The sequence below is a fragment of the Streptomyces sp. NPDC088147 genome (assembly GCF_044741565.1).
Taxonomy (GTDB): Bacteria; Actinomycetota; Actinomycetes; order Streptomycetales; family Streptomycetaceae; genus Streptomyces.
In genome coordinates this window covers 873,678-929,995 of sequence record NZ_JBIUSY010000002.1, presented here as the reverse complement: position 1 = coordinate 929,995, position 56,318 = coordinate 873,678, and the positions used below count along the sequence as shown (strand labels likewise).

The following is a 56,318-nucleotide window of genomic DNA, read 5'->3' as shown; positions in this document are numbered from 1 at the left end:
GGGGCGACCCGTAACCACCCCGACCTCAGACTCGGCGCCTCGCCGCGCGCGACGCTCCATCTGCTGCGCGCCGCGAAGGCCGCGGCGGCGCTGAGCGGACGGGACTACGCGCTGCCGGACGATCTCCAGTCCCTGGCGACGGCGGTGCTCGCGCACCGGCTGCTGCCCACGGCCCAGGCACAGCTGAACCGCCGTACCGCCGAGCAGGTCGTGCTGGAGATCCTCCAGCGCGTCCCGGTCCCGACGGCGGGCGGCGGCCAGGGCCCCGGGCGCCAGGCATCGCACGGCGGACCGCTCTACGGCCAGCAGCCCGGCGTACGGCGGCTGTGATGGCGCCCGGGGGGCCGGTGGCCGAGGGCGGCGAGGAGAAGGGCGGGCTGCGGGCCGCGCTGTCCGGACTGACCACGCGCGGCCGGTCGTTCCTCGCGGCCGGGGTCGCGGCGGCCGTCTGCGCCTATGTCCTGGGCCAGTCGGATCTGCTGCGTGTGGGGATCCTGCTCGCCGTGCTGCCGCTGATCTGCGTGGCGGTCCTCTACCGCACCCGTTACCGGGTCGCGGGCAGCCGGCGGCTGTCGCCCTCCCGGGTCCCCGCGGGCTCCGAGGCACGGGTGCAGCTGCGGATGGACAACGTGACGCGGATGCCCACCGGGCTGCTGATGCTCCAGGACCACGTGCCGTACGTGCTCGGCCCGCGCCCCCGGTTCGTGCTGGACCGGGTCGAGCCGGGCGGCCGGCGCGAGGTGTCCTACCGGGTGCGCTCGGATCTGCGCGGGCGGTATCCGCTGGGACCGCTCCAGCTGCGGCTGAGCGACCCCTTCGGGATGTGCGAGCTGACCCGCTCGTTCAGCGCGTACGACACCCTGACCGTCGTCCCGCGCACCGAACCGCTGCCACCGGTACGGCTCGGCGGTGAGGCGTCGGGGTACGGCGAGGGGCGGCAGCGCTCGCTGTCACTGGCCGGCGAGGACGATGTGATCCCCCGCGGCTACCGGCACGGCGACGATCTGCGCCGGGTGCACTGGCGCTCCACGGCCCGCTACGGCGAGCTGATGGTGCGCCGCGAGGAGCAGCCGCAGCGGGCCAGATGCACGGTCCTGCTGGACACCCGGCGAAGCGCCTACCAGGGCGCGGGCCCCGACTCCGCCTTCGAATGGGCGGTGTCGGGCACGGCGTCCGCTCTGGTGCATCTGCTGGAACGCGGCTTCGCGGTACGGCTGTTGACGGACACCGGCAGCTCGATGCCCGGCGAGGGCGGCGACGGCTTCGCGGGGGCGACCCAGGACTCCGCCGACTCGGCCGGGCTGATGATGGACACCCTCGCGGTCGTCGAGCACTCCGACGGCACGGCCCTCTCCCCCGCGTACTCCGTCCTGCGCGGCGGCACCGAAGGGCTGCTGGTCGCGTTCTTCGGCGATCTGGACGAGGAGCAGACGGCGGTGGCGGCCCGGATGCGGCAGCGCAGCGCCGTGGCCGTCGCCTTCGTACTGGACAGCACCGGCTGGACCCAGGGCGCCGACCCCGCGGGGCCCGTCGAGGACCGGCTGCGGCAGCTGCGCGAGGCCGGGTGGACCGCGCTCGCCGTGCCCTCGGGCGCCGCGCTGCCCGAGCTGTGGCAGCTGGCCGCGCGGCAGCGATCGGAATCGGCCGTCACGGGCGGTACGACAGGCTTCTCCGGAGGATGGTCATGAGCGGTAGCGGAAGGCTGGCGCTGTGCGCTTTCGCCGCCACGCTGATGGCGGCGGGCGCCCTGCTGCCGCTGGTCGAACCGGCCCTCTGGCTGCTGCACGCCGCGCTCATGCTGGCGGTCGTCGCCGGGGTGGGCGCGCTGGCCCGGCGGGTGCCGCTTGCCCGGACACTGACCGTGGCGCTCCAGGGCCTCGCCACCCTGCTGATGCTCACGGTGGTCTTCGCCTCGCAGCAGGCGCTGATCGGCGTCGTGCCGACCCCCGAGGTCTTCGCGCACTTCGGCCGGCTGCTCACCGAGGGCGGCGATGACGTCGGCCGGTACGCGATACCGGCGCCCGCCACCGACGGCATCAGGCTGATGCTGATCGGCGGCGTCCTGGTCATCGGGCTCGCGGTGGACGCGATCGCGGTGACCTTCCGCAACGCGGCCCCGGCCGGACTGCCGCTGCTCGCGCTCTACTCGGTCGCCGCGGGCCTCTCCGGCGGCGCCGGGGGCTGGCTGTGGTTCCTCCTCGCGGCAGCGGGCTATCTGCTGCTGCTCCTGGCGGAGGGCCGGGACCGGCTGTCCCAGTGGGGCCGGGTGTTCGGCGGCGCGCCGCGTACGCCGGGCCGGTTCCCGTCGGGACCGGACGCCTCGGGCGGGCGCGCCCCGGTCCGTACCGGACGCCGTATCGGTGTGGTGGCGCTGGGGGTCGCGCTGGTGGTCCCGGCCGCGCTGCCCGCGCTGGACGGCGGCCTGCTGGCCGGCACCGGCGGCGGGAACGGCTCGGGGACGGGCGGCGGGGGCACGATCTCCGCGGTCAACCCGCTGATCTCGCTCCAGGACAATCTGAACCAGCCCGAGGACCGCGAGGCGCTGCGTTACAAGACGAACGCGCCGGACACCCAGGACATGTATCTGCGGATCATGGCGCTGGACAAGTTCGACGGCACGTCCTGGCGGTTCTCGCAACGCGGGGTCGAGGACGTACCGGACCGGCTGCCCGGCTCCCCCGGGCTGAGCCCCGAGGTCTCCACCACCGAGGTCAGGACCAATATCTCGGCCGCCGGCTGGTACCGGCAGAACTATCTGCCGATGCCCTATCCGGCGACCCAGGTGGACATCGAGGGGCGCTGGCGCTTCGAGCCGGCGGGCAGGACGCTGGTGGGCGACCGCGGACAGTCGACGCGCGGCGCGCAGTACGAGGTCAGCAGCCTGCTGGTGAACCCGACCCGGGAGCAGCTCGCCGCGGCGCCCCCGGCCCCGTCGGCGCTGCGCCGTGAGTACACCGAGGTCCCGGCGATCCTGCCGGACATGGTGAAGTCGACGGCGCTCGATGTCACCAGGGGCGCGGCCAACGACTACGAGAAGGCCGTCAGGCTCCAGGACTGGTTCGCGCTGGACGGTGGCTTCACGTACAACACCGAGGTGGACTCGGGCACCGGCGTCACGGCGATCACGCGGTTCCTCAGGAACAAGGAAGGCTTCTGCGTCCACTTCTCCTTCTCGATGGCCGCGATGGCCCGGACGCTGGGCATACCGGCGCGCGTCGCGGTGGGCTTCACGCCGGGCACGCCGCAGCCGGACGGCAGCATGTCCGTCGGGCTGCGTGACGCGCACGCCTGGCCCGAGCTGTACTTCGAGGGCGTCGGGTGGACCCGGTTCGAGCCGACGCCGAGCCGGGGCAGCGCGCCCGACTACACCCGGCAGGACGTGCCGTCCGACGGGCCCAGCGACGTGGCCAGTCCCGATGCGAGCACCTCGGCCGCGCCGTCCGCGGAACCGTCCGCCTCGGACAGCTGCCCGGCGCAGTCACGGCGGCTGGGCGAGTGCGGCGCGGCCGCTCCCGGCGCCGCCCTGCCGCCGACGGATTCCGGTTTCCCGCTGTCGACCGTGCTGTGGATCACCTTGGGCGGGCTCGCGGTGGTGGCGCTGACGCTGCTGCCCCTGCTCTGGCGGACCAGGATCCGGGCCGGCCGGCTGGGATCCGGGGGGCGCACCCCCGCCGACGCGACGGCGCGGACGCTGGCGGCCTGGCGGGAGATCACCGATACCGCCTGGGACCACGGGGTCCCGCCCGACGAATCACGGACACCGCGGAAGGCGGCGGAGCGCATCGTACGGCTCGGCCGGCTGGACGGGGAGGCCGCCGAGGCGGTGCACCGGGTGGCCGGTTCGGTGGAGCAGGTGCTGTACGCGCCCGTGCCACGGCCGGTCACGGGCCTCGCCGACGACGTACGGCGGGTCCGGGAGGGGCTCGACGCCCTGGCCGACCGCTGGCCCCGGCTGCGCGCACTCCTGGTGCCTCGCTCGTCCGTACGGGTGGTCTGGGCCGCCTCGGAGCGCTGGGCGTCCCTCACGGCCCGCTGGGGCCCTCAGCGGCTCTCGCAGGCCACCAGGGCGGCCACCACACGCTGGCGCCCCTCGCGCCAGCGCGGCTGAGCGGCGCGGCGCGGGCGCCGGCCTGGGCGACGCCTCCGTCCTTCGGCACCCGCGCCGGAGGACGGGGGCGGCCCCCGGAAACCAGGAGCCAGAAGCCAAGCCGGAAGCCGGAAACGACTGAGGGGCGAACGCCTGACGCGTTCGCCCCTCGGTCGTACTGTCCACTGGCCCTGTTCGTTCACTGGCCCTGTTCGTCGCGGCGGCGCTGCCACCGCTGCTCGATGCGGTTCATCATCGAGCGGCGCTGTCTCGATTGTGCGGGCGCGGGGCCGCCGGATGGGCTGCCCGCCGCCTGCTGCTGACCTGGTTTGGGCGCTTTGCGCCAGCCGGTGACCGCCAGGACCGCGCAGCCCAGCATGACGAGGAATCCCACCACGCTGATCCAGATCTGCTGGGCGACCATTCCGGCCATGAGGAGCGCGATACCCACCAGGAAGCCTGCGACCGCCTGGTAGACCCGTCGCCGGGTGTACGTACGCAGCCCGCTTCCCTCAAGCGCTGTCGCGAACTTGGGATCTTCGGCGTACAGCGCTCGCTCCATTTGCTCGAGCATTCGCTGCTCGTGCTCCGAGAGCGGCACGGAGTCCTCCTAGTCGTCGGTCGCGGGGGGCGACCGGTATGCGGCTCCTTCAAGGATAGGCAGGGAATCGCCCCCGTGAAACCCGCCCTCAACGCCAATTCGCCATTCCGGGCCGCCATGTCGGCTCGGCCGCTGAGGCGTTGATTCCCCAACCATCGATCCGTCATGCCGGATGGTGTACACCGATCATACGGCGCTTGGCGCCCCGCTGGGGGGCCTGTGGCGTACTCCATGTACGGCTGCGTGGCTGATCAGCCACGCGATCACCGCCCCGGACGGGCTCCGGACCGCCTCCGGACGGCCCAGTACGGCTCCGTAGCGGCTCCAGGACGGCTCCGCGACGGCTCCAGGACGGCTGCGGGGCGGCCCCAGAACCGCTGCGGGGCGGCTCCGGAACCGCCCGGGGCGGCTCCGGAACCACGAAATCCGCGTCAGTCCCGCTTCTCTCCCAGGACGTGCAGCTGGGTGGCGATGGAGTGGAAGGCGGGCAGCTCGGCGGCCGCCGCCTCCAGCTGGAGCAGCGCGTCCAGGGCGCCCGGCTGGGTGTCCACGAGCCCGCCCGGCACCAGGTCCGCGAAGACCCGTACACCGTGCACGGCGCTGATCCGGAGACCGGCTCCGGCGGCCAGCTCCGTGAGCTGCTCCGCGGTGAAGCGCCGGGGCACCGGGTCGCCGGCGCCCCAGCGGCCCGCCGGATCGGTCAGCGCCTGCCGGGCCTCGACGAAATGCCCGGCGAGCGCCCTGGCGAGCACGGCACCGCCCAGACCGGCGGCGAGCAGGCTGAGCGCCCCGGCCGGGCGCAGGGCGTCCACGGCGTTCCGTACGCCCTCGGCCGGATCGTCCACGTACTCCAGGACGCCATGGCAGAGCACCGCGTCGAAGCCGCCGCGCTCGACCACGTCGAAGAGGCCGTGGATGTCGCCCTGGACCCCCCGGACGCGCTCGGCCACTCCGGCCTCGGCCGCCCGGCGCTCCAGCGCGAAGAGCGCGTTCGGGCTGGGGTCCACCACGGTCACGCGATGCCCCAGACGGGCGACGGGCACCGCGAAGTTGCCCGTACCCCCTCCGGTGTCGAGCACGTCCAGAACGTCGGTGCCCGCCACCTTGGCGCGGCGGCCGAGGGCGTCCTTGAGGACCTCCCAGACCACGGCGGTACGCAGGGAGCCGCGGGGGCGGGAGGGCGTCTCCCCACCGGTAACAGGGGAACGGTCCGACACGGCAGTTGACTCCTCGGCGCGGTGCCGCCGCTGGTGGCGGGGCGTGAACGGTGCAGGCTCCGCCCACCCTATTGCCTGGGGCGTGCCGTCCAAGTCCCGCCCGGCCCGCCCCGCGGGCGGACGGCGCCGCTTCGACGGCACGCCACGGACCGCGCCTCCCGGTCACCCAGCGGCATCGCCCTGCCGGGGGTGTTCCGCACGGGGCCGGGGCAGGACGGGTTCGAGGACGAGCAGCCGCTCCACCAGGCGCAGGAACATGCCCGCGTCGCGCAGCAGATCGTCCGCGTCACGGCCGGACGCCGCGCCGGGTATGCCCGCCTCGGCGCGCGCCCTGCGCGGGGCGCCCGAGGCGAAGAGAGCGCTCCACTCGGACAGCTCGGGCGCGATCTCGGTGAGGACCTCCCAGGCGCTCCTGATGCGCCGCCGCCGCTGCGGGGTGGTCTCCGGGCGGCCACGGGCGGCGAGCACCGCGGCGGCGGTGCGCAGGGCGGCGAGATGGGCGGTGGCGTAGCGCTCGTTCGGAGCGTCCAGCGTGGCGGCCTCGTCCAGGCCCGCATGCGCCTGGGCGAGGAGATCGAGGGCCGCGGGCGGGGCCGTGGCCCTGCGCAGGACGGGGTGGACATCGCTCGGCGGACCGGTCAGGGCGGGGGCAGGGCCGTCTGTACGGCGCCGACGTGCGGCACCGGCGTAGGAGCTGGCCATGACGGAACCTCCTGTCGTCGTGTGACGGTGCTGTAGCCGTATGTGTCCATGGTGAGGGACACCACTGACAATCAGCCCTGACCTGCGACTTTGCCTCGCACACCGGTTCGGAGTAGCTTTTGCACTGACCAGTCAGTACAAAGAAATCGAGGCGCCCCGTGGACAGCCAGGAGCACGCGGAGAGCGAGGAGCACACGGAAGGCGAGGCGCACGCGGTGAGCCTGCGGCACGCGGAGAGCGAAGCGCACGCGGAGAGCGAGGAGCACGCGGAGAGCACGCGGGCCGATCCGGACGGCGCGGCCGTCCTCGCCGAGGACTTCGGGCTCAAGGGCGCGCGCGGCTGGGCGTTCCGCCATGTCCACGTCGACGCCGCCCCCGGCACGGTCGTCGTGATCGAGGGCCCCTCGGGCTCGGGGCGCACCTGTCTGCTGCTCGCTCTCACCGGCCGCATGCGCCCCACCGAGGGCCGGGCCGAGATCGCCGGACTGCCCCTGCCCCGCGCCATGGCGGCCGTACGGCGGATCAGCGGCCTCGGCCCTGTCCCGGGCGTCAGCGATCTCGATCCGGCGCTCACCGTCGCCGAGCATCTGCGTGAACGTGCGCTCCTGCAACGCCGGTTCGGCGGATCCCCGCGCTCCCTGCTGCGGCCACGCGCCCGGCGGGCGGCCGAGGCCCGGGACCGTATCGACGCCGCGCTGACCGCCGCCGGGCTCGACACGGCCGCCCTCCCCAAGGGCGAACGCACGTCGGTGCGCGACCTGGAGCGGCTGGAGGCGCTGCGCCTCTCGGTCGCCCTCGCCCTGATCGGCCGGCCCCGGCTGCTGGCCGTGGACGATCTGGACCTCAAGCTCTCCGACGCCGACCGCGCCGCGGCCTGGCGGCTGCTGCGGTCCGTCGCCGAGGACGGCACGACCGTACTCGCCGTGTGCGGCCAGGCCCCCGGGGACCAGGACGCGGGCACCGTCATCATCCGTACGCACAACGAGGAGGGGGCGGCCGATGCGCTCGCCGAAACTGGCCGCGCTTGAGCTGAGGCGCTTCGGCAGGGGAAAGCTCCCGCGCGCCGCGCTCGTCGCGATCCTGCTGCTGCCGCTGCTGTACGGCGCGCTCTATCTGTGGTCGTTCTGGGATCCGTACGGGCGGCTCGACCGGATCCCCGTGGCGCTCGTCAACGACGACAAGGGCGCCACCGCGGCGGGCCGGAAGGTCGCCGCCGGTGACGAGATCACCCGGAGCCTGCGCGAGAGCAAGGTCTTCGCCTGGCACGAGGTGAGCGCGGCCGAGGCGCGCGAGGGCGTGGAGGACGGTTCGTACTACCTCTCCCTGACCATGCCGGCCGACCTCAGCGAGCGGATCGCGTCCAGTTCCGGCGACGCCCCCGAGACCGGCGCGCTCCAGGTGCGGACGAACGACGCCAACAACTACATCGTCGGACAGCTCTCCAGGACCGTGTTCTCCGAGGTGAGGACCGCCGCCTCGACCAACGCCTCGCGCTCCTTCCTCGACCGGATCTTCATCTCCTTCTCGGACATCCACGACGCCACCGCGAAGGCCGCCAAGGGCGCCGACGAGCTCAAGGGCGGTATCGGAAAGGCCCAGAAGGGTTCGAAGGACCTCGTGGACGGGCTGAAGACCGCGAAGGAGGGCAGCGGGGACCTGACGGGCGGGCTGAAGAAGCTCGGCACGGGCGCGAGCGATCTGGACACCGGCGCCCGACAGGTCGCCGCCGGCACCCAGTCGCTCGCCGACAAGATCAACTCGATGGCCGGGAACGTACGTCCGTACCTCAAGGACAACGGGAAGACCATCGGCGATTCGGCGCGGCTCGTGGCGGACTCCTCCCAGTCGATACGGGACAACCTGGGGCTGCTCGTGAAGGCCGCGCCCAGCGCCGCGACGAAGGCCCGCCTGGCCTCCGACGAGCTGAACTCCCTCTACAGGGAACGCTGCGAGAACACCCCCGCCGCCCCGGCCGCCCCTGAGCGCACCCCCGGCACCGGCACGGGCACAGACACCGCCGCTCCCGGCGCCGGTCCCGACCCCGGCGCCTGCCCGTCCCTCAAGCGCGCCAGGACCGCCGCCGCGGACGTGGCCGCCGTCGCCGATGACGTCAACACCCTGGTGAAGAACAACAACGGCGATCTGACGGCGCTGGACGGCCGGCTCGCCACGCTCCAGAAGCAGGCGAAGGCACTCGCCGAGCACGCGCCGAAGCTGGACGACGACCTGGAGACCGCCGTCACGAAGATCAACGCCCTCAACACCGGCGCGCGGAAGGTCGCCGAAGGAGCGGGCCGGCTGCACACCGGACTGACCGACGCCAAGAAGGGCTCCGCCACGCTCAACACCGGTGTCGGCAAGCTCAGTACCGGCGCGGACACCCTCGACGGCGGGCTCTTCAAGCTCGCCGACGGATCGGCCGAGCTGGCCGGAGGGCTCGACGACGGCGCCAAAGAGATCCCCGACTACGACAAGACCGACCGCGACCGGCGGACGGAGGTGATGGCCGACCCCGTCCAGCTCGCCTCGCGCTCGCTGCACGCCGCGCCCAACTACGGCACCGGCTTCGCCCCGTACTTCATCCCGCTCTCCCTCTGGGTCGGCGCGATGGTGGCGTACATGCTGATCCAGCCGCTGAACCGGCGCGCGCTGGCCGCCGGCGCCTCGGCCTGGCGTATCGCCCTCGCGGGCTGGCTGCCCGTCGCCGCGATCGGACTGCTCCAGGCCGGCGCGCTGATCTCCGTACTGCACTGGGCCATCGGCCTGGAGATGGCGCGCGCCGCCGGAACGGTCGGCTTCCTGGCGCTGGTCACCTGCTGCTTCACCGCGATCGTCCAGTGGCTCAACGCCCGCTTCGGACCGGCGGGCCGGATCCTCGTGCTGGCGCTGCTGATGCTCCAGCTGACCTCGGCGGGCGGCACCTATCCCGTCCAGACCAGTCCGGGCTTCTTCGGCGCCATCCACCCCTTCCTGCCGATGAGTTACGTGGTCGACGCGCTGCGCAGACTCATCTCGGGCGGCGGGCTCGGCCCCGTATGGCAGGGCTGTGCCGTGCTCGCCGCCTTCACCGCGGGCGCGCTGGCGCTGACCGCCCTGTCCGCGCGGCGCAAGCAGGTATGGACACTGGACCGGCTGCACCCCGAGCTGAGCCTGTGAGCGCGCAGGACATGCGGCGGGCGCGGAGGAGCTGTGACGGCGGAGGACCTGTGACAATCGTCGCCATGGACAGCAGCAGCACCCGCCGCCAGGCCACCCGGCAGAAGCTCTACGAGGCGGCGGTGACCCTCATCGCCGAACAGGGCTTCTCGGCGACGACGGTGGACGAGATCGCCGAACGCGCCGGGGTCGCCAAGGGCACGGTCTACTACAACTTCAAGAGCAAGACGGAGCTTTTCGAGGAGCTGCTGCGGCACGGCGTCGGACTGCTCGCCTCGTCCCTGCGGACGGCGGCCGACACCACGGCGGAGCGCGGCGGCAGCAAGATCGAGGCGCTGGACGCGATGATCGGGGCCGGTCTGGTCTTCATCGACCGCTATCCCGCTTTCACACAGCTGTACGTCGCCGAGCTGTGGCGGACCAACCGGGCCTGGCAGTCGACGCTGTTGGTGGTGCGCCAGGAGGCCGTCGCGGTCGTCGAGAGGGTGCTCGGGGAGGCCGTCGAGGGCGGTGAGCTGAGCGACGAGATCGACGTGCCCCTGACGGCGGCGGCGCTGGTCGGGATGGTGCTCGTGGCGGCGCTCGACTGGCAGGCGTTCCAGCCCGAGCGGTCCATGGACGATGTGCACGCGGCGCTCTCGCGGCTGCTGCACGGCCGGGTCGGCGGACGCTGACGCCCGTACGCGCCCCGCGTACGTACGTGCGCCGGTCCGGTGAGGCTCCATCCCCCTGAGCCTCGCCGGACCGGCGCGTTCCCCCGTATCCCGTATCCCCCGGTACCCCCCGGTCCTCGCACCCCCAGTCCCCGTACCCCCCGGTCCCCGTACCCCGTTCTCCGGGATGCCGGAGAGCCCGCTTCCCCGTGATCCTCTGATCCCCCGTGGTCGCTGGGCTCCCCGTCCGCACCCCCGTTACGTCAGGGGAGCCGCGCAGTTCCGCCGCCCCGTGTCGGCGGTGCCGGCGCCGCGCCCCTTCCGTGGTCCCCACTCTTCCGTCCGCGCAGGTCGGAGCCCATCCGCGTGCCTACTCATCTCCCCCACTAGGTACCGGTACTCAGTCCTGCGTACTCCCGCCCAGCACGGCCGTGGCATCACGCGGCGCGGTCGTGGCATCACGCGGGGAACGGCCGGAGACCGGTGCTCCCCCGGCGCTCTAAAATCGCTGCCATGGCACGGATTGCGGTGATCGGCGCCGGGATGGGCGCCATGGCGGCGGCCGCCCGGCTCGCGGTGGCGGGTCAGCGGGTGACGGTGTACGAACGCGCGGCGACGTACGGCGGGTCGGTGGGCCGGTTCGAGCGGGACGGGTTCGTCTTCGACACCGGGCCCGGTCTGCTGCATCTGCCGGCCGTCTACCGCGATCTCTTCGTCAAGACCGGCAAGGAGCCGCTGGAGAGCCGCGTCCGGCTCGGTCAGGTGGATCCGGCGAGCCGGCATGTCTTCGCCGACGGCACCGGCGTACGGCTGCCCAACGCGTCGCGCGGCGGCGTGGTCTCCGCCCTGGACGCGGCGCTGGGCGCGGGCGCCGGGGAGCGCTGGGGGGAGTTCCTCGGCCGGGCCCGGGACGCCTGGGACCGCTCGCGGCGCCCGCTGCTGGAGGAGCCGCTGTGGGCGGACTGGCGGGTGCTGGGCCGGGATCCGTATCCGGCCGTACGGCAGCGGCGGCTGCTCCGCGGCGCCCGGCAGGCCACGACGGTCGCGGAGATCGGTGCCTGGGAGCTGGCCGACCCGCGGCTGGCGGCGCTGTTGGACGGCTACGCCCTGTCGTACGGGCTCGACCCGCGGCACGCCCCGGCGAGCGCCGCCCTGCTGCCGTATCTGGAGCAGACCTTCGGCAGCTGGTATGTCGGGGGCGGCATGCGGGAGTTGGCGCGCGCGGTGTACGAACGGTGCCTGGCCCGCCGGGTGGAGTTCGTCTTCGGCGCCGAGGTGACCCGGATCGTCGAGAAGGACGGCGCGGCGACGGGCATCGAGCTGGCGGACGGCACGGTCGCGGAGGCCGACCATGTGGTGGCGGGAATCGCGCCCGGCCCTCTCGTGGAGTGGCGGCTCGACGCGGACGGTGACGTACGGCCGCCCGGCACGGACGCGGGTGGTGCCGTGCGGCCGGGCCGGTTCACGGTGCTGCTGGCGCTGCGCGGCGCCCGCGAACCCGGCGCCGCGCACCGGACGGTGGTGCACTCCCCCGACGGAAGCGCCGAGGCGGCCGAGGTGTTCGCCGGGCGGACCGCGGCGCGGCCCACGGTCACGGTGCTGCGGCCCGACGACGCGGCGACGCGCCCCGACGACGGCCACGAGGCGGTCACGCTCACCGCGACGGTGGCCCCGGACGGGCCGGTCGACTGGTCCGACGCCGCGCTGCGCGAGCGGTACGCCGATGCGCTGGTGGCGGCCGCCGGGGCCGCCGTGCCGGGAATCGCGGAGCGGCTCCTGTGGCGCGAGGTGCGCACCCCGGCCGATACGGCGGCGCTGACGGGGGCCGCGGGCGGTTCCGTACCGGCGCCCGCGCTGGCCGGGGCCGAGGGCCGGCTGCTGCTTCCGGGGAACCCCACCCGGCTGTCCGGGCTGTACCGCGCGGGAGGCTGGGCGCATCCGGGCGGCGGGCTCGCGCACGCCGGGATGTCGGGGGCGCTGGTCGCCGGACTGATCGTCGAAGGGGCGGACTTCCGCGGCTCGCGGTGAGCCACGCGGGCCGTCACCATGCCCGCTCGGTCAACGGGCGCGCCGCCGACCGTTCCTGACGGCCCGCCGACGCGCGTCGCCGGTCGCCCGTCGTCGGTCGCCCGTCAGTAGCGGTACTGCTGCTCGTTGTAGTCGGGGTCCGGGTAGCCGGGCCGGCGCGGCTCTTCGTGGGGCATCGGCGGGAACTGCTCGCCGTCGCGGTCGCGCTGCTGCGGGACCCACACGCCGCCGGGCGGGGTGTCGCCGCCGTACTGCTGCTGGTTGCCGTACGGGTCGGCGTACTGCTGCCGGCCGCCGAAGCTGTCGTACGAGCCGTACTGCCCGCCGCTGTCGGCCGAGCCGGCGTACGGGTCGGTGTACCCGGCGTACTGCTGCTGCCCGGCGTCGTAGCCGTACTGCTGCTGCGCGTACGCGTCCTGGCCGGGATACATGTCCTGACCGGAGTGGTAGGCGTCCTGGGGCACGTATCCGTCCTGGCCCGCGGGCTGGTGCTGCCCGTACCCCGGATACGCGTCGTATCCGCCGCCGTCGCCGTACTCGTGCGCGCCGGCACCGGGCGCGGTGCCCGCGCCCATGCCCGCGCCCGCGTGCGGCTGCTGACGCGCCTCACGGGCCGCGTCGTCGTATATCCCGTACTGCCCCGTGTCGTCGGGCAGCGGCTCCGGCTCGTAGACCGCGGCGGTCGGCGCGGGCGCCTCCGGCTCGTACGCGGGCGGTTCGTACGCGGCCGGTTCGTACTCCAGGTCCGAGACCTCCAGCGCGGGTTCGCGCTCCTGCGCCTGCCGGCTCCCTGCCTTGCGGCGGCGGCTCGCGCCCGGACTGCCGCCTATCGCCCAGCCCGTCGAGAAGCCGCGGCGGAAGGACAGCGTCACATACGTCTGGCCGACCGCGAACGCGATCGCGCCCAGCGCGATGACGAATATGGAAGGGATCAGTACGCCGAGGACCACGCCCATGAACCCGGTGAAGGCGAGCACGCGCCAGCGCAGCCGCGCCTTGTACTGGAGCAGCACCTCACCGAGCAGCCACAGGGCCACGATGCCGAAAGCGATGTAGAGGACCGTCCAGCCCATGCCCGCCCCTCTCCTGGGCCCACCGCCCGGGGACAGGGCGGGTACGGCCGGTCACGACTGCTCGTGCAGTCCGAGATTCTCGTAGATTTCGAGCGTCGCCGTGGAGTTGTTGAGCGTGATGAAGTGCAAGCCGGGGACACCCTCGGAGAGCAGCTCGGCGCAGAACTCCGTCGCGAACTCGATGCCAATGGAGCGTACAGCGGCGGGATCCTCCCTGACGGAGAGGATCCGCTCTTTCAGCTCGGGCGGGAAGACCGCGGTGGAGAGCTGTGGCAATCGCTCCAGCATCTTCACACTGGTGACGGGCATGATTTCCGGAATGATGGGCGTCTCGCAACCGGCCGCGGCGGCGCGGTCGCGCAGCCGCAGATAGCCCTCGGGGTCGAAGAACATCTGCGTGATCGCGTAATCGGCGCCCGCGCGGCACTTGTCCACGAAGTGCCTGACGTCCGTGTCCCAGTCGGTGGACCGCGGATGCATCTCGGGGAAGGCCGCCACTCCGACGCAGAAGTCGCCGGACTCCTTGATCAGCCTGACCAGTTCAACGGCGTAGCGCACACCGTCCGGGTGCTTGACCCACTCGCCCATGGGGTCGCCGGGCGGATCGCCGCGTACGGCGAGGATGTTGCGGATCCCGGCGTCGGCGTACTGCCCGACCATGTTGCGCAGCTCGGCGACGGACTGACCGACGGCAGTGAGGTGCGCGACCGGTGTGAGCGTGCTGTCGGCGGCGATCCGCTCGGTGGCCCTGACCGTGCCCGCGCGGGTGGAGCCACCCGCGCCGTAGGTCACGGAGACGAAGCTCGGGGCGACCGCTTCGATCCGGCGCAACGCGTTCCAGAGGTTCCGCTCGCCCTTCTCCGTCTTGGGCGCCCAGAACTCGAACGAGTACGAAGTCTTGCCGGTCGCGAGCAGATCACGCACGGTCAGCGCGTGATCCGATCTGGTCGAAGCTGTGCCTAGGGCCATATGTGCAGGCTATCGAGGGTGGGGCGGTCCCCCAACCGGACGAGGGGCTTTTGCCCGGATTGCCGGTTAAGTAGCCGCGCTCCGGCACGGCACGTCCCCGTGCGCCGCGCTCCCGTCATCCGTACGCCGCACTCCGGCCATCCGTACACCCCGCCGCCGTCACACGGCACGGTCGCGCACGCGCTTCGCCAGGGCCGCGGTCGCCGCCGCCGGGTCGTCCGCCTCGGTGATCGCCCGGACGACGACGACCCTGCGGGCACCGGCGTCCAGCACCTCGTCGAGACGGGCGGCGTCGATCCCGCCGATCGCGAACCACGGACGATCCGTGGCACGGGACGCGGCGTACCGCACCAGGTCGAGCCCCGGGGCGTGGCGGCCCGGCTTGGTGGGGGTGGGCCAGCAGGGGCCCGTACAGAAGTAGTCCACGCCGGGCTCGGCGACCGCCGCGTCCACCTCGGCCTCGGCATGGGTGGAACGGCCGATCAGCGGCCTGTCCCCGAGGATCGCGCGCGCGGCGGGGACGGGCAGATCGCCCTGTCCCAGATGCAGCACGTCGGAGCCGATGGCATGGGCCACATCGGCGCGGTCGTTCACGGCGAGCAGCCGGCCGTGCCTGCGGCAGGCGTCGGCGAAGACCTGGAGGTGGTCCAGCTCCTCGGCCGCCTCCATGCCCTTGTCGCGCAGCTGCACGATGTCCACGCCCGACGCGAGCACGGCGTCGAGGAACTCGGCGAGATCCCCCTGCCGCTTACGGGCGTCCGTGCACAGATAGAGCCGGGCGTCGGACAGCGACGCGGAAGCCGCGGAAGCCGTGGCCATGGAAGATCCCCCCGTGATGTGTGGGTCGGCGGTGCGCGGCGGCCCGCGTACGGCCGGCGGACGGCCGTACGGGGGCGCCGCGCACCGCGGATGGCGATGTCGTCAGACGGCGAGCGCCTGGGCCCGGCGCTTCACCTCCGTGCCGCGATTCTCACTGAGCGCCTGCGCGGGCGTGCCCGGCAGGCTGGGGTCGGGGGTGAAGAGCCACTCGAGCATCTCTTCGTCGGTGAAACTGTCGTCCCTCAGGAGCGTCAGGGTGCCGGCGAGGCCCTTGACCACCTTGTTGCCGTCGATGAAGGCGGCGGGCACCTGGAGCGTCCTGTTCTCGCCGCGGCGCACCGCGATCAGCTGGCCTTCCTTCACCAACTGCCGCACACGCGTCACCTCGACGTCGAGCTTTTCCGCGATGTCGGGCAGGTGAAGCCAGGCGGGGACGAGAGCATCGATCTTTGCGTCAATCTCGGTCACAAGGACAAGCGTGCCATCCCGGACTGACAGACGGTAGCCGAGAAGCCCCAATCGGGCCGCCGCCCCGGCGGTGCCGCGATCCCGCACGAGGTCAGAGCACGGCCTTGCGCAGCGGTACGGACGGGTCCGCGGTCCGCTCCGGATCCAGCCGCGCGCCCGCCTCGATGAGCTTGCGGCCCTGCGCCAGATCCCGGGGCCTGCCGACGGCCAGCAGCGCGGTCGGCGCCCCGTCCCGCAGCCACACCACCGACCAGGCGCTCCCGGCGGGATCACCGCGCCGGACCAGGGTGTCACCGTCCGCGTGGTGGCCCGCGTACTGCACGAAGCGGCCGAACTGCTCGGACCAGAAGTACGGCACGGGGTCGTAGATCTCGTCGGTCTCGCCGACCACCTGCGCGGCGACCGTGCGCGGCCCCTGGAGCGCGTTGTCCCAGTGATGGACGAGCAGTCGCTCTCCGTAACGGGCCGAGGGGAACGAGGCGCAGTCACCCACCGCGTACACCTCCGGCAGCGAGGTCCGCAGCCGCTCGTCCGCCACGATGGCGCCGTCCGGGCCCAGCTCCATCCCCGATCCGGCCAGCCAGCCCGTCGCGGGCCGCGCGCCGATGCCCACGACCACCGCGTCCGCGTCCAGCCGCCGGCCGTCCGCGAGGAGCACCGCGCCCGGTTCGACACCGGCCACCCGGGCGTCCGTCAGCAGTTCGGCGCCGCTCTCCGCGTACCAGCCGGTCATGGGAGCGGCGACGTCGGCGGGCAGGGCGCCCGCGAGCGGCCGGTCGGCCGCCTCGACGACCGTCACGGCGCAGCCCGCCTCCCGGGCGGCCGTGGTGAACTCCGCGCCGATCCACCCCGCGCCGACGACCACGACCCGCTGCCTGCGGCCGAGCACCGGACGCAGCCGCTCCGCGTCGTCCAGCGTGCGCAGCAGATGGACGCCGGGCAGCGACTCGGTGCCCGGCAGGGCGATCGGTTCCGCGCCGGTCGCGATGACGAGGACGTCGTACGGGACGGGCCCGCGCGCGGTGTCCAGTTCCCGCGCGCCGGGGCGCAGTCCGGTCACGTCGAGGCCGAGCCTGAGCCGGACGGACAGCGCCGCGAAGTCGATGTCGAAGGCCGGGCTCTCCGCCTTGCCCAGCAGGACCGCCTTGGAGAGCGGGGGCCGGTCGTACGGTGGATGCGGCTCGGCGCCGAGTACGGTGACCGGGCCGCCGAAGCCCTTCTCCCGCAGGGCCACCGCGGTCTGCACGCCCGCCATGCCCGCGCCGACGACGACCACCCTCGGCTCTCCGGCCGGTTCTGTCTCCCGCTGTCTCTCGCTCACCCGATCACCTTAGACAGCCCGTCCCGGACAACTCCCGGAATGTCGGCGGGAACCTGTTCCACCACGCTCGTGCCGCTGCCCTCCTGGGACTCCCACTCCCAGGTCTCCTCCAGCCGCACCCGGCCGTCGGGAAGGCCGACCACGGTGGAGACGCAGTGCCCCGACGACGTCGCGCCGTCCCGCTTCAGCTGTACGTACCGGAAGTCCAGCCGGTCGCCCTCGCGCGTCCCGACGAGATAGCCGCGGACCACGTCACCGCCCTCGTACTCGGCGCGGATCACGCCGTCCTCCTCGCGGTAGACGAAGCGGGTGGCGGTGCCCACCTGCCCCGGTGCCTGGTCGGCGACCGGGGAAAGGACGAGTCCGTCCAGTGAACGGGCCACGGTAATCGCTCCCTTACAGCGCGGAGGTCAGGGCGTTAGGCTGGCAGCCGACACTACCTCGCGGGAGTCCGGACGCACCGGGCTGAGAGGGAGGCTGAGGCGGCCTCCGACCGTACGAACCTGATCCGGGTCATGCCGGCGAAGGGAGGGGCTGGACGCCCATGCAGTCACCCCATGAAGGAACAACGGGCTCCGACGTCCTCGTCATCGGGGGCGGGATCATCGGGCTGGTCACCGCCTGGCGCGCGGCGCAGCACGGGCTGCGCACCGCCGTCACCGACCCCGATCCCGGCGGCGGCGCGGCGCGGGTCGCGGCGGGGATGCTCGCGGCCGTCACCGAACTCCACTACGGCGAGGAGACGTTGCTCGGCCTCAACCTCGCCTCCGCCGCGCGCTATCCGGACTTCGTCGCCGAACTGGAGGCGGCGAGCGGGCAGGACACCGGCTACCGGGCGTGCGGCACGCTCGCCGTCGCCCTCGACACCGACGACCGCGCACAGTTGCGCGAACTGCACGCCTTCCAGCAGCGTTGCGGGCTGACGTCCCAGTGGCTCACGGGCCGTGAGTGCCGGCGCCTGGAGCCGATGCTCGCGCCGGGCGTACGCGGCGGTCTGCGCGTCGACGAGGACCACCAGATCGATCCCCGCCGGCTGGCGGCGGCCCTGCTGACCGCGTGCGAACGGGCCGGGGTGGTCGTCCACCGCGCCCACGCCGACCGGCTCTCCGTCGTGGGCGACCGGGCCGCCGGCGCCGTCCTGGCCGACGGCAGCGCGCTCACCGCGGACCAGGTGGTGCTGGCGGGCGGCAGCCTCAGCGGCCGGCTCGGGGGCGTACCGGCCGATGTCCTGCCGCCGGTACGGCCCGTCAAGGGCCAGGTCCTGCGCCTGACCGTGCCCGGTACATACGCGCCCTTCCTCTCCAGGACGGTACGGGCCGCCGTGCGCGGCAGCCACGTCTATCTGGTGCCGCGCGAGAACGGCGAACTGGTCGTCGGCGCCACCAGCGAGGAACTCGGCTGGGACACCACGGTCACGGCGGGCGGGGTGTACCAACTGCTGCGGGACGCGCACGAACTCGTCCCCGGCATCACGGAACTGCCGCTCACCGAAACCGTCGCCGGGCTGCGCCCCGGCTCACCGGACAACGCGCCGCTGCTCGGACCCACCGCGCTGCCGGGGCTGTCCCTGGCCACCGGCCACTACCGCAACGGGGTCCTGCTCACGCCCGTCACGGGCGACGCGATGGCCACGGTGCTGACGACCGGCGAACTGCCCCCGGAGGCCCGTGCCTTCTCCCCGTCGCGGTTCTCCTCGCGCCCCTCGCCCGTCGCGTCCATCCGTCAGGAGCAGACCGCATGAACATCTCCGTGAACGGCGAGCCCCGCGAGCTCGCGCCCGCCACCACCCTCGACGTCGTGGTCGCCACGCTCGCCCCCGCGCCCTCGGGGGTCGCCGCGGCCGTCAACGAGACGGTGATCCCGCGCACCCGCTGGTCCGGCACACCGCTCAACGACGGCGACCGCGTCGAAGTCCTCACCGCGGTCCAGGGAGGCTGAACCATGGCCGACGACCCGCTGACCATCGGCTCCGCCACGTTCGCCTCCCGGCTGATCATGGGCACGGGCGGCGCGCCCAGCCTCGACGTGCTGGAACGCTCCCTGACCGCCTCGGGCACCGAACTCACCACGGTCGCGATGCGCCGCCTCGACCCCGCCGTGCACGGCTCCGTCCTGTCCGTACTCGACTCGCTCGGCATCCGCGCGCTGCCCAACACGGCGGGCTGCTTCACCGCCGGGGAGGCGGTGCTCACGGCGCGTCTCGCCCGCGAGGCGCTCGGTACGGACTGGATCAAGCTGGAGGTGGTCGCGGACGAGCGCACGCTGCTGCCCGACCCCATCGAGCTGCTCGACGCGGCGGAGACCCTCGTCGACGACGGCTTCACGGTCCTGCCGTACACCAACGACGATCCCGTGCTCGCGGCGAAGCTGGAGGACGTGGGGTGCGCGGCGATCATGCCGCTGGGCTCCCCGATCGGCTCCGGCCTCGGTATCCGCAATCCGCACAACTTCGAGCTGATCGTGGAGCGGGCGGGGGTGCCGGTGATCCTGGACGCGGGCGCGGGCACGGCCTCGGACGCGGCGCTGGCGATGGAGCTGGGGTGCGCGGCGGTGATGCTGGCGTCGGCGGTGACGCGGGCGCGGGAGCCGGTGCTGATGGCGGAGGCGATGCGGCACGCGGTGTCGGCGGGGCGGCTGGCGTGGCGGGCGGGGCGGATGCCGCGGCGGCGGATCGCGTGGGCGTCGTCGCCGGTGGAGGGGGTGGCGACGCTGGACCCGGAGAGGCCGGCGTTCCCCTAGGTGTATTGATCACGAGCGTTGTTGACACCGGCCGGGCTTGATCATGGCGAAGACCTCCGGTGTGGTGGAGGTGTCTAAGCTGCACCGCACACGGAGGTCTTCGTGTCCCACCGTAATGCCCGGCTGACCGTTCACGGCAGGCGGATCCTGGTCGAGCGTGTCCTTGCGGGCCGTCCGGTCGCGCATGTCGCCGCGGAGATGGGCGTATCCCGGCCGACTGCTCACAAGTGGGTCCGCCGGTGGCGGGCCGAAGGTGACAGCGGCCTCGCCGACCGTCCGAGCAGGCCCCGCACGACCCCGCACCGCACCCCGGTCTCGGTCGAGGCCGAGGTGTGCCGTCTGAGGACCGGCCGCAAGCTCGGGCCGGCCCGGATCGGCCCGGTTCTGGGCCTGCCCGCTTCGACCGTGCACCGGATCCTGGTCCGCCACGGCCTGAACCGGCTCGCCTTCCTGGACCGTCCCACCGGCCGGGTGATCCGCCGCTACGAACACGCCCGGCCGGGCGACCTGGTCCACGTCGACATCAAGAAGCTCGGCAACATCCCCGACGGGGGCGGCCACAAGGTCATGGACCGCCGACAGGCGATGGACAACAAGCTCGTGACCACCGGTGAGCGCAGGAGCCGCAAGCCGGTGATCGGCTACTCCTTCGTCCACTCCGCGGTCGACGACCACTCCCGCCTGGCCTACAGCGAAGTCCTGCCCGACGAACGCCAGCACACGGCCGCGGGCTTCTGGCAGCGGGCGAACGCCTTCTTCGCCGCCCACGGCATCACCGTCCAGCGGGTCCTCACCGACAACGGCTCCTGCTACAAGGCCCGGCTGTTCACCCGGACCCTGGCCGCCGACGGCATCGCACACAAGAAGATCCGGCCCTACCGGCCGCAGACCAACGGCAAGGTCGAACGCTTCAACCGCACCCTCCTGGACGAGTGGGCCTACCTGCGGCCCTACACCTCGAACAAGGAACGGACCGAGGCCCTGGCAGACTTCCTCCACACCTACAACCACCACCGCAGCCACACCGCACTCAACGGACACCCGCCCATCAGCCGCGTTAACAACGTTGCGGGTCAATACACCTAGGGCGTGTCCTTGTCGCCGGGTTGCGGTCTCGTACGGCCGGTTCCGGGGCCCGTCGCTCGTGCGGGCGGTGAAGGGGGCGCGCAGGGGCCGTGTCCGGCGGCACCAACCCGCACACGACCACCGGCCCCGGCCAAAGACCACCGGCCCGGACGGCGCCCCCGCCGGACGCGCACCGTGGCTCGTAGACTCGGGCTCGTGGATACGACCCTCAAGGACCCCATCGTCGGGCACCTGCTCGACGGCCGCTACCGCGTGGACGCGCGGATCGCCGTCGGCGGCATGGCCACGGTCTACCGGGCCGTCGACATCCGGCTCGACCGGGTCCTCGCGCTCAAGGTGATGCATCCCGCCCTCGCCGCCGACGTCACCTTCGTGGAGCGCTTCATCCGTGAGGCCAAGTCGGTGGCCCGGCTGTCGCATCCCAATGTCGTCGCGGTCTTCGACCAGGGCGCCGAGGGCGCCTACGTCTATCTGGCGATGGAGTACGTCGCGGGGTGCACGCTGCGCGATGTCCTGCGGGAGCGCGGGGCGCTGCGGCCCCGGGCCGCGCTGGACATTCTGGAGCCGGTGCTCGCCGCGCTGGGGGCCGCGCACCGGGCCGGGTTCGTGCACCGGGACATGAAGCCGGAGAACGTGCTGATAGGGGACGACGGCCGGGTCAAGGTCGCCGACTTCGGACTCGTGCGGGCCGTCGGCGATGTCACGAACACCACCGGGAGCGTTCTCGGCACGGTGTCGTATCTGGCGCCGGAGCAGATCGAGCACGGCACGTCCGACACCCGCGTCGACGTGTACGCCTGCGGGGTCGTCCTCCACGAGATGCTGACCGGTGCGAAGCCGCACGGCGGGGATACCCCCGCGCAGGTGCTCTACCGGCATCTGAACGAGGACGTGCCCGCGCCGTCGGCCGCCGTGCCGGGGCTGGCCGTGGAGCTGGACGAGCTGGTCGCGGCGGCGACCGCCCGTGCCCCCGAGGTGCGGCCCGCGGACGCGGTGGCGCTGCTCGGGCTGGCGCGGGAGGCGCGGGCCGCGCTGACCGACGCGCAGCTGGACGCCGTACCGCCGCGGGCCAGGCCCGAGCCGGTGGACGGGGCCGGTGCCGACAACCGTACGGCGGTGATCCCGCGCATCCGGCCCGTCGAGCCTGCGGAGGACGAGACACCGAACCGCACGAGCCGGCTGGAGATGGCGCCCCCGCCGGACGCGCCGGGCCGCCGCCCGGTCATGCCCCGCCGGGGCGTCGTCGCGGCGGTGGTCGCCGTGCTGCTGGTGCTGGGTGTCGGTACGGGTGTCTGGTACATCAATTCGGGACAGTTCACGCGTGTTCCCTCGCTGCTCGGCCAGAGCGAGCGGGAGGCCACGAAGCGGCTCTCGGACGCGGGGCTCGAGGTGAAGGTCACCAAGGACTTCAGCGACTCCTTCGCCCGCGGCACGGTCATGGGCAGCGACCCCGCGCCCCGCGTGCGGATCCGCGGCAACGGCTCGGTGACCGTCGTGATCTCGCGTGGTCCGGAGATCGTCAAGGTCCCGGATCTGGAGAGCATGCCGCTGGGCGAGGCGCGGCGGGCGCTCAAGAAGGTCGGGCTGGCGGCCGGGGTCGTCACGCGGGAGTTCGACGACGACATCCAGCAGGGCACCGTGATCAGTTCGGCCCCGGCGTCCGGGAGTGGGGTGCGGCCCGATTCCGGGGTCGCGCTCGTGGTGAGCAAGGGCAGCCCGGTGGACGTCCCCGATGTGACCGGTGAGTCCGTGGAGGACGCCACCGCGGAGCTGGAGGACCAGGGGCTCACGGTGAAGGTCGCGGCCGAGCGCGTGAACTCCCCCGAGGACGCGGGGTCGGTCGCCCGGCAGTCCGCGGCCGAGGGTGCCCAGCTGGCGCGGGGCGATACGGTCACACTGACGGTCTCCCAGGGGCCGCGGATGATCTCCGTACCCGATGTGACCGGTAAGACGACCGACGAGGCCACGAAGCTGCTGAAGGAGGCGGGCTTCGAGGTCACCGTGGACCGGGGCTTCCCCTTCCTGGGGAAGACCGTGGAACAGCAGTCGGTCGAGGGCGGCCAGGAGGCCCCCGAGGGCAGCACCATCACCATCACGACCAAGGGGCTCTAGGAGTGACGCGCAATCCCGTCGGCAGCCATGTCCCGGTGGCCGGCGGCCTCGCCTCGACCGGTCTGGCCTACGCACGTGAGCTGGGCGCCGAGACCGTCCAGGTCTTCGCGGCCAATCCGCGCGGCTGGGCGACTCCGCCGGGCAATCCGGCACAGGACGAGCGGTTCCGCGCGCAGTGCGCGGCGGAGGACATCCCGGCGTATGTGCACGCGCCCTATCTGATCAACTTCGGTTCGCATACGGAGGCGACCGCCGAGAAGTCGGTGGAGTCGCTGCGGCACAGTCTGCGCCGGGGCCGGGAGATCGGCGCGCTGGGCGTGGTCGTGCACACGGGCTCGGCGACCGGCGGACGGCCCCGCGAGGTGGCGCTCGCGCAGGTACGGGAGCGGATGCTGCCGCTTCTCGACGAACTGACCCATGACGACGATCCGTTTCTGCTGCTGGAGTCGACCGCGGGACAGGGCTTCTCGCTCTGTTCGAGGACCTGGGACTTCGGCCCGTACTTCGAGGCGCTCGACGCCCATCCCAAGCTGGGCGTCTGTCTGGACACCTGCCATATCTTCGCGGCCGGGCACGATCTGGCGGGACCGCACGGGATGCGGCAGACGCTGGATCTGCTGGTGGACACGGTCGGCGAGGGGCGGCTCAAGCTGATCCACGCCAATGACTCCAAGGATGTGGCGGGCGCGCACAAGGACCGTCACGAGAACATCGGCGCGGGACATATCGGCGAGGAGCCGTTCCGTGAGCTGTTCGCGCATCCGGCGACCGAGAACGTACCGCTGGTGATCGAGACACCGGGCGGCACGGAGGGGCACGCGGCGGACGTGGCACGGCTGAAGAAACTCCGCGACGGCTGACGCCGGACCGCGTCGCGGACACGGCCTACAGCTCCGGGCCGTCCCCCGGGACTTCCTGGTAGGAGTAGCGCTGCTCGGCCCAGGGGTCGCCGACGTTGTGATAGCCGCGCTCCTCCCAGAAGCCGCGGCGGTCGGCGGTCATGTACTCCACGCCCCGGACCCACTTGGGCCCTTTCCAGGCGTACAGCTGCGGTACGACGAGCCGTACGGGGAAACCGTGCTCGGCGGTGAGCAATTCACCGTCCTTATGGGTGGCGAATATCGTCCGGTCCGAGAGAAAGTCGGCGAGCCGCAGATTGGAGCTGAAGCCGTACTCGGCCCAGACCATGACATGGGTGACGCTCGCCGCGGGGGGCGCGAGTTCCGCGATCGTACGGGCGGGGACGCCGCCCCATTCGGCCCCCACCATGCTGAACTTCGTGACGCAGTGCAGATCACCCACGACGGTGGAGAACGGAAGCGCCGAGAACTCCTCGTGATTCCAGCAGTGCTTGTCGCCGTCGGCGGTGGCTCCGAAGACCCGGAACTCCCAGCGTTCCTGCCGGAATTTCGGTACGGGCCCATAGTGGGTCACCGGCCAGCCGCGCTGTAGACGCTGCCCCGGTGGTAGCTCGGACTGTTCCGGCTCTTGACGTTCCCGGCTTTCCGGCTGACCCATGCCTTCCATGGTGACAGACCGCGAAGGGTGGTCATGACCAGGCCCGAACGCGACCAGGCAATCCATACTAAGCATGCACTTACTGGACGGCCCCCGGTGACGGTGCGAGGATGCGCGCACCCGTCACACGCTTGGAAGGAGCCTCTGCGATGCAGGGCGACCCCGAGGTCATCGAATTCCTCAATGAGCAGCTGACCGCCGAACTGACCGCCATCAATCAATACTTCCTGCACAGCAAAATGCAGGAGAACAACGGGTGGACCAAGCTCGCGAAATACACCCGGGCCGAGTCGTTCGACGAGATGAGGCACGCCGAGCTGCTCACCGACCGGCTGCTCTTTCTGGAGGGGCTGCCGAACTACCAGCGGCTCTTCCATGTACGGGTCGGGCAGACGGTCACCGAGATGTTCGAGGCGGACCGGGAGGTCGAGGTCGAGGCCATCGACCGGCTGAAGCGCGGAATCGAAGTCATGCGGAACAAGGCGGACCACACCTCGAAGGGGATCTTCGAATCGATCCTCAAGGACGAGGAACATCACATCGACTATCTCGAAACCCAGCTGGAGCTGATCGAGAAGCTCGGTGAGCCGCTCTATATCTCCCAGCAGATCGAGCAGCCCGACAGCTGAACAGCCGCCTAGGCGGCTTCTCGGAGAGCGGGCGGGGCCGCGCCCTCCGGTACGTCGAGCTCCGCGAGCGCGGAAGCGCCCTGGTCGAGCAGCTCACGGCGCGGGCAGCCGCCCCGGCCGAGAAGGGACTGGATACGGCGTACGCACGAACCGCAGTCGGTGCCAGCCTTGCTGGCCGAGGCTATCTGGCGGGGGGTGCACGCCCCGGCGGCCGCGTGTTCCTTCACCTGTGTCTCGGTGATGCCGAAGCACGAGCAGACGTACACGCGGTTCACCTCCCGGAGGGGTCGCTGGTTCAGGCCACCCCGGAACCCGGTGAGGCTAACCTAACCTTACCTGCCGTCCCCGCCGGACAAAAGCCGGGGAAACACCGATGGGGTACGGATCACATCGATCCGTACCCCATCGTGGTATGCGGGCCCTCGCCCCGCGCCCCTACTGGTCGCGGTACATCTCGGCGACCAGGAAGGCCAGGTCGAGCGACTGGCTGCGGTTGAGCCGGGGGTCGCAGGCCGTCTCGTAGCGCTGGTGCAGATCGTCGACGAAGATCTCGTCGCCGCCGCCCACGCACTCGGTGACATCGTCGCCGGTCAGCTCCACATGGATACCGCCCGGGTGCGTACCGAGGCCCTTGTGGACCTCGAAGAAGCCCTTGACCTCGTCGAGCACATCGTCGAAGCGGCGGGTCTTGTGGCCGGAGGCCGCCTCGAAGGTGTTGCCGTGCATCGGGTCGGTCACCCACGCCACCGTGGCGCCGGAGGCCGTGACCTTCTCGACCAGCTCGGGGAGCTTGTCCCTGACCTTGTCGGCGCCCATCCTGACGATGAAGGTCAGCCGGCCGGGCACACGGTCGGGGTCGAGCCGGTCGATGTAGGTGAGCGCCTCGTCGACCGTCGTCGTCGGGCCGAGCTTGATGCCGATCGGGTTGTCGATCTTCGAGGCGAACTCGATGTGCGCGCCGTCGAGCTGGCGGGTGCGCTCACCGATCCAGACCATGTGGCCGGAGACGTCGTACAGCCGGCCGGTGCGGGAGTCGATCCGGGTCAGCGCCGACTCGTAGTCCAGCAGCAGCGCCTCGTGCGAGGCGTAGAACTCGACGGTGCGGAACTCCGCCGGGTCGGTGCCCGCGGCCTTCATGAAGTTCAGCGCGTTGTCGATCTCGCGGGCGAGCTGCTCGTAACGCTGGCCCGACGGGGACGACTTCACGAAGTCCTGGTTCCAGGCGTGCACCTGGCGCAGATCGGCGTAGCCGCCGGTGGTGAAGGCGCGGACCAGATTGAGCGTGGCGGCGGACATGTGGTACATCCGCTTGAGCCGCTCGGGGTCCGGGATCCGGGCCTTCTCGTTGAAGTCGAAGCCGTTGACGGAGTCGCCCCGGTACGTGGGCAGCGTCACGCCGTCGCGCGTCTCGGTGCTCTTGGAGCGCGGCTTCGAGTACTGCCCGGCGATCCGGCCGACCTTCACCACCGGCACGGACGCCGCGTAGGTGAGGACGGCGCCCATCTGGAGAAGCGTCTTCAGCTTGTTGCGGATCTGATCCGCGGAGACGGCGTCGAACGCCTCGGCGCAGTCGCCGCCCTGGAGCAGGAACGCCTCGCCCTTGGCGACGGCCCCGAGCCGGGCGCGCAGCTGGTCGCACTCGCCCGCGAAGACGAGCGGAGGATAGCTCTCCAGCTCGGCCACGACCTCGCGCAGGGCTTCCCGGTCCGGATACTCCGGCTGCTGCGCAGCGGGAAGATCTTGCCAGGAGGGCGCATGGGCCGCGGGGTTCTCAGCATTCACTGTCACCGCTCCAGGTTACGTGGTCGCGGGCTGTGGTACAGGTGGCGCTCACAGTGTGGAACGCGCGGTGCCAGTGCCGCGACCGGCGAGGTTCGCGCGACGGGGCAGACCGTGCCGGGAGGGGTGCTAGGGTGCCGCTCATGTTCGCGCATTCGCATCAGACCTGGTGGTGGACCGCTCGCTCGGCGGCCCACTGATTCACGCGCGCACCACGAATCGCGAAGGCCGCCCGAGGGGCGGCCTTCAGTGTTTTCCGGGTCCGGGCCTCGGACCGGAAGCGGCCGTTCCTCCCCCTCCCCGGAAGGAACACCGCAGATGCCCCACGGAACATCCCGGACGCTCGTCGCACGACTCCTGGACGACGACTGCCCGCCCTTCGCCCTGCTCCGCCGCCGCACCCCCGGCCGGGACCACGACGTCGTGGAACTGCTCATCGGATCCGTACACGAGGCGGACCGGCTGGGCGAGCTGCCGGACGGCGCCGGCCCCTCGCTCGCGCTGGTGCCGTTCCGGCAGATCAGGGAGCGCGGCTTCGATGTACGGGACGACGGGACGCCGCTGGCCGTGCTGGTCGCGGACGAGACGTACGAACTGCCGCTCGCGGAACTCCTCGCCCTGCTGCCCGCCCATGACGTACGGGTCGAGGACGGCGCGTTCGACATCGACGACGAGCGGTACGCGGAGATCGTCCGGCGGGTGATCGAGGACGAGATCGGCCGGGGCGAGGGCGCGAACTTCGTCATCCGGCGGACCTTCGAAGGCCGGGTCCCCGGCTTCGGGCGGGCCGACGCCCTCGCCCTCTTCGGGCGGCTGCTCACCGGTGAGCGCGGCGCGTACTGGATGTTCCTCGTCCACACCGGCGAACGCACCCTGGTCGGCGCCAGCCCCGAGGTCCATGTCCGGATGAGCGGCGGGACCGTCGTGATGAACCCGATCAGCGGGACCTTCCGCTATCCGCCGGAGGGCCCGACCGCCGAAGCCCTGCTGGAGTTCCTGGGCGACCGCAAGGAGACGGAGGAGCTGTCCATGGTCGTCGACGAGGAGCTGAAGATGATGTGCACCGTCGGCGACCGGGGCGGGGTGGTGGTCGGCCCCCGGCTCAAGGAGATGGCCCATCTCGCCCACACCGAGTACGAGTTGCGCGGCCGTTCGTCGCTCGATGTGCGCGAGGTGCTGAAGGAGACGATGTTCGCGGCGACGGTCACCGGCTCGCCGGTGCAGAACGCCTGCCGGGTCATCGAGCGCCACGAGGCCGGCGGGCGCGGCTACTACGGGGGCGCGCTCGCGCTCATCGGGCGCGACGCGGGCGGCACGCAGACCCTCGACTCCCCCATCCTGATCCGTACCGCCGACATCGACCGCGACGGCGGGCTGCGGGTGCCGGTCGGGGCGACGCTCGTACGTCATTCGCGCCCGGAGAGCGAGGTCGCCGAGACCCACGCCAAGGCGGCGGGGGTACTGGCGGCGCTGGGCGTACGGCCCGGCCGCCCGCGCGACGAGTCCGCGCGCCCCCGGCTCGCCGACGACCCGAGGATCAGGGCCGCACTGGCCGCGCGGCGCGCGGACCTCGCGCCGTTCTGGCTGAGGATGCGGACCGCGTCCACGACGCTCACCGGGCACGCCCTGGTCGTCGACGGCGAGGACACCTTCACCGCGATGCTGGCGCATGTGCTGCGGTCGTCGGGTCTCGAAGTGACCGTACGGCGCTTCGACGAGCCGGATCTCCGCGCCGCCCTGCGCGCGCACGAGGGTCCGGTGGTGCTGGGCCCCGGCCCCGGCGACCCGGCGGACACGGCCGACCCGAAGATGCGGATGCTGCGCGGGCTGGCGGGGGAACTGATCCGCGACCGGCGGAACGGGCTGCTCGGGGTCTGCCTCGGGCACGAGCTGATCGCGGCGGAACTGGGGCTGGAGACGGTACGCAAGCGGGTGCCGTACCAGGGCGCGCAGACCCGGATCGACCTGTTCGGCCGGGAGGAGACGGTCGGCTTCTACAACAGCTTCACGGCGCGGTGCGACGACGCGACGGCGGACGAACTGGCGGCGCACGGGGTGGAGGTGAGCCGGGACGGGGACAGCGGGGAGGTGTACGCGCTGAGGGGCGACGGGTTCGCGTCGGTGCAGTTCCATCCGGAGTCGGTGCTGACGCTGAACGGGCGGGAGGTGGTGGCGGGACTGCTCAGCGCCTTCCGGCGGGGGGTCGTGGGCGCGGGCTGAGTGGTGGCGGTGCGCCTCCGGCGCGGGCTCGTGGTGCGGGGTGCGGTGCGCCTCCGGCGCGGGGCGCGGTACGCCTCCGGCGCGGGGCGCGGTACGCCTCCGGCGCGGGGCGCGGTACGCCTCCGGCGCGGGATGCGGTACGCCTCCGGCGCGGGGCGCGGGGCGCGTCGTGGTGCCGGGTGCCGGGGCCTCCGGAGGTCCGTGTCCGGACTGCGCCGCGGTCCAAATGCGACTCCGTCGCGTGGTCACCGCGCTTCGCGCGAGCTGCGACGCTTTACGTCCGGATACGCACCTCCTCCGACCCCGACCCCCTCCCGCCCGTGAGCACGCTCGCCGCCGCCCGGCTGGGGGTCGGGGGTGGGGTGCCGCTGCGTTCCGGGTGCCGTCTTTCCGGCGGCGAGTGAGCCGAAGGGCGCGCCGCTGTCGAAAGGGAGAGCGCGCGGAGGTTCCCGAGGTACGAGGGAATCGAGCACGGTCGACCGTCGACAGTGGCATAAAGCGCCCGGAGGCGAACCGAGCCCCAAAAAAGGGGGCGCCTAGCCGAAGAAGACGCCCACCTCGTCGTACAGCTCCGGCTGGACCGTTTTGAGTTGGGCCGTGGCCTCGGAGATCGGGACGCGGACTATGTCCGTACCGCGCAGGGCGACCATCGTGCCGTAGTCGCCGTCGCGTACCGCCTCGATCGCGTGCAGGCCGAAGCGCGTGGCCAGCCAGCGGTCGAAGGCGCTGGGGGTGCCGCCCCGCTGGACGTGGCCGAGGACCGTCGTCCTGGCCTCCTTGCCCGTGCGGCGCTCGATCTCCTTGGCCAGCCATTCGCCGACGCCCGAGAGCCGGACATGGCCGAAGGAGTCCAGCGTGCCGTCCTTGAGGACCAGGTCGCCGTCCTTGGGCATCGCGCCTTCCGCGACGACGACGATCGGGGCGTACGACGCCTTGAACCGGGAGGTCACCCAGGCGCAGACCTGGTCGACGTCGAAGCGCTGCTCGGGTATGAGGATGACGTTCGCGCCGCCCGCCAGGCCGGAGTGCAGGGCTATCCAGCCGGCGTGACGGCCCATCACCTCGCAGACCAGGACGCGCATATGGGATTCGGCGGTGGTGTGCAGCCGGTCGATCGCCTCGGTGGCGATGCCGACCGCGGTGTCGAAGCCGAACGTGTAGTCCGTGGCCGAGAGGTCGTTGTCGATGGTCTTGGGCACGCCGACGCAGGGGATGCCGTGGCTGTCGGAGAGCCGCGCCGCGACCCCGAGGGTGTCCTCGCCGCCGATCACGATCAGCGCCTCGACGCCGTGCGCGGCGAGGGTCTCCCTGATGCGCCGGACGCCGTCCTCGGCCTTGAGGGGGTTGGTGCGCGAGGAGCCGAGGATGGTGCCGCCGCGGGGCAGGATGCCGCGTACGGCGGGGATGTCGAGCCGTAGGGTGTCGTCGTCCAGCGGTCCTCGCCAGCCGTCCCTGAACCCGGTGAACGTGTAGCCGTATTCCTGGACACCCTTGCGTACGATGCCGCGGATGACCGCGTTGAGCCCGGGACAGTCGCCGCCCCCGGTCAGTACTCCGACGCGCATGGAAAACACTCCCCTTCGCCATCGATCGGGTACCCGGGCCACAGGAAGGGTGACTCAGGTCACTCCGGCATGGTGCGCAGGGTCAATTGCGTTGCACCAGAGGGCGGATGAAGGCTTGTGCGGGGATTCCGCGGGGCGGGCCCGGCTCAGATGTCGTCGAGGCCGCGTTCGATGGCGTAGCGCACCAGCTCCACGCGGTTGTGGAGCTGGAGCTTGCCGAGGGTGTTCTGCACATGGTTCTGCACGGTGCGGTGCGAGATGACCAGGCGTTCGGCGATCTGTTTGTACGAGAGGCCCTTGGCGACCAGCCGGAGCACTTCGGTCTCGCGCTCGGTCAGTTCCGGGGCCTTGGGTTCGTCGGGGGCGGCGGGCGCGGGCTCGGAGGCGAGTCTGCGGTATTCGCCGAGCACCAGGCCCGCGAGACCGGGGGTGAAGACCGGGTCGCCGACGGCGGTGCGGCGTACGGCGTCGATCAGGTCCTCCGTACGGGCCGACTTGAGCAGATAGCCGGTGGCGCCGGACTTCACCGCTTCCAGGACGTCGGCGTGCTCGCCGCTGGCGGAGAGCACCAGCACGCGGAGTCCGGGAAGGGTGCCGACCAGTTCCTTGCAGACCTGGACGCCGGGCATACCGGGCAGATTGAGGTCCAGGACGAGCACGCGCGGGGTGGTGGCCTTCGCGCGGCGCACCGCCTGCGGGCCGTCCTCGGCGGTCGCGACCACCTCGAAGCCGGCCGCGTCCAGATCGCGGGCGACGGCGTCGCGCCACATCGGGTGGTCGTCGACCACCATCACCCTGATCGGGTCCGTCTGTTCACTCATCGCCGTGTCTCTCCCCGTGGAACCTTCAACTCGACTTCCGTGCCCTGTCCCGGTACCGAGATCAGCTCGGCCGTGCCGCCCAGGTCCCGCAGCCGGCCGCGGATCGAGAGGGCGACACCGAGCCGGCCCTCCCCCTCGGCCTGGGCGAGCCGGCCCTCCGGGATACCCGGGCCGTCGTCCCGTACGGTCACGATCACTTCGTCCGGCCACTCCTCGACCAGGATCCAGGCGTGGGCCTCGGATCCCGCGTGCCTGCGGACATTGTCCAGGGCGGCACCGACAGCGGCCGTCAGTTCCTCGGCGGCGGCCGGCGGCAGCAGTACCGGAGCGCCTGGTTCCGAGAAGGTGATCCGCGAACCGGCGTACGGCGCGAGGAGCGTGCGCAGGTCGCACGGCTCGTCGTCCCGGCCCGCCGTACGCGCCACCGTGTCCTCGGACGCGCGGGTGGCGGGCACCAGTCCGCTGGAGACCAGCGTGCGCAGGGCGATCTCCTGCTCCCCCGCCAGCCGGCCCAGTTCGGCGGCCTCGCCGCCCAGCGCCGTACCGCGCCGCTGCACCATCGCGAGCACCTGGAGCACGCTGTCGTGGATGTCACGGGCCAGCCGCTCGCGCTCCCGTGTCGCGGCCTCGATCTCCAGGGCGCGGGCGAGGGTGCGTTCGGAGGCGCGGGCGACCTCGACGACGTATCCGATGGCGATGGAGGCGACCCAGACGAGCAGGACGTTGTGGAGGGTGTCCCGGCTGGGGTGCGCGCGCTCGACGAGGTTGGCGACGGCGACGACGGAGGAGGCGACCGCGGCCCAGCGCCAGCCGCCCTTGATGGCGAAGGCGAGGACCGATCCCGCGGCCCATATCGACGGCAGCGTGGGGCCGTCGATCTGCTGGGCGTGCGTGTCGGCGAGCGGCGTGAGCAGGATGCCGGTGACCGCGACGGCCAGATCGGCGATCAGGAAGCGCTTGGTGCAGCTGACGGCGTTCGCCACCCTGGGAAGCGTGACCAGGGTCCAGATCACCAGGAACGCGAGGAACCAGGCGGCGACCCAGGGGCGTTCGAACCGCTCACGCTCGTAGAAGAAGATCAGGACCGCGTAGACCATGGTCAGTACGCGGTACGCGGTCAGCGCCCGCCACAGCGGCTGCTCCACCGACATCCGTACGACGCGCTCGCGCCTGGCCACTCGCCCCCCTCGTTCCCCTGCGGCCGTTCGCCTCCGGCTCACTCCCCGCCGGTGCCCGCCGCCTTCGCCGCTTCCGCGAGCCGGCGCTTGGCCGCCGTCGCGTAGATGTCGACATACTCCTGGCCCGAGAGCTTCATGATCTCGTACATCACCTGGTCGGTGACGGAACGCAGGATGAACCGGTCGCTCTCCATGCCCTGGTAGCGGCTGAAGTCCAGCGGCTCGCCGATCCTGATCCCCGGGCGCATCAGCTTCGGGACGACCTTGCCGGGCGGCTGGATCTTCTCCGTGTCGATCATGGCGACGGGGATGACCGGCGCGCCGGAGGCGAGCGCCACGCGGGCGAGGCCGCCGGGCTTGCCGCGGTAGAGACGGCCGTCGGGCGAACGGGTGCCTTCCGGGTAGATACCGAAGAGTTCACCGTTCGCCAGGACCTTGATGCCGCTCTGGATCGCGGCCTCGCCCGCGCCGCGCGCGCCCGAGCGGTCCACCGGCAGCTGTCCCACGCCCTTGAAGAACGCGGCGGTGAGCCTGCCCTTCACACCGGGCGAGGTGAAGTACTCGGCCTTGGCGATGAAGGTGACCTTGCGGTCGAGCACGGCCGGGAGGAAGAACGAGTCGGAGAACGAGAGATGGTTGCTCGCGAGGATCGCCGGACCGTCGGCGGGAATGTTCTCGAGGCCCTCCACCCAGGGCCTGAAGGCGAGCTTCAGCGACCCTCCGATGGAGAACTTCATGGCGCCGTAGATCAACTCGATTGCCTCCTGTGTGCTGTCGCACTGACCTTAACCCGTGGGGCTCCCGCACTCTCCTTCATGGGTGCCCGACGGATCTGGTCGGTGTCGGTCCGGTCGCGTACGGTGAAGTACATCGTCCGATCCTCACGAACAGGAGACCCCGGTGCCGGTCCTTCCCGGAGCCGAGCCGTACCGCCACGAGGGTGGCGAGGTCGGCGTCCTTCTCTGTCACGGATTCACCGGTTCCCCGCAGTCGTTGCGTCCCTGGGCCGGGTATCTGGCCGAGCGAGGGCTGACCGTGTCGCTGCCACTGCTCCCCGGGCACGGCACCCGCTGGCAGGACATGCAGGTCACCGGCTGGCAGGACTGGTACGCGGAGGTGGACCGGGCGCTGCGGGAGCTGCTGGAGCGGTGTACGCGGGTCTTCGTCGTCGGGCTGTCGATGGGCGGGGCGCTGGCGCTGCGGCTGGCGGCCAAGCACGGCCGGGAGATCAGCGGGGTCGTGGTGGTGAATCCCGGGATCAAGGTGCACGGAGCGGTGGCGTACGCGCTGCCCGTGCTCCGTCATCTGGTCCCGACGACCAAGGGCCTGACGAGCGATATCGCCAAGGAGGGTGCGCGGGAGCTGGGTTACGACCGCGTGCCGCTGCACGCGGCGCACTCGCTGCGGAATTTCTTCCGGCTGGTGGACACGGCGCTGCCGCAGGTCACCCAGCCGTTGCTGCTGCTGCACAGCCCCGAGGACCATGTGGTGCCGCCGGCCGACTCCGCCAGGATCCTGTCCCGGGTCTCGTCGGTGGATGTCCGTGAGGTCCTGTTGGAACAGAGCTACCACGTGGCGACGTTGGACCATGACGCGGAGCGGATTTTCGAGGAGAGTCACGCGTTCATCGGCCGGCTCGCTCCGACTGTCGGGAAGAAGGGGAGCACCACCGGTGGCTGAGCATGACGCGGACCGTGAGCCGCAGCCGATCGACGAGGACGCGGCCTGGGCGGCGATCGTGGCCGGGTACGGCGAGGAGCCGGCGGATCCGCCGGGTGCCAAGCCGTTCAAGTCGGTGGACGATCAGGCCCTGCTGGAGAGCGAGCGGAACAGTACGGACCCGGGGGCCGGGCCGGAGCCCGCGGCTCCGGACAAGACGCTGGGCAAGCCCCCCGAGAAGAATCCGGAGCCGGGGGCCGGGAAGGAGCCGGAGCCGGACGCCGGGGACGGAAAGCCCGCGCTGGGCGGTTCGGTCGTCTTCGCGCCCGGCGTCGGCGGGCCGCGCGACTACCAGCTGGACGAGCCGCGGGAGGAGGACCTCGACGAGAGCGACGAGGGCCATTTCGTCCCGCCGGAGCCGCCGCCGCTGCCGGAATCCGACGCGACGGCGCGATTCGCCTGGCTCGCGGTGATCGGCGGCCCGGTGCTGATGCTGGTCGCCGTCCTGCTGCGGTGGGACATGACGTGGTGGCTGAGCACGCTCTGCATCGGCGGCTTCCTGGGCGGTTTCGTCACGTTGGTGGCGCGGATGAAGCATGACGACGACGAGAGCGACGACCCGGGGAGCGGTGCGGTGGTCTGACGGACCCGGCGGGAGCCGGTCGTTCAGAACGCCGGTACGCGGAGGGCGGCGAGCACCGGAAGGTGATCCGTCGCCGCCCCGAGGTCGGCCTCGTCGAGGCCCGGCAGCCCGTGGGGCACCCCGCAGCCGAGCACCTCGATACCGTGCGTGGCGAAGATCGCGTCGATGCGCTGGCGGGGGTGTACGGCGGGCGAGGTGTACTCGCCGCCCCAGGGCGCCCGGTCCCAGCAGTCCTGGAGTTCCCCGGCCAGCAGCCGGAAACCGCGGCCGGTGGGGCGGTCGTTGAGGTCCCCGGCGACGATCGTGTGCGGTACGTCCATGGCCTTCAGCCGGTCGAGCACCATCCCCGCCTGTGCGTGGCGCTCGTCGGCGCTGAGGCTCAGATGGCAGCTGAGCAGCCCGATCCGGGCGCCCGCGATCCGTACCACCGCCGTGGCGAAGCCCCGCCGGTGGAGGCCCGGGGTGAGCGGCAGCAGGATGTCCTCCGTCCGCTCGACCGCGACGCGCAGCGAGCAGAGCAGCAGCGGCCCCGCCGCGGTGGCGCCGCCGCCGAGCACCACGAGACCGGTGTGCGCCGCCAGCCAGGCCGCGCGTTTGCGCCAGCGGAAGAACCGCGGTGCCTCCTGGACGAAGACCAGATCGGGCGCGCAGGCCCTGATCACCCGGGCCAGCGCCTCGTTGTCGTCGCGCATCGACCGGATGTTGTAGCTGAGCACCCGGATCACCGCCGAACCATCCGGCTCGGTACGGGAGTCGGGCAGCGTGGGCATCGCCATGCCGCCAAGATATCGGCAGGCGGGGCGGCCGTACGCGCCGACACCAGCGGCCCGGGAGCGGCCGTACGCACCGACACCAGCGACCCAGGAACGGCCGTACGCACCGACACACCAGCGGCCCGGGACATGACGGCGCCCGCCGGCACCGACGACGCGGTGACGGCGGGCGCGGTCGTGCCGGGTCAGCCCTGTCGGGCCAGGTCCGCGGCTCCCACCAGCCCTGCCTCGCCGCCCAGTTGGGCCGCGAGCACCTGGGCGTGCGGGCGCCACTCGCCACCGATCAGCCAGCGCCGGAAGGACTTGCGGATCGGGTCGAGGACCAGCTCGCCCTCGTCCGACACGCCGCCGCCGACGATGAACGCGGACGGGTCGAAGAGCGAGGCCAGATCGGCGAGACCGGCACCCGCCCAACGGGCCAGCTCGCGGAAGGAGTCGATGGCGACGGGGTCACCGGCGCGGGCCGCCGCGCTGATGTGCCTGCCCTCGATGCCCTCCGGGGTGCCGTCGCCGAGACCGAGCAGCGTCCCGGCGTTCTCCGGCGTCGCGTTGGCGCGCTGCCTGGCGTACCGGACGAGAGCACGCCCTGACGCGTACTGCTCCCAGCAGCCCTGGCTTCCGCAACCGCACAGCAGCCCGTCGGGCACGACCCGGATGTGCCCGAACTCGGCGGCCACACCGAAGCGTCCGCGGCGCAGCTTGTTGCCGATGATGATGCCGCCGCCGAGCCCCGTGCCGAGCGTGATGCAGATGACGTCGTCATGGCCCTGCCCGGCACCGAACCTGTACTCGCCCCAGGCGGCGGCGTTGGCGTCGTTCTCCACGACGACCGGCAGTCCGACCCGCTGCTCGACCTTGTCCTTGAGCGGTTCGTGACGCCAGTTGATGTTCGGCGCGAAGAGGACGGTCGCGCGCTTGTCGTCCACATAGCCGGCGGCGCCGATGCCGACGGCCTCGATCTGGTGCCCCTCGCCGGCACCGGAGACCGCGGCGCAGATCGCGTCCACGATGCCTTCGGCGGTCGGCGGAGTGGGTACCTTGTGCGTTTCCAGGATGGTGCCCTCTTCGTCGACCACGCCGGCCGCGATCTTCGTGCCGCCGATGTCGACGCCGATGGTGAGTCCCATGTGTCCCTCAGTTTTCGGTCGAGCCCCGCTAAGGCTCAACCGTACCCGAGGGCGGGCGCCGGCCCGGCCGGTCCTGCCCTGCGCACCGCTGTCGCCCCGGTGGTCAGTCCAGGTCGATCCGGCCGTCCGGACCAGGCCCTTCGTCCCTCGGGTCGGTGGGGTCGCCGGCCTTCTCCGTCTCCCGTACGGCCCCGGTCGACGGAGGCGTCCCCTGGGTCCAGCGGGACTCCTGGGACTCGACGGCGGAGCGGTACGCGGCGAGCAGTTCGTTGCCCGCGGCGGCGAGATGGTCGAAGACCCCGGGGTTGCGCTCGATGACGGGCTCGACGGCCGCCTTCGCCTGGTTGATGAACTGCTGTACGGCGCCCTGCGCGGCCACGCCGAACAACGGGCCCGGCAGCGCGGAGACCTTGTCGGCGACGGCTTCGACCAGCTTGCGCAGTTCCTCGGTGGCGGAGCCTGGCTGCGGGCCGTAGGTCGCGCGTCGGCGCTCCTTCTCGGCCTCCAGGTCCTCGGCGCATGCCGTGGCCCAGGCGTCCGAGTCGGCGGCGGGGCGCTCGGTGGCATCGCTCATGCGGCACTCCTGCGTCAGAGACAGGGTCTTCCGCCACGGGCAGCGGAAGGGTTCGTACCTTCGACGGTACCCGAACGGAGGTACGTCGTTCAGTGTGCGCGCGGCCAGAGGTCGGGGTCGGGGGTGAATCTCACCCGCAGCACGCCGTCCGTGAGGGCCGCTCCGGTGACCGTGCAGCGGCGCAGCGCGGACGGCAGCGGAACGATGCGGCGGAACGGGCCGACCGTGAGCAGGAGTTCGTCGTCCCTGCGTACCAGCGCCAGTTCGCTCTTGACCGCTCCCGGCAGTGGCAGGCACCAGACGAGCAGATTCTCCTCGGCGAGCCGGTCCTCCACGGGCCAGGGGTCCTCGGCGGGGCTTCCGGCGGTGGCGCCCTGCGGCGCGCTGTCGGGAGGGGCGAGGCCGAGAAGGGCGAGGTCGTCGAGACCGCGCGGGTCCCGGCCCAGATGCCCCACCACGTGCACGGGCGTCGCGGGCCGCCCTCCCTCGTGCCACTCGTCCAGGCATTTGCGCTGCTGGGCGACGAGCGTCGCGAGCCACGGGTCGGCGGCGTCGCCGGGCAGTATCCGGTTGGCCACGAGCGCGTCGGCCCGCAGTCCGTAGAGCGCGATCCCGGCGCGGGCGGCGCGCAGGGCCTCGGCGGCGGCGGGCCCCGGCTCGGCGACCAGCCGCAGGGTCGTGGCGGGGTCCTCGACGAGCGACTGGACGGCGGCCAGCTCGGCGTCCCACCGGGCGGCCGTCTCGTACAGCCACTGCGCGGGCATGGGTATCCCGGCGAGCTGGGCCATCATCGGGCGCAGCGCGCGGGCGGCCTGCCGTTCCCGCGGCAGCAGCCGGCGCAGATAGCGGCGCAGCTGTTCGGGCAGGGCGAGCAGGGCCAGGGCGTCGCGCAGCGGGGGCAGGTCGACGACGAGGACGTCCCAGTCGCCGGCCGCGGCCCGGCGCAGGGCGTGCAGCAGGGCGGACTGCTCGCTGCCCGGGAGTTCGGTGAGTTCCTCACCGGCCAGCTTCCGGGCGCCGAGCAGTTCGAGCGCGGTCGCGGCCCGCTCCTGGAAGGCGAGCGTCTCCGTACGGAAGTGCGCGCCGGAATCCACGCGCGCGGCCCACAGGCCGTGCCGTACCGGAGCGGGGTCGTCCGGCGTTCCGGCCGGTGTTCCGAGGAGATCGCCGAGCGGGCCGGCGGAGAGCAGCAGGACACGGCCGCCGGGCCGGGCGGCGGCGAGCGCGGTGGCGGCGGCGATGGTCGTACGGCCCGCCCCGCCGGGGCCGGTGACGAGGACCGTACGCATCGGCGTCAGGCTCCGGGGACGGATTCGACGCGCTTCTTGAGGCCCGCGAGGGCCCGGTCGATGATGACCTTCTCGGCCTTGCGCTTGATCATGCCGAGCATCGGGATCTTGACGTCGACGGTCAGCCGGTAGGTGACCTCGGTGCCCGAGCCGGCGGGCGACAGCAGGTACGAGCCGTCGAGGGCGCGCAGCATCTGGGACTTCACCAGCGTCCAGCTGACCTCGTTGTCGCCGGTCCAGGTGTAGGCGAGGGTGTGGTCGTCCTTGATCGCTCCGGCGTCCAGCACCAGCCTGACCTGCTCGGCACGGCCCCGGCCGTCGGTGGCCAGCACCTCGGCCTCCTTCACCTCGCCGGTCCACTCGGGGTAGCGGTCGAAGTCGGCGATCACGCCCATGACGTCGGCCGGTGCCGCCTCGATCGTGATGCTCGAACTGGTGTGTTCCGCCATCGCCGTGCTCCTCCGGTGCTGGGGCTGTCCCGGCTTCTGGATATGTGTGGTGCAGGCTATCGCGAGTGCGCCGGTCACCATTCCATGGCCCACGGGCGCCCGGTCGACGCGAAGTGCCCCACGTTCACGCACTCCGTGGCGCCGACGCGCATCCGGCGGGCCAGCGGCTGATGGACATGTCCGAACAGCGAGTACCGCGGCCTCGTACGGCGGATGGCGTCCAGCAGCGCGGTGCTGCCGCGCTCGAAGCGGCGGGCGACCGTGTCGTACGTCAGCTCGGGCACGTCGGGCGGGATGTGCGAGCACAGCACATCCACCTCGCCGAGCGCCTCGACCTTGGCCGCGTAGTCCTCGTCGGAGATCTCGTACGGGGTGCTCATGGGGGTGCGCAGCCCGCCGCCGACGAATCCGAAGACCCGGCCGCCCAGCTCCACCCGCTCACCGTCCAGCACGGTGGTGCCCGGCAGCGCGTACTCCCGCCAGAGGTCAGGGATGTCGACATTGCCGTATGTCGCGTACGTCGGGGCGGGGAACGCCGCGAACAGTTCGGCGTACTGGCGCCGCACGCCCTGCTCGATGGCGGTACCCGGGTCGAGCCCGAGCCCGGCCCACAGCTCCCGGCCGAACTCCCGGGCCTCGTCGAAGCGTCGGGCGGTGCGCAGCGCCACGATCCTGTCGGCGTTCTCGACGCCGAAGAGGTCGGGGAAGATACCGCGCGAATGGTCCGCGTAGTCCAGGAAGAGCACGAGGTCACCGAGGCAGATCAAGGCGTCCGCGCCGTCACCCGCCTTCGCGAGATCCCGTGCGTTCCCATGGACATCACTGATCACATTGACTCGCATACCTCGCATGACGATCACCCTAGAACTCCGATTCCGCCCTCGGTAGAGGGGCCGGACCTGCGGTTCCTTCCGTGGCGACGGAGGTGTGGACTACTCTGCGCGAAGTACCGCACAGTACGTGTGACGCACGGAACATCTGGCCGGGACCCTCTATCGGTGGGACAGTACCGATGGGTAACGTCCGGGCAGTCCAGTCGTGCTCGCCCCACCGAGCACCTGCCCGATCTTGGACCGCAGCCGGCGCGTGCCAAGCCGTGGCGCCGGCGCCCGATGAGGAGCAGCAGTCTTGCGCGAGTTCAGCCTTCCGGCCCTGTACGAGGTCCCTTCGGACGGCAATCTGACGGATCTCATCCGCCGTAATGCCGCGCAGCATCCGGATGTCGCGGTCCTGGGACGCAAGGTGGCCGGCGCCTGGACGGACGTCACCGCCACACAGTTCCTCGCCGAGGTACGGGCCGCGGCCAAGGGCCTGATCGCGGCGGGCATCCAGCCCGGCGACCGGGTCGCACTGATGTCCCGTACCCGCTTCGAATGGGTACAGCTCGACTTCGCGATCTGGAGCGCCGGCGCGGTCACCGTCCCGGTGTACGAGACCAGCTCGGCCGAGCAGGTGCAGTGGATCCTCGGCGACTCGGGCGCGGTCGCGGCGATCGTGGAGACCGCGGAGCACGCCGCGTCGGTGGAGTCGGTACGGGGCGGCCTCCCCGGCCTGCGGAAGGTCTGGCGGATCGACGACGGCGCGGTCGCGGAACTGACCTCCGCCGGCGCCGGGATCACGGACGCGGCCGTCGACGAACGCGCCGCGACCGCGAAGGCCGACGACCCGGCGACCATCGTCTACACCTCGGGCACCACCGGCCGCCCCAAGGGCTGTGTGCTGACGCACCGCAGCTTCTTCGCGGAGTGCGGCAACGCGGTGGAACGCCTCAACCCCCTCTTCCGCACGGGCGAGTGCTCCGTGCTGCTCTTCCTCCCCGCCGCGCATGTCTTCGGGCGGCTCGTCGAGGTGGCGGCCGTGATGGCACCGATCAAGCTCGGCTGCCTGCCGGACATCAAGAACCTCACCGACGACCTGGCGGCCTTCCGGCCGACGCTGATCCTCGGGGTCCCCCGCGTCTTCGAGAAGGTCTACAACTCCGCCCGCGCCAAGGCCCAGGCGGACGGCAAGGGCCGGATCTTCGACAAGGCCGCGCACACGGCGATCGCGTACAGCCGCGCGCTGTCCACCCCGCGGGGCCCGTCCCTCGGCCTGAGGATCCGTCACAAGATCTTCGACAAGCTCGTCTACGGCAAGCTCCGCGCCGTCCTCGGCGGACGCGGCGAGTACGCGATCTCCGGCGGCGCCCCGCTGGGCGAGCGGCTGGGCCACTTCTACCGGGGCATCGGCTTCACGGTGCTGGAGGGCTACGGCCTCACCGAATCCTGCGCGGCCACCGCCTTCAACCCGTGGGACCGCCAGAAGATCGGCACGGTCGGCCAGCCCCTGCCCGGCTCGGTCGTCCGGATCGCCGACGACGGCGAGGTCCTGCTCCACGGCGAGCACCTGTTCACCGGCTATTGGAACAACCCCGAGGCGACGGCCGAGGCCCTCGCCGACGGCTGGTTCCACACCGGCGACATCGGCACGCTCGACGAGGACGGCTACCTCTCGATCACCGGCCGCAAGAAGGAGATCCTGGTCACCGCCGGCGGCAAGAACGTCGCCCCGGCCGTGATCGAGGACCGCATCAGGGCGCACGCGCTGATCGCGGAGTGCATGGTCGTCGGCGACGGCCGCCCGTTCGTGGGCGCGCTGATCACCCTGGACGAGGAGTTCCTCACCCGCTGGGCCAAGGACCACGGCAAACCCTCGGACGCGACGGCGGCGACGCTGCGGCTGGACCCGGAGCTGCTGGCGGAGGTGCAGCGGGCGGTGGACGAGGGGAACGCGGCGGTGTCGAAGGCGGAGTCGGTACGGAAGTTCCGGGTGCTGACGCGGCAGTTCACGGAGGAGGCGGGGCACATCACGCCGTCGATGAAGCTGAAGCGGAATGTGGTGGCCAAGGACTTCGCCGACGAAATCGAAGCGATTTATCAGGGCTGAGGGGGGTTCGTTTCGGCCCCCGGCCCAGCCGCGACAACCGCACCCCCCGCCGGGCGGCGTACCGCTAGAGCAACGCCTTGAGGCGCGACGCCAGCGAGTCCCAGCGCCACCTTTCCTCCACCCACTCCCGTCCCCGCTCCCCCATCCGCCGCCTCAGCTCCTCGTCCCCCAGCAGCGCCACCACCCGCTCCGCCGTTTCCGCGGACGCCACCTCCGGCGGTCCCCCGCGTACCACCCACCCCGTCTCACCCTCCAGCACCGCGTCCGGCGCCCCGCCCGAGTCGCCCGCGATCACCGGGAGCCCCGTCGCCGACGCCTCCAGGTAGACGATGCCCAGGCCCTCGACGTCGAGGCCGCCGCGCCGGGTGCGGCACGGCATCGCGAAGACGTCGCCCGCGCCGTAGTGGGCGGGGAGTTCCGACCAGGGGACGGCGCCGGTGAAGCGTACGGAGTCGGCCACGCCCGTGTCGGCCGCCAGTTTCCGCAGCGCCCCCTCGTACGGTCCGCCGCCCACGATCAGCAGCACCGCGTCCGGCACCCGCGCCAGGATCGCGGGCAGCGCGAGGATCAGCGTGTCCTGGCCCTTGCGCGGGACCAGCCGGGAGACGCAGACCACGACGGGCCGGTCCGCGAGGCCGAGCCGTTCGCGGACGGCCTGGCCGCCCGAGCCCGGGTGGAAGGTCTTCTCGTCCACGCCGGGCGGCAGTTGGACCATGCGCGCGGCGGCCTCCGGGGTGAGCGCGGCGGCGATGCGCGAGCGCGTGTACTCACCGAGGTAGGTGATCGTGTCGGTGCCCTCGCCGATGCGCCGCAGCAGCTGCCGGGACGCGGGCAGCTGGGCCCAGCCGGCCTCGTGGCCGTGCGTGGTGGCGACCAGGCGCCGGGCGCCGGCCGCGCGCAGGGCGGGGGCCATCAGGCCGAGCGGGGCCGCCGCGCCGAACCAGACCGACTCGCAGCCGTGCTCGCGCAGCAGCCGGGTGGCCCTGCGGGTGACGCGCGGGGTCGGCAGCAGCATCGTCGTACGGTCGCGCACGACGGTGAACGGCTGCTCCGCGTCGAACGCCGCCGTCGCCTCCGCGCCCTCGCGCCCGCGCTTCCAGGTGGAGGCGTAGACGACGAGCCGCTCGGGGTCCAGACGCAGCGCCATGTTGTGCAGGAACGCCTGGATGCCGCCCGGCCTGGGCGGAAAGTCATTGGTCACGATCAATGTCTTGTGCATCGCCGCAGACAGTACCCAACCCGGCGGCGGCCCTGCCTCGTGGCTCCCGCACAGCCCCGCCCTGCATCATGGCACCCGCGGTCACGTACGAGTCGGGCGAGGATGAGGCGGTCATGGCGGGCGCGCACGGCACACGGTTCCCGGTCGCGGTGTGGGCCCTCACCAGGGCGGCGCTGCTGCTCTGCGTCTTCAAGGTCGTCACGCTGCCCGGACCCGACGTCACCGGCGATGTCGCGGTGATCTACCAGGGCTGGTACGAGGTGCTGAAGACCGGCACGTATCCGCTGGACGATGTGACCTGGCAGTATCCGCCGGCCGCGGCGCTGGCGATCGTCTCGCCCGCGGTGCTGCCGTTCCTCGGCTACGCCTCCGCCTTCTTCGTGCTGGCGCTCCTCTGTGACGCGATGGCCTTCGGGCTGCTGCTGTACGCGGGGAGGCGGACCGGCCGGTCCCTGGGAGGCGCGTGGGTGTGGGTGGTGGGGGTGCCGCTGCTGGGTCCGACGGCGTACGCGCGGTACGACCTGATGGTAACGGCGGTGGCGGTCGCCGCCCTGCTCGCCGGGGCGCGCCGGCCGCGGCTGATGGGGGCGCTCGCCGGGTTCGGCGCGCTGCTGAAGGTGTGGCCGGTGCTGCTGCTGGTGGGTACTCCGCGCGGCCGGGTCACCCGGTGGTCCTGGGGGACGGCCGCCGTGGTGGCGGCCGTGCTGCTCGGTGTCTGTTCCGCCGCGATGCCCGGGGCGCTGGCGTTCCTGACCTTCCAGCGCGACCGGGGCACCGAGATCGAGTCGTTGGGCGCGCTGGTCTTCCAGGTGGCGAGGCACTTCGGCTGGAACGGGAGTGTGCTGCTCAACTACGGTTCCGTGGAGTTCGTGGGGCCGTATGTCCCGCTGGTCAGCAACGCCGCGCTGGCGCTGACCGTCCTGTCCTTCGGCTGGCTGCTGGTGTGGCGGCTGAGGGCGCGCGGGTTCGGCGCGGGCACGCCGTACGACGCGGCGTTCGCCGCCGTGCTGCTGTTCACCACCACGAGCCGGGTGATCAGTCCGCAGTACATGCTCTGGCTGGTCGGTCTGGCGGCCGTCTGTCTGACGCTGCGGGCGAGCCGGATGGCCCTGCCCGCGTGGCTGGTGGTGGCGGCGACCGCCGTGACGTTGCTCGAGTTCCCGCTGCTGTTCTCGCATGTGGTGGCCGGCGACGCGGCGGGCGTCCTGCTGCTGGCCGTACGGAACGGGCTGCTGGTCGCGGCGACCCTGACCGCCTGTGTGCGGCTGTGGCGGGACACGGTCTCCGGGCCCCGCGACAGGGACGCGCTCGCGGTCAGGCCAGACGCCGACGCACAAAGTCGCGCCAACGTGCCGTGAGCTCCTCCGGCGTGGTGGAGAGCACGTCGTGCGCCGCCTTCTTCACCGCTCCCCCGCGCCCCGGGTGCGCGCCCACCGCGCGGTAGAAGTCGGTCAGCCGCCGCTCGCCCCGGTCCCGGGCGATCAGCTCGCAGGCCAGCCAGCCGCCCTCGTAGGAGCGGGCCAGCCGGTCGGGGTCGGCGCCGAAGGCGAAGTCCTCGTCGGACGGCAGCCGCGCGGGCGTCTCCCCGCGGCGGACGGCGCGCTGGAGCTCGGGGGCGATCTCGCCCGCCGTGCGGTCCGTACCCCGGTACGCGACCCAGTCGGCGAAGCCCTCCGAGAGCCAGGCCGGGGTGGCGGCCGAGGTGGCGGCGCGGGTCGCGACATGGGTGGTCTCGTGGGTGAGGACGATCCGCCGGCCGTAGCCGCTGAGGGCGCCGTACGCCTCGGGGTTCACCACGATCCGGTCGGCGGGCGCCGCGCCCGGGGAGCCGACCTCGCCGGTGGTGACGGCCGCGATGCCCCGGTATCCGGCCGCGGGCGCCCCCAGCAGCCCCGCCATGGACTCCAGGGAGTCCGGTACGAGCAGCACCACCCGGCGCGCCCAGGGGCCCGGCCAGGCGTCGTCCACGGCGGGTACGGCATGGTCGGCGGCGGCCGCGATGCCGCGCAGCCGCGCTTCGGCCGCCGCACCGGCCGCGACGCCGAGGACGAGGCTGTGGGCGCCGCGTACGGCCCGTACCGCGCCCTGCTGCCAGAGCTGTGCGGTGCCGCCCGCGCCCGGCCGGTCCCCGGTCACGTACCAGCGGCCCCCGCTCTCCTCCAGCGCCAGCGTGCGGGGGGTGGAGACCGGCGCGGTGTCGTAGCCGGCGAGGCGGTAGCGCAGTTCGGCCTGGACGGTGGCCCGGTCGCCGGAGCGTTCGATGCCGGTGAGCCGGTACGTCCAGGAGCCGAGCGGCACGTCCGCGAGGTTCTCGAACTCCTCGCGCGCGGTGGCGCGCAGGGTCCGCGCGGAGGGGGCGAGGACGGCGAGATACGCGTCCTCGTCCCGGTCCATCACGGCCGCGGCCCGGCGCTCCAGGGTCCGTCCGATCGCGTCGGCGGAGGTGTCGGGGGCCTTCTCGGGGGCCGTGCAGCCCGCCGCCAGCAGCAGCGCGACGAGCCACGGCACGGCCGTACGTCCCCACGCGCCGTGCCGTCCTGCCGCGGTACGCGCCCGACCTGCCACGTCGCCGATCGTACGGGGTGGCCCTGGGCTTCCGTCCGGATCAGACGCGCGTGACCGACGAGACCGGCATCATGCCGACCGGGTCGTAGCGCACCGCGGCCCCCGGGTACGGGGCGTGGATGACCTGGCCGTTGCCCACGTACATGCCGATGTGGCTGGCGTCGTCGCGGTACGCCACGAGGTCACCGGGGCGCGCGGCGGAGAGCGGGACCTGCCGGCCCGCGTACCGCTGCGCCTGGGAGGTGCGCGGCAGTCCGACGCCCGCCTGCGCGTACGACCACTGGGTGAGCCCCGAACAGTCGAAGCCGGAGGGCCCGTTGGCGCCCCAGACGTAGGGGCGGCCCACCGCGTTCTGGGCGGCGCGTACGGCCGCGGCGGCGCGCGCCGAGGCGGGCGCGCCGCCGGAGAGCGTGGAGCCCTCGCCGCGGTCGGAGCGTGAGGCCCGGTCGTAGGAGTCGCGGTCGGCGGTGGGCAGCGAGTCGAGCAGTCGGCGCGCCTCGGCGAGTTTGCGTTCGACGGTGCGCTTGTGCCGGGCCACGGCGGCTCTGCTGCGCTCCAGCTCGGTGAGGTCGTGGGCGGCTTCCATACGCACCTGTCCCAGCCTCCGCTGGGCCTGCTGGAGTTCTCTCAGGGTGCCGGACTGGCGGGCGCCGACCCGGTCCAGGACGGAGGCCTTGTCGAGATAGCTGTCGGGGTCGGAGGAGAGCAGCAGGGCGAGGGCCGGGTCGACGCCGCCCGAGCGGTACTGGGCGCCGGCGAGCGAACCGAGCGCTCCGCGCATCTTGTTGACACGCTCCTGGCCGCGGGCGGCGCTGTCCTGCGCCTGGTCGACCAGGCCGCGCAGCCGTCCCGCCTGTTCATTGGCCTTGTTGTACAACTCGGTTGCCTTCTCGGCCTGTTCGTACAGCCGGTCGACCTTGGCGCGGGTGGCCTCCGGCGTCTGCTGCGGGTCGGCACCCGCGGGGGCGGCTCCGAGCGCCGCCGCGGCGGTGGCCGCCGCGGCGGACACCGCGAGGACGCTGCCGCGGGCGCCGAGGCCCAGTCCGGGTTGTGAGGGGCGGCGATGGGACACCACAGGAAGCCGCACTTCCTTCCGCTGTACGCACTGACGCAGCCCCTGCCGCCCGACGGGCGGACCGCTGGCCGGAGCTGCGCGCAGCAGACAGTAGCCGTGCGACCACGGAGCGACCAACGACCGCCCCGGGCACACAAAGTGGCGCCCCACCGGAGACCACAAGGTCATCGGTGGGGCGCGGCGTCAGCGTGCGTAGCGGGAATTCGCCCGAATGGGCGGGTGTCAGCGGGCGTCAGACGATCCGGACGCCGAACTGGAAGGGCATGTTGTTGATGGACTCGTAGCGCACGCTGGCACCGGGCTTGGGGGCGTGCAGCACCTGGCCGTTGCCCGCGTAGAAGCCGACGTGGTGCAGGTCGCCGTAGAAGATGACCAGGTCACCCTGCTTGAGCTGGCTCATCCCGATGCGCGTACCGGCGTTGGCCTGGGATTCGGAGGTGCGGGGTATGGTCGCGCCGGCCTGCGCGTACGCCCAGGAGGTCAGCCCGGAGCAGTCGAACGAGCCGGGGCCGCTGGCGCCGTACACGTACGGGGTGCCGATCTTGCTCTGGGCGGCGGCGAACGCGGCACCGGCCAGCTGCGAGGAGGGCACGGAGTTGCCGAGGTCGGCGCGCGAGGAGGTGCCGCCGCCGTCGCGGCTGGCGCGGGACTCGTCCTCCTGGACGAGCGCGGCGCGCTCCTGCGCGGTGAGCGTGTTGAGCAGCTTCTGCGCCTCGGCGAGCTTGGCCCGGACCTCGTCCTTCTTCGCGCCGAGCTGCTTGCGGGTGTCCGCGAGGTCCGTGACCTTGCCCTGGGCCTCCTGGCGCTGCTGCGCGAGGGTCCGCTGCTTGGACTGGATCTGCTGGAGCGTGTCGGCCTGCTTGGCGCTGACCTGGTCGAGCGTGGACGCCTTCTCCAGGTAGCTGTCCGGGTCCGAGGAGAGGAAGAGCTGAACGGCGGGGTCGATGCCGCCGGTGCGGTACTGGGCGCTGGCCATCGAACCGAGGCCGTCGCGCAGGTCGTTCAGCTCGTCCTGGCCGCGGGCGACCTTGTCCTGGAGGGCGTCGACCTGCTTTTCGAGCTTGCCCTGCGCCTCCTTGGCCCCGTTGTACTTCTCGGTGGCCTTCTCCGCGTCCTCGTAGAGCTTGTCGACCTTCTCCTTGACGTCTTCCTTGCTCGGCTTCGGGTCCGCGTGCGCGGCCTGGGCGCTGAGAGCGACGGCAGCGGCGGCGGTCGCGGTGAGCACGGTCACACGGGCACGGCTCGGCTGCTTGGGTCGACGGTGGGACGCCACGGAGGCGAGCTCCTTCTTCCTCACCCGCCTACCGGGCCATGGGGGACGCAAGGCCCCGGCTTCCTGCGTCCATCCCTCCAGCGAACTGGACCGAACCGGGCTGAACTACACGAAATCGGCGGTTCCTTCGCTGCCACCCCGGATGGATGATCAACCGTGCGAAGGTTCGAGGCCTGACCTTAGTGACCTTCTTGTGATCAGTTCAAATCCTTCCAAGGAAAAACTCAGTCAGGACGCACATAATTTACCGACACCACACAGGCAGTCATGGACATTTGACACTGCGCTGCAACAAGGAGCGATCAATTCGGTCATTGTTCGCACGGGTTGACCAGCGTCACAAGAGGGATCAGACGCGCGAAAGCCGCTTCAGCAGCAGGGCGGACGCGACCGGCCTGGCACCGGCCCTGGCGACCCCGTCCGCGACCTCCCGGTCCGTGGAGACCACGACCACGGGCCGGCCGGGCGGCTCGGCCCTGACGAGCTGGCGGATCAACTCGTCCGCCGTCACACCCGGTTTGGAGAACAGCACCCGCACGCCGCGCGGCGGCGCGAGCAGCACCGGCGCCGCCAGCTCGGCACCGTCGAAGACACAGGTCATCTCCGCGCCCGTCTGCGCCGCGAGCATGGCGAGCCCGCCCAGCAGCCGCAGCCGCTGCTTCTCCAGCGGCATCGTCGGATAGCCGGTCTTGGTGACGTTGTAGCCGTCCACGATCAGATGCGCCTGCGGCAGCGCGAGCAGCTGGTCGAGCAGCGCGGGGTCGGTCTCGGAGAGCGCGCGGGCCGCCACGTCCTTGGGCGACATACGGCCGGGCTCGACCGCGTCGACCGTGTCCGCGGGCCGGGCGGCGGCGGGCGGCAGCGCCAGCTCGCGCCGCAGCCCCTGCGCCGACTCCAGCACCGTGTCCAGCAGCAGCCGCAGCCGCATGTCCTCCACCGAGCGGCCCTCACGGGCGGCCCGGCGGCTCGCCTCGACGGCCGCCTCCGCCTCACCGAGACGCGCCCTGATCCGGCGCGTCTCGCTCTCCGCGGCGGACACCTGCGCCGCCGACTCGGCCCGGAACGCCTCGGACTCCGCGTTCGCGCGGCGCAGCGCGGCCTCGCCCCGCTTCACATCGCTCTGGGCGCTGCGCAGCTTGCGGTGGAGCGATTCGGCCTCCTTGCGGGCCGCCTCCAGCTCCGTGCGCAGCCGTTCGGTCTCGCTCTTCGTCAGGGCCCTGGCGACGGCCAGTTCCTCACGGAGCCGTTCCAGCTCGCGCCGGGTCTCCGCACCGGCCCGCTCGGCGTCCGCCCGCTGGGCCTCCTCGCCCGCGGCGGCCACCAGCTTCACCCACCCGGGGGGCCTGAGGACATACGCGGCCGCGGCGACGTCCACGGGATCGGCGGCGGCGGGCGGCGAGCCCGCCTCCAGGGCCGCGGTCAGCTCGGGCTGGGACTGGCTGATCCGCTCCCCGATCCGCTGCCGGAACACCGGGTCGCTCTCCAGGGCGGCGGCCATCGCGTTTCCCGCGAACTTCGCCCGTCTGTTGGGGGCGAACCGGGCGTACTGCCGCAATTGCGTGGGGAGTTCGGTGACGGTCAGCCCGCCGAAGGCGTCGGAGACCAGCGCGACGACCCGGCGCCGTACTCCGTCCGGGAGCGGGCGGTCGAGCGCCTCCGCGGCGTCACCGCCGGCCGCACCGGCCGGCTCAGCACCGCTCGCGGGCTGCTCCACGATCCGTCACCCCATCTACCCCTTTCGGGCGGCTCCCTCAGGAACCGGCCCCCGGCCTGTCCACCAGCTCGATCTGGTCCACGGCGTTGCACCAACGGCACCGCACCGACTCGATGGTCTCACTGACCACCTCGCGCTCCTCGACCTTCGGCTCCCCGGCCAGGTCCAGATGGACGTACTCGACGGTCTTCGCGGAGCGGGTCACATCGAAGCGCGTGAGATTGCCGCACAGCGTGCAGCGCCACCGGGTCGCGGCCGTCGGCTGCGGAACCGTCGTCATCGTCGCCGTCCTCTTTTCGTCGTCCCTCGTGCGGTGTCCCGGGGTACGCCGTCGAAACGCCGGTATCCCGAAACACGCATGTGATGCCAGCAACCCTACGGCCTGGCGGCCACTCCAGGGGGCGGCGAGGCGCTCTGTACCAGTGGGTCCCGGTACGCAATGCTCTGTCCATGATCAAGTGGCGGACGGCGGCCGACGGCCCAGTGGTGACCTACGGACTGATCGGCCTCTGCTGTCTGGTCTTCCTGATCAGCCCGCTGTCGGGGTTCAACCCGGGATACGGGAAGGGGGACACGCTCCTCGCGACCCAGAGCGCGTATTTCGAACGGTGGGGCGTCATCCCGGTCAATCTGCTGCGCGGCACCCCGCACGCCCTGCTCACCCCGCTGACCGCGCTCTTCGTCCACGGCAGCTGGCTGCATCTGCTGGGGAACATGCTCTTCCTGTATGTCTTCGGGGCGATGGCCGAGGAGCGGATGGGCCGGACACAGTTCGTGCTCTTCTATCTCACCGTCGGCTACTTCGCGCTGTTCGTGTACGCGGCGGCCAACGCCGACTCGGACCAGACGCTGGTGGGGGCCTCGGGCGCGATCTCGGGGGTGCTCGGCGCCTTCCTCTATCTCTTCCCCAGGGCCCGGGTCACCAGCCTCTTCCCGTTTCTGCTGTTCCTGCCGCTGCGCTTCCCCGCCTGGATCGTGCTGATCTTCTGGTTCGTGCTCCAGTGGGTGGCGGCGCACGGCGCGGACGCCGGTCCCGGGGTCGCCTATCTCGCGCACGTGGTGGGGTTCGGCACGGGCTTCCTCTACGCCTGGGTGCGGTACTGGCGTACCGATAGAGTGAGAGGTCCAGCCGCGGCCACCGAGGGAGAACGCCAACCGTGATCACCGCGATCGTGCTCATCAAGACCAGCGTCGACCGGATCCCCGAGATCGCGGAGTCGATCGCCGCCCTCGACAGCGTCAGCGAGGTCTTCTCGGTCACCGGTACGTACGACCTGATCGCCATGGTCCGGGTCCCCGAGCACGATGATCTGGCGGATGTGATCCCCGGCCGGATCAGCAAGATCGAGGGCGTCGAGGCCACGGACACGCATGTGGCGTTCCGTACGTACTCCCAGCACGACCTCGAAGCCGCCTTCGCCATCGGACTCGACGCGTAGGGCCCGTCCGCGCCGGTCGCGCCCGTCCGCACCGGTCACGCCCGTCCGCGCCGGTCGCGGCGGCGTCGGCCTCGGGCGGTGCCGGATGAAGAAATCCTCATCCGGCCCTCATCCCCGGCTCTCCCGCGCCCGGCACCATGACGGACATGGCTTTCTCTCCTCGTCTGGCGGCCCTGGCGGCGGTCGTCGCCATCCCGCTCGGTATCGCCGCGACCAGCTACGCCATGACGGACAGTCCGGACGCGCCCAAGGTGCCGCCCAAGGTGGAGCTGGACAGCACGCCGTCGCGCTCGCCCGGCGTGCTGCCGGACAGCACCCCGGCCCCCTCGAAGAGCGGCAGCCCCGGTGCCACCCCGGGCGACGCCGTCGTGCCGGGCCCGTCGGCCACCGACGGTGACGACGATGACGACCGCGGTGACGACACCGGTGAAGACGGCTGACGCGCGCCGTATCTCCGCCCGGGTACGGATCCTCCTCTGGCTGCTGGTGGTGATGACGGCCGCGCTGGCCGCCGTGGCCACCACCACCCGCTCGATCCTGCTGCGGGACGTCGACCAGCGGATCAGCCAGCTGCTCACCCAGGAGACCGGCGAGTTCGCGAACTTCGTCAGCCAGGGTGTCGATCCGGAGACCGGCGAGCGGTTCGGCGACCCGCGCAGACTGCTCCGGGTCTTCCTCCAGCGCCAGTACTCCGACCCCGACGAGGAACTGCTCGGCCTGACCCGGGCCGCCGAACCCAAGCCGCATGTGATCCGGCAGCGCCGCGACCTCCCCGACCGGACCGCCCTGTGGCGGGACGACGACGCGCTGACCCGGATCTTCGCCTCCGAGGCGGCCTCCGGCACCCTGCACCGCCCGCAGGGCGAGCTGCGCTGGGCGAAGGTGGAGATAGACCCCGCCGGCGACGCGGCGCCCGGCGCCTTCGTCGTCGCCTTCCACGCGGACCAGGAACGGGCCATCGCGGACGAGACGTTCCGTACGCTGCTGGCCATCTCGGGGGTGGCGCTGCTGATGACGACCGGCATCGGCTGGGCCGTCGCGGGCCGCATACTCGCGCCCGTACGGGTCGTACGGATGACCGCGGCGCAACTCACCGAGCAGGACCTCACCCGCCGCATCCCCGTCAAGGGCCGGGACGACATCGCCGCGCTCGCCGAGACGTTCAACGGGATGCTCGACCGGCTGGAGCGGGCGTTCGCCGCGCAGCGCGAGTTCGTCGACGACGCCGGGCACGAGCTGCGTACGCCCATCACCATCGTGCGCGGCCATCTGGAGGTGATGGGCGACGACCCGGCCGACCGGGAGGAGACCGTACGTCTGGTCACCGACGAGCTGGACCGGATGAGCCGCATCGTCGAGGACCTGCTGCTGCTCGCCAAGGCCGAACGGCCCGACTTCATCAGCCCGGAGCCGGTCCAGCTCGCCGAGCTGACCGCCGATGTCTTCGTCAAGGCGCGGACGCTGGGCGACCGGGACTGGGTGCTGGACGGCGTCGCGGACCGCGAGGCGCGGCTCGATCCGCAGCGGATCACCCAGGCGATGGTGCAGCTCGCGCAGAACGCCGTGCAGCACACCGTGCCGGGGCAGCGCATACGGATCGGCTCGCGGGCGCACGGCGACCGGACCGAGCTCCATGTCACCGACCACGGCCCCGGCGTCCAGCCGCAGGACGCGGAGGTGATCTTCGAGAGGTTCCGCCGCGGCACGGCCCGCCGCGGCGCCCGCACCAGCGGCGCCGGGCTCGGCCTGGCGATCGTCAGGGCGATCGCCGAAGGCCACCGGGGCCGGGTCGAGCTGCGGCCCACCGACGGCGGCGGCGCCACCTTCGTACTCATCCTGGAGACGAGTTCATGAACCGCATACTGATCGCCGAGGACGAGGAGCGCATCGCCTCCTTCGTCGAGAAGGGGCTGCGCGCCAACGGCTTCACCACGACCGTGGCCGCCGACGGCGACGCGGCCCTGGAGTACGCCGTCACCGGCGGCTTCGATCTGGTCCTGCTCGACATCGGCCTGCCGGGACGCGACGGCTTCACCGTGCTGCGCGAACTGCGCGAGGCGCGGGTGACGCTGCCGGTCATCGTGCTGACCGCGCGGGATTCCGTACGGGACACCGTGGCCGGACTGGAGGGCGGCGCCGACGACTGGATGACCAAGCCGTTCCGCTTCGAGGAGCTGCTGGCGCGGATACGGCTGCGGCTGCGCACCGCGGCCCGCGCGCCCGAGGTGACGATGTTGCGCAGCGGCGACCTCAGCCTGGACCTGCGTACCCGCAGGGCGCGTTCGGGCGAGCTGACCGTCGATCTGACGGCCCGTGAGTTCGTACTGCTCGAACTGTTCCTACGCCATCCGGGCCAGGTGCTCTCCCGTGAGCAGATCCTCTCCCATGTCTGGGGATACGACTTCGACCCCGGCTCCAATATCGTCGACGTGTACGTACGGGCGCTGCGCAAGAAGCTGGGCGCCCAGCGGCTGGAGACCGTGCGGGGTATGGGCTACCGGATGCCGTGACGGCGGCCGGCCGGCCCCGGACGAGTGGGCCCGCCAGATGAACCCCCTTTCACAAAGCGCTCATTGGGGGCTCACCGCGCGGCCGGAGACTGATCGTCGTGACCCTCTCGTTCCGGCAGGCCGGCTGGCTCTGCGCCGTACTCAGTCTCTGCGCGCTGCTCGCCGTGCCCGGCTCCCTGCCGGGCCTGAGCGGTGACGCGCGGCTCACCCTGGGCGTCTTCGCCCTCGCCACCTGCGCCTGGATCGCCACCCCGGTGGACGACACGTATATCGCCCTGGGAGCCGGGCTCGCGCTGACCGCGACCGGTGTGATCAGCAGCGAGACGCTGTTCGCCACACTCGGCGACGAGACGGTGTGGCTGCTGATCTGCGCGTTCGTCCTGGCGGCCGCGGTCACGGGGACCGGGCTCGCGGGACGGGCCGCGGCCTTCCTGGTCGGCGGAGCCCGTACCGTACGGCAGTTGACGCATCTGACCACGGCCGCGCTGGTCGTCACCGCCTTCGCCGTACCGGCCACCTCCGGGCGGGCGGCCCTCGCCCTGCCGGTCTTCCTGGCGCTCGCCAAGGCGCTCGCCGACCGCAAGCGCCTCGTCGTCATGCTCGCGCTGCTCTTCCCGACCGTCATCCTGCTCTCCGCCGTCGCCACGCTGATCGGCGCGGGCGCGCATCTGATCACCGTCAGCGTGCTGTGGGAGCAGACCGGACAGCGGCTCGGCTTTGTCGAATGGCTGCTGCTGGGGCTGCCGCTCGCCGTCGTCTCCTCGCATCTCGCCGCCGAGGCGGTACTCCTGACGACCACCACACGCGCCGACCGGCGCGGACCCGTCCACATCACCGCCGCGGAGATCCAGGAACATTCGGGCACCCCGGTCGACGGCCCGCTGACCTCGTCGGAGGCGCGGTGCGCGCTGCTGCTCGGGACCGTGGTCGTGCTGTGGTGCAGCGAGCCACTGCACGGGGTGTCCCCCGCGGTGGTCGCGCTGATCGGCGCGGTCGTCGCCGCGTCCCCCGCGCTCGGGACCGTCGGCCTCAAGGACGGTCTGCGGACGGTGCCCTGGCCGCTGCTGCTCTTCATGGCGGCGACCATGGCGATGGGGGTCGCCCTCGCCGAGTCGGGAGCCGCCGCCTGGCTGGTCAGCTGGGTGCCCGGCGGCTCCGCCGTCCCCCCGTGGGCGTTCCTCACCGGGGTGGTGCTGATCAGTACGGCCGCCCATCTGGCCCTTCAGTCCCGCTCGGCCAGATCCTCCGTCCTGGTCCCGCTGGTGGTCGTCGCGGCCATCGGCGCCGGCGTCAACCCGATGGCCGCCGCACTCGCCTCCACGGCCGCGGCCGGGTTCTGCCACACCCTGCCCGCCTCCGCGAAACCCGTCGCGCTCTTCGCCGACCTGCCCGGCACCCCCACCTACACCCCGCGTGATCTGCTCCGGCTCTCCGCCGTGCTCGCACCGCTCACAGCAGCCCTCGTCCTGCTCTTCGCCCTCGCCGTCTGGCCACTGCTCGGCGTGCCCGTTCGTCTGGAGACCCAGCCATGAGCTACCGCATCGCCATCGCGCCCAGCGGCTTCAAGGAATCCCTCTCCGCCCGCCAGGTCGCCGAGTCCATCGCCGAGGGCCTGCTCAGGGTGGTCCCCGACGCGGAGGTCGATCTGATCCCGCTGGTGGACGGGGGCGAGGGCACCGCCGAGGCGCTGGCCGCCGCGACCGGCGGCCGACTGGTCCCGTACACCGCGACCGGCCCGGTCGGAGACCCCGTCGGCAGCCACTTCGCGCTCCTCGGGAACACCGCGCCCGGTACGGCGACCGCCGTCGTCGAGATGGCCGCCGTCGCGGGTCTCTCGCTCGTCCCGGCCGACCGGCGCGACCCCGGCACCACCACGACCCACGGCGTCGGCCAGCTCATCGGCGCCGCGCTGGACCTGGGCGTCCGGCGCGTCCTCGTCGGCTGCGGTGACTCCGGTACGTCCGACGGCGGCGCCGGGGCGCTGCGCGCACTGGGCGCCCGGCTCCTGGACCACCGCGGCCGGGAGCTGCCCCCGGGCGGCGCGGCGCTGCGCGCACTCGACCGTATCGATACGAGCGGACTCGACCCGCGGCTGTCCGGCACCGAACTGCTGGTCGCCTGCAACCCGTTCAACGTCCTGTGCGGTCCGCGCGGGGTGGCCCGGGTGTTCGGCCCGCAGAAGGGCGCCGGCCCGGCCCGGGTGGAGGAACTGTCCCTGGCACTCGAACACTGGGCGGCCGTCCTCACCCGGGACCTGTCCCCCGGGACCGACCTGCGCACCGCCCCCGGCACGGGCGCGTCCGGCGGTCTGGGAGCCGGTCTGGCCGCCCTCGGCGCCCGGCT

The 56,318-nt window shown here is 72.3% G+C and carries 54 protein-coding genes and 1 riboswitch (2 of these 55 cut by a window edge); of the genes, 26 read left to right on the top strand and 28 right to left on the bottom strand.

The genetic code is table 11. The features are described from left to right. The 3 genes in view from ACIOGX_RS09345 to ACIOGX_RS09335 are tightly spaced (each overlapping or abutting the next) and all read left to right on the top strand, a layout consistent with a single transcriptional unit that may run on beyond the window. Positions 1-330: the 3' portion of a MoxR family ATPase gene (locus ACIOGX_RS09345; RefSeq protein ID WP_129766858.1), read on the top strand. 714 nt of this gene lie to the left of the window's left edge; the window shows 330 of its 1,044 coding nt (coding positions 715-1,044); its start codon lies off the left edge, out of view; it ends in the stop codon at positions 328-330. After that, positions 330-1,688, top strand: a complete 1,359-nt coding sequence (locus ACIOGX_RS09340; RefSeq protein WP_401911597.1) for a DUF58 domain-containing protein — start codon at positions 330-332, stop codon at positions 1,686-1,688. Before ACIOGX_RS09345 ends, ACIOGX_RS09340 begins: the two co-directional genes overlap by 1 nt. Next, the gene (locus ACIOGX_RS09335) at positions 1,685-4,108 is read left to right on the top strand and encodes a DUF3488 and DUF4129 domain-containing transglutaminase family protein (RefSeq protein WP_401911594.1); all 2,424 of its coding nucleotides are present in this window, start codon (positions 1,685-1,687) and stop codon (positions 4,106-4,108) included. Before ACIOGX_RS09340 ends, ACIOGX_RS09335 begins: the two co-directional genes overlap by 4 nt. A gap of 178 nt (positions 4,109-4,286) precedes the next feature. Here the strand turns inward: ACIOGX_RS09335 and ACIOGX_RS09330 are convergent, their stop codons facing one another. From ACIOGX_RS09330 to ACIOGX_RS09320, 3 genes are all read right to left on the bottom strand, one after another. Next, entirely contained in the window at positions 4,287-4,688 is a 402-nt protein-coding gene (locus ACIOGX_RS09330) for a DUF3040 domain-containing protein (RefSeq protein ID WP_356507225.1), read from the bottom strand. A gap of 431 nt (positions 4,689-5,119) precedes the next feature. Next, complete coding sequence (locus tag ACIOGX_RS09325) at positions 5,120-5,836, bottom strand: methyltransferase (protein WP_356507517.1); 717 nt, start codon at positions 5,834-5,836, stop codon at positions 5,120-5,122. A gap of 231 nt (positions 5,837-6,067) precedes the next feature. Continuing rightward, positions 6,068-6,607, bottom strand: coding sequence for an SAV_6107 family HEPN domain-containing protein (locus tag ACIOGX_RS09320; protein WP_383966024.1), 540 nt, complete (start codon positions 6,605-6,607; stop codon positions 6,068-6,070). 158 nt (positions 6,608-6,765) lie between these two features. Between ACIOGX_RS09320 and ACIOGX_RS09315 the strand changes: the two genes are divergently transcribed. From ACIOGX_RS09315 to ACIOGX_RS09300, 4 genes are all read left to right on the top strand, one after another. Beyond that, positions 6,766-7,635: an ATP-binding cassette domain-containing protein gene (locus ACIOGX_RS09315; protein ID WP_401911591.1), complete on the top strand. Its 870-nt coding sequence runs from the start codon at positions 6,766-6,768 to the stop codon at positions 7,633-7,635. Then, the gene (locus ACIOGX_RS09310) at positions 7,607-9,763 is read left to right on the top strand and encodes a YhgE/Pip family protein (RefSeq protein WP_401911588.1); all 2,157 of its coding nucleotides are present in this window, start codon (positions 7,607-7,609) and stop codon (positions 9,761-9,763) included. The genes ACIOGX_RS09315 and ACIOGX_RS09310 overlap by 29 nt, the downstream gene beginning before the upstream one ends. A gap of 65 nt (positions 9,764-9,828) precedes the next feature. Next, entirely contained in the window at positions 9,829-10,437 is a 609-nt protein-coding gene (locus ACIOGX_RS09305; RefSeq protein WP_356507218.1) for a TetR/AcrR family transcriptional regulator, read from the top strand. 492 nt (positions 10,438-10,929) lie between these two features. Then, positions 10,930-12,444, top strand: coding sequence for a phytoene desaturase family protein (locus tag ACIOGX_RS09300; RefSeq protein ID WP_401911585.1), 1,515 nt, complete (start codon positions 10,930-10,932; stop codon positions 12,442-12,444). A 104-nt stretch (positions 12,445-12,548) separates the two neighbouring features. Here the strand turns inward: ACIOGX_RS09300 and ACIOGX_RS09295 are convergent, their stop codons facing one another. The 6 genes from ACIOGX_RS09295 to ACIOGX_RS09270 form a co-directional block, all read right to left on the bottom strand. Next, positions 12,549-13,517 (bottom strand): hypothetical protein, encoded by a 969-nt coding sequence (locus ACIOGX_RS09295; RefSeq protein WP_401911582.1) that lies wholly within the window; start codon positions 13,515-13,517, stop codon positions 12,549-12,551. A gap of 51 nt (positions 13,518-13,568) precedes the next feature. Next, positions 13,569-14,486, bottom strand: coding sequence for a methylenetetrahydrofolate reductase [NAD(P)H] (gene metF, locus ACIOGX_RS09290; protein WP_129769747.1), 918 nt, complete (start codon positions 14,484-14,486; stop codon positions 13,569-13,571). 159 nt (positions 14,487-14,645) lie between these two features. Continuing rightward, a complete protein-coding gene (gene thiE / locus ACIOGX_RS09285) occupies positions 14,646-15,305 on the bottom strand; it encodes a thiamine phosphate synthase (protein WP_401763100.1) in 660 nt (219 codons plus the stop codon). A gap of 102 nt (positions 15,306-15,407) precedes the next feature. After that, positions 15,408-15,773 carry an Rv2175c family DNA-binding protein gene (locus ACIOGX_RS09280; protein WP_129769749.1) on the bottom strand — a complete coding sequence of 122 codons (366 nt, stop codon included), beginning with the start codon at positions 15,771-15,773 and terminating at the stop codon, positions 15,408-15,410. Positions 15,774-15,864: 91 nt separating this feature from the next. Further along, a complete protein-coding gene (locus ACIOGX_RS09275) occupies positions 15,865-17,094 on the bottom strand; it encodes an NAD(P)/FAD-dependent oxidoreductase (RefSeq protein ID WP_383966046.1) in 1,230 nt (409 codons plus the stop codon). Further along, a complete protein-coding gene (locus ACIOGX_RS09270) occupies positions 17,091-17,477 on the bottom strand; it encodes a hypothetical protein (RefSeq protein ID WP_356507207.1) in 387 nt (128 codons plus the stop codon). The genes ACIOGX_RS09275 and ACIOGX_RS09270 overlap by 4 nt, the downstream gene beginning before the upstream one ends. 50 nt (positions 17,478-17,527) lie before the next feature. Beyond that, positions 17,528-17,641, top strand: a riboswitch (TPP riboswitch). Between ACIOGX_RS09270 and thiO the strand changes: the two genes are divergently transcribed. From thiO to ACIOGX_RS09240, 6 genes are all read left to right on the top strand, one after another. Next, on the top strand, positions 17,639-18,835 hold the full coding sequence (gene thiO, locus ACIOGX_RS09265) for a glycine oxidase ThiO (protein ID WP_401911576.1): 1,197 nt from the start codon (positions 17,639-17,641) through the stop codon (positions 18,833-18,835). It overlaps the preceding riboswitch by 3 nt. Beyond that, entirely contained in the window at positions 18,832-19,032 is a 201-nt protein-coding gene (gene thiS / locus ACIOGX_RS09260) for a sulfur carrier protein ThiS (protein WP_129769753.1), read from the top strand. Before thiO ends, thiS begins: the two co-directional genes overlap by 4 nt. Positions 19,033-19,035: 3 nt before the next feature. Then, positions 19,036-19,833 (top strand): thiazole synthase, encoded by a 798-nt coding sequence (locus tag ACIOGX_RS09255; RefSeq protein ID WP_401911573.1) that lies wholly within the window; start codon positions 19,036-19,038, stop codon positions 19,831-19,833. Between the two features lie 102 nt (positions 19,834-19,935). Continuing rightward, positions 19,936-20,919: an IS481 family transposase gene (locus ACIOGX_RS09250; protein ID WP_401911571.1), complete on the top strand. Its 984-nt coding sequence runs from the start codon at positions 19,936-19,938 to the stop codon at positions 20,917-20,919. Between the two features lie 195 nt (positions 20,920-21,114). Then, positions 21,115-23,031, top strand: coding sequence for a Stk1 family PASTA domain-containing Ser/Thr kinase (pknB, locus tag ACIOGX_RS09245; protein ID WP_401911568.1), 1,917 nt, complete (start codon positions 21,115-21,117; stop codon positions 23,029-23,031). A gap of 2 nt (positions 23,032-23,033) precedes the next feature. Then, a complete protein-coding gene (locus ACIOGX_RS09240) occupies positions 23,034-23,891 on the top strand; it encodes a deoxyribonuclease IV (RefSeq protein ID WP_356507200.1) in 858 nt (285 codons plus the stop codon). A gap of 25 nt (positions 23,892-23,916) precedes the next feature. Here the strand turns inward: ACIOGX_RS09240 and ACIOGX_RS09235 are convergent, their stop codons facing one another. Then, positions 23,917-24,549, bottom strand: coding sequence for a sulfite oxidase-like oxidoreductase (locus ACIOGX_RS09235; protein WP_383966062.1), 633 nt, complete (start codon positions 24,547-24,549; stop codon positions 23,917-23,919). A gap of 149 nt (positions 24,550-24,698) precedes the next feature. Between ACIOGX_RS09235 and bfr the strand changes: the two genes are divergently transcribed. Continuing rightward, positions 24,699-25,178 (top strand): bacterioferritin, encoded by a 480-nt coding sequence (gene bfr / locus ACIOGX_RS09230; protein WP_356507196.1) that lies wholly within the window; start codon positions 24,699-24,701, stop codon positions 25,176-25,178. 8 nt (positions 25,179-25,186) lie between these two features. On the opposite strand, the gene ACIOGX_RS09225 is transcribed toward bfr, so the two are convergent. Together ACIOGX_RS09225 and ACIOGX_RS09220 are read right to left on the bottom strand one after the other, a co-directional pair. Then, positions 25,187-25,453: a (2Fe-2S)-binding protein gene (locus tag ACIOGX_RS09225; RefSeq protein WP_356507194.1), complete on the bottom strand. Its 267-nt coding sequence runs from the start codon at positions 25,451-25,453 to the stop codon at positions 25,187-25,189. A 160-nt stretch (positions 25,454-25,613) separates the two neighbouring features. After that, entirely contained in the window at positions 25,614-26,966 is a 1,353-nt protein-coding gene (locus ACIOGX_RS09220) for a class II 3-deoxy-7-phosphoheptulonate synthase (RefSeq protein WP_356507192.1), read from the bottom strand. A gap of 309 nt (positions 26,967-27,275) precedes the next feature. Here ACIOGX_RS09220 and ACIOGX_RS09215 point away from each other — a divergent pair, with 309 nt between their 5' ends. Then, a complete protein-coding gene (locus tag ACIOGX_RS09215; protein ID WP_401911562.1) occupies positions 27,276-29,177 on the top strand; it encodes an anthranilate synthase family protein in 1,902 nt (633 codons plus the stop codon). A gap of 536 nt (positions 29,178-29,713) precedes the next feature. Here the strand turns inward: ACIOGX_RS09215 and ACIOGX_RS09210 are convergent. The 4 genes from ACIOGX_RS09210 to ACIOGX_RS09195 all read right to left on the bottom strand — a co-directional run bounded on the left by ACIOGX_RS09210 (position 29,714) and on the right by ACIOGX_RS09195 (position 33,493). Next, entirely contained in the window at positions 29,714-30,742 is a 1,029-nt protein-coding gene (locus tag ACIOGX_RS09210) for a 6-phosphofructokinase (protein WP_356507188.1), read from the bottom strand. Positions 30,743-30,888: 146 nt separating this feature from the next. Continuing rightward, complete coding sequence (locus tag ACIOGX_RS09205; protein ID WP_401763079.1) at positions 30,889-31,563, bottom strand: response regulator; 675 nt, start codon at positions 31,561-31,563, stop codon at positions 30,889-30,891. Beyond that, entirely contained in the window at positions 31,560-32,741 is a 1,182-nt protein-coding gene (gene macS / locus ACIOGX_RS09200; protein WP_401911558.1) for a MacS family sensor histidine kinase, read from the bottom strand. The genes ACIOGX_RS09205 and macS overlap by 4 nt, the downstream gene beginning before the upstream one ends. A 38-nt stretch (positions 32,742-32,779) precedes the next feature. After that, positions 32,780-33,493, bottom strand: a complete 714-nt coding sequence (locus ACIOGX_RS09195) for a lysophospholipid acyltransferase family protein (protein ID WP_356507182.1) — start codon at positions 33,491-33,493, stop codon at positions 32,780-32,782. Positions 33,494-33,641: 148 nt separating this feature from the next. Here ACIOGX_RS09195 and ACIOGX_RS09190 point away from each other — a divergent pair, with 148 nt between their 5' ends. After that, positions 33,642-34,421 carry an alpha/beta fold hydrolase gene (locus ACIOGX_RS09190; RefSeq protein ID WP_356507180.1) on the top strand — a complete coding sequence of 260 codons (780 nt, stop codon included), beginning with the start codon at positions 33,642-33,644 and terminating at the stop codon, positions 34,419-34,421. Further along, complete coding sequence (locus tag ACIOGX_RS09185) at positions 34,414-35,043, top strand: hypothetical protein (protein WP_401911555.1); 630 nt, start codon at positions 34,414-34,416, stop codon at positions 35,041-35,043. The genes ACIOGX_RS09190 and ACIOGX_RS09185 overlap by 8 nt, the downstream gene beginning before the upstream one ends. Before the next feature lie 23 nt (positions 35,044-35,066). Here ACIOGX_RS09185 and ACIOGX_RS09180 read toward each other — a convergent pair whose 3' ends face one another. The 6 genes from ACIOGX_RS09180 to ACIOGX_RS09155 form a co-directional block, all read right to left on the bottom strand. After that, positions 35,067-35,819: an endonuclease/exonuclease/phosphatase family protein gene (locus ACIOGX_RS09180; protein WP_383966083.1), complete on the bottom strand. Its 753-nt coding sequence runs from the start codon at positions 35,817-35,819 to the stop codon at positions 35,067-35,069. Positions 35,820-36,001: 182 nt separating this feature from the next. Beyond that, positions 36,002-36,943 carry an ROK family glucokinase gene (locus tag ACIOGX_RS09175; protein WP_030355398.1) on the bottom strand — a complete coding sequence of 314 codons (942 nt, stop codon included), beginning with the start codon at positions 36,941-36,943 and terminating at the stop codon, positions 36,002-36,004. A 103-nt stretch (positions 36,944-37,046) separates the two neighbouring features. Next, positions 37,047-37,517 carry a DUF5304 domain-containing protein gene (locus ACIOGX_RS09170; protein ID WP_129769768.1) on the bottom strand — a complete coding sequence of 157 codons (471 nt, stop codon included), beginning with the start codon at positions 37,515-37,517 and terminating at the stop codon, positions 37,047-37,049. Between the two features lie 89 nt (positions 37,518-37,606). Next, positions 37,607-38,806 (bottom strand): ArsA family ATPase, encoded by a 1,200-nt coding sequence (locus ACIOGX_RS09165; protein ID WP_401911550.1) that lies wholly within the window; start codon positions 38,804-38,806, stop codon positions 37,607-37,609. A gap of 5 nt (positions 38,807-38,811) precedes the next feature. Further along, positions 38,812-39,255: an SRPBCC family protein gene (locus ACIOGX_RS09160; RefSeq protein ID WP_129769770.1), complete on the bottom strand. Its 444-nt coding sequence runs from the start codon at positions 39,253-39,255 to the stop codon at positions 38,812-38,814. 74 nt (positions 39,256-39,329) lie between these two features. Beyond that, a complete protein-coding gene (locus ACIOGX_RS09155) occupies positions 39,330-40,097 on the bottom strand; it encodes a metallophosphoesterase (protein ID WP_356507515.1) in 768 nt (255 codons plus the stop codon). Between the two features lie 286 nt (positions 40,098-40,383). Here ACIOGX_RS09155 and ACIOGX_RS09150 point away from each other — a divergent pair, with 286 nt between their 5' ends. Then, positions 40,384-42,180: an AMP-dependent synthetase/ligase gene (locus ACIOGX_RS09150; protein WP_384766788.1), complete on the top strand. Its 1,797-nt coding sequence runs from the start codon at positions 40,384-40,386 to the stop codon at positions 42,178-42,180. 64 nt (positions 42,181-42,244) lie between these two features. Here ACIOGX_RS09150 and ACIOGX_RS09145 read toward each other — a convergent pair whose 3' ends face one another. Then, positions 42,245-43,399: a glycosyltransferase family 4 protein gene (locus ACIOGX_RS09145; RefSeq protein ID WP_356507170.1), complete on the bottom strand. Its 1,155-nt coding sequence runs from the start codon at positions 43,397-43,399 to the stop codon at positions 42,245-42,247. A 113-nt stretch (positions 43,400-43,512) separates the two neighbouring features. Between ACIOGX_RS09145 and ACIOGX_RS09140 the strand changes: the two genes are divergently transcribed. Further along, a complete protein-coding gene (locus ACIOGX_RS09140; protein WP_401912050.1) occupies positions 43,513-44,757 on the top strand; it encodes a glycosyltransferase 87 family protein in 1,245 nt (414 codons plus the stop codon). Here ACIOGX_RS09140 and ACIOGX_RS09135 read toward each other — a convergent pair. From ACIOGX_RS09135 to ACIOGX_RS09115, 5 genes are all read right to left on the bottom strand, one after another. Further along, complete coding sequence (locus tag ACIOGX_RS09135; protein ID WP_401763058.1) at positions 44,714-45,964, bottom strand: hypothetical protein; 1,251 nt, start codon at positions 45,962-45,964, stop codon at positions 44,714-44,716. The genes ACIOGX_RS09140 and ACIOGX_RS09135 overlap by 44 nt on opposite strands. 40 nt (positions 45,965-46,004) lie before the next feature. Next, on the bottom strand, positions 46,005-47,039 hold the full coding sequence (locus tag ACIOGX_RS09130; protein ID WP_356507169.1) for an NlpC/P60 family protein: 1,035 nt from the start codon (positions 47,037-47,039) through the stop codon (positions 46,005-46,007). A gap of 232 nt (positions 47,040-47,271) precedes the next feature. Then, the gene (locus ACIOGX_RS09125; RefSeq protein ID WP_383966102.1) at positions 47,272-48,312 is read right to left on the bottom strand and encodes an NlpC/P60 family protein; all 1,041 of its coding nucleotides are present in this window, start codon (positions 48,310-48,312) and stop codon (positions 47,272-47,274) included. A 349-nt stretch (positions 48,313-48,661) separates the two neighbouring features. Continuing rightward, entirely contained in the window at positions 48,662-50,026 is a 1,365-nt protein-coding gene (locus tag ACIOGX_RS09120) for an NYN domain-containing protein (protein ID WP_129769775.1), read from the bottom strand. 37 nt (positions 50,027-50,063) lie between these two features. Continuing rightward, positions 50,064-50,306: a hypothetical protein gene (locus tag ACIOGX_RS09115; protein WP_129769776.1), complete on the bottom strand. Its 243-nt coding sequence runs from the start codon at positions 50,304-50,306 to the stop codon at positions 50,064-50,066. Positions 50,307-50,476: 170 nt separating this feature from the next. Here ACIOGX_RS09115 and ACIOGX_RS09110 point away from each other — a divergent pair, with 170 nt between their 5' ends. From ACIOGX_RS09110 to ACIOGX_RS09080, 7 genes are all read left to right on the top strand, one after another. Beyond that, a complete protein-coding gene (locus ACIOGX_RS09110) occupies positions 50,477-51,187 on the top strand; it encodes a rhomboid family intramembrane serine protease (RefSeq protein ID WP_356507165.1) in 711 nt (236 codons plus the stop codon). Further along, positions 51,184-51,465, top strand: a complete 282-nt coding sequence (locus tag ACIOGX_RS09105; protein ID WP_356507163.1) for an Lrp/AsnC ligand binding domain-containing protein — start codon at positions 51,184-51,186, stop codon at positions 51,463-51,465. Before ACIOGX_RS09110 ends, ACIOGX_RS09105 begins: the two co-directional genes overlap by 4 nt. A 146-nt stretch (positions 51,466-51,611) precedes the next feature. Then, positions 51,612-51,905 (top strand): small hydrophilic protein, encoded by a 294-nt coding sequence (locus tag ACIOGX_RS09100; RefSeq protein WP_401911541.1) that lies wholly within the window; start codon positions 51,612-51,614, stop codon positions 51,903-51,905. Further along, positions 51,868-53,319 (top strand): ATP-binding protein, encoded by a 1,452-nt coding sequence (locus ACIOGX_RS09095; RefSeq protein WP_356507159.1) that lies wholly within the window; start codon positions 51,868-51,870, stop codon positions 53,317-53,319. The genes ACIOGX_RS09100 and ACIOGX_RS09095 overlap by 38 nt, the downstream gene beginning before the upstream one ends. Next, positions 53,316-53,975, top strand: coding sequence for a response regulator transcription factor (locus ACIOGX_RS09090; RefSeq protein ID WP_356507157.1), 660 nt, complete (start codon positions 53,316-53,318; stop codon positions 53,973-53,975). Before ACIOGX_RS09095 ends, ACIOGX_RS09090 begins: the two co-directional genes overlap by 4 nt. 98 nt (positions 53,976-54,073) lie before the next feature. After that, positions 54,074-55,507: an SLC13 family permease gene (locus ACIOGX_RS09085; RefSeq protein ID WP_401911537.1), complete on the top strand. Its 1,434-nt coding sequence runs from the start codon at positions 54,074-54,076 to the stop codon at positions 55,505-55,507. Continuing rightward, positions 55,504-56,318 carry the 5' portion of a glycerate kinase gene (locus ACIOGX_RS09080; protein WP_401911534.1) on the top strand. 361 nt of this gene lie beyond the right edge of the window, so the window shows 815 of its 1,176 coding nt (coding positions 1-815); the start codon lies at positions 55,504-55,506; its stop codon lies beyond the right edge, outside the window. Before ACIOGX_RS09085 ends, ACIOGX_RS09080 begins: the two co-directional genes overlap by 4 nt.

Excerpts from the sequence above, each read along its gene's own strand:
- ACIOGX_RS09140 (WP_401912050.1), top strand. The coding sequence starts at position 43,513 with ATGGCGGGCGCGCACGGCACACGGTTCCCGGTCGCGGTGTGGGCCCTC.
- ACIOGX_RS09110 (WP_356507165.1), top strand. The coding sequence starts at position 50,477 with ATGATCAAGTGGCGGACGGCGGCCGACGGCCCAGTGGTGACCTACGGA.
- ACIOGX_RS09310 (WP_401911588.1), top strand. The coding sequence starts at position 7,607 with ATGCGCTCGCCGAAACTGGCCGCGCTTGAGCTGAGGCGCTTCGGCAGG.
- ACIOGX_RS09090 (WP_356507157.1), top strand. The coding sequence starts at position 53,316 with ATGAACCGCATACTGATCGCCGAGGACGAGGAGCGCATCGCCTCCTTC.
- thiE (WP_401763100.1), bottom strand. The coding sequence starts at position 15,305 with ATGGCCACGGCTTCCGCGGCTTCCGCGTCGCTGTCCGACGCCCGGCTC.
- ACIOGX_RS09295 (WP_401911582.1), bottom strand. The coding sequence starts at position 13,517 with ATGGGCTGGACGGTCCTCTACATCGCTTTCGGCATCGTGGCCCTGTGG.
- ACIOGX_RS09165 (WP_401911550.1), bottom strand. The coding sequence starts at position 38,806 with ATGCGTACGGTCCTCGTCACCGGCCCCGGCGGGGCGGGCCGTACGACC.
- ACIOGX_RS09305 (WP_356507218.1), top strand. The coding sequence starts at position 9,829 with ATGGACAGCAGCAGCACCCGCCGCCAGGCCACCCGGCAGAAGCTCTAC.
- ACIOGX_RS09155 (WP_356507515.1), bottom strand. The coding sequence starts at position 40,097 with ATGCGAGTCAATGTGATCAGTGATGTCCATGGGAACGCACGGGATCTC.
- ACIOGX_RS09335 (WP_401911594.1), top strand. The coding sequence starts at position 1,685 with ATGAGCGGTAGCGGAAGGCTGGCGCTGTGCGCTTTCGCCGCCACGCTG.
- ACIOGX_RS09175 (WP_030355398.1), bottom strand. The coding sequence starts at position 36,943 with ATGGGACTCACCATCGGCGTCGACATCGGCGGCACGAAGATCGCGGCC.
- ACIOGX_RS09170 (WP_129769768.1), bottom strand. The coding sequence starts at position 37,517 with ATGAGCGATGCCACCGAGCGCCCCGCCGCCGACTCGGACGCCTGGGCC.
- ACIOGX_RS09210 (WP_356507188.1), bottom strand. The coding sequence starts at position 30,742 with ATGCGCGTCGGAGTACTGACCGGGGGCGGCGACTGTCCCGGGCTCAAC.
- thiS (WP_129769753.1), top strand. The coding sequence starts at position 18,832 with ATGAACATCTCCGTGAACGGCGAGCCCCGCGAGCTCGCGCCCGCCACC.
- ACIOGX_RS09300 (WP_401911585.1), top strand. The coding sequence starts at position 10,930 with ATGGCACGGATTGCGGTGATCGGCGCCGGGATGGGCGCCATGGCGGCG.
- ACIOGX_RS09205 (WP_401763079.1), bottom strand. The coding sequence starts at position 31,563 with ATGAGTGAACAGACGGACCCGATCAGGGTGATGGTGGTCGACGACCAC.
- ACIOGX_RS09100 (WP_401911541.1), top strand. The coding sequence starts at position 51,612 with ATGGCTTTCTCTCCTCGTCTGGCGGCCCTGGCGGCGGTCGTCGCCATC.
- ACIOGX_RS09115 (WP_129769776.1), bottom strand. The coding sequence starts at position 50,306 with ATGACGACGGTTCCGCAGCCGACGGCCGCGACCCGGTGGCGCTGCACG.
- ACIOGX_RS09145 (WP_356507170.1), bottom strand. The coding sequence starts at position 43,399 with ATGCACAAGACATTGATCGTGACCAATGACTTTCCGCCCAGGCCGGGC.
- ACIOGX_RS09340 (WP_401911597.1), top strand. The coding sequence starts at position 330 with ATGGCGCCCGGGGGGCCGGTGGCCGAGGGCGGCGAGGAGAAGGGCGGG.
- ACIOGX_RS09160 (WP_129769770.1), bottom strand. The coding sequence starts at position 39,255 with ATGGCGGAACACACCAGTTCGAGCATCACGATCGAGGCGGCACCGGCC.
- ACIOGX_RS09095 (WP_356507159.1), top strand. The coding sequence starts at position 51,868 with ATGACGACCGCGGTGACGACACCGGTGAAGACGGCTGACGCGCGCCGT.
- bfr (WP_356507196.1), top strand. The coding sequence starts at position 24,699 with ATGCAGGGCGACCCCGAGGTCATCGAATTCCTCAATGAGCAGCTGACC.
- ACIOGX_RS09255 (WP_401911573.1), top strand. The coding sequence starts at position 19,036 with ATGGCCGACGACCCGCTGACCATCGGCTCCGCCACGTTCGCCTCCCGG.
- thiO (WP_401911576.1), top strand. The coding sequence starts at position 17,639 with ATGCAGTCACCCCATGAAGGAACAACGGGCTCCGACGTCCTCGTCATC.
- ACIOGX_RS09215 (WP_401911562.1), top strand. The coding sequence starts at position 27,276 with ATGCCCCACGGAACATCCCGGACGCTCGTCGCACGACTCCTGGACGAC.
- metF (WP_129769747.1), bottom strand. The coding sequence starts at position 14,486 with ATGGCCCTAGGCACAGCTTCGACCAGATCGGATCACGCGCTGACCGTG.
- ACIOGX_RS09235 (WP_383966062.1), bottom strand. The coding sequence starts at position 24,549 with ATGGGTCAGCCGGAAAGCCGGGAACGTCAAGAGCCGGAACAGTCCGAG.
- ACIOGX_RS09320 (WP_383966024.1), bottom strand. The coding sequence starts at position 6,607 with ATGGCCAGCTCCTACGCCGGTGCCGCACGTCGGCGCCGTACAGACGGC.
- ACIOGX_RS09180 (WP_383966083.1), bottom strand. The coding sequence starts at position 35,819 with ATGGCGATGCCCACGCTGCCCGACTCCCGTACCGAGCCGGATGGTTCG.